The 57,671-nt window shown below is 61.2% G+C and carries 49 protein-coding genes and 1 pseudogene (2 of these 50 cut by a window edge); 25 read left to right on the forward strand and 25 right to left on the reverse strand.

The annotated features are described in order from the left end of the window. Positions 1 to 754 carry the beginning of an RHS repeat-associated core domain-containing protein gene (locus tag V6607_RS27420; RefSeq protein ID WP_134327295.1) on the reverse strand. The gene continues 4,022 nt to the left of window position 1, outside the view, so the window shows 754 of its 4,776 coding nt (coding positions 1–754); it begins with the start codon at positions 752 to 754; its stop codon lies off the left edge, out of view. A 46-nt stretch (positions 755 to 800) separates the two neighbouring features. Then, positions 801 to 1,826 carry a hypothetical protein gene (locus tag V6607_RS27425; RefSeq protein WP_032899432.1) on the reverse strand — a complete coding sequence of 342 codons (1,026 nt, stop codon included), beginning with the start codon at positions 1,824 to 1,826 and terminating at the stop codon, positions 801 to 803. Positions 1,827 to 2,080: 254 nt separating this feature from the next. On the opposite strand from V6607_RS27425, the gene V6607_RS27430 reads away from it, so the two are divergent. Continuing rightward, on the forward strand, positions 2,081 to 3,217 hold the full coding sequence (locus tag V6607_RS27430) for an FAD-binding oxidoreductase (RefSeq protein ID WP_008435662.1): 1,137 nt from the start codon (positions 2,081 to 2,083) through the stop codon (positions 3,215 to 3,217). Positions 3,218 to 3,285: 68 nt separating this feature from the next. Here V6607_RS27430 and moaE read toward each other — a convergent pair whose 3' ends face one another. The 5 genes from moaE to V6607_RS27455 form a co-directional block, all read right to left on the reverse strand. Then, positions 3,286 to 3,735, reverse strand: coding sequence for a molybdopterin synthase catalytic subunit MoaE (gene moaE / locus V6607_RS27435; protein ID WP_003216307.1), 450 nt, complete (start codon positions 3,733 to 3,735; stop codon positions 3,286 to 3,288). A gap of 2 nt (positions 3,736 to 3,737) precedes the next feature. Beyond that, positions 3,738 to 3,980, reverse strand: a complete 243-nt coding sequence (moaD, locus tag V6607_RS27440; protein WP_003216306.1) for a molybdopterin converting factor subunit 1 — start codon at positions 3,978 to 3,980, stop codon at positions 3,738 to 3,740. Beyond that, entirely contained in the window at positions 3,977 to 4,450 is a 474-nt protein-coding gene (moaC, locus tag V6607_RS27445; RefSeq protein ID WP_008435663.1) for a cyclic pyranopterin monophosphate synthase MoaC, read from the reverse strand. The genes moaD and moaC overlap by 4 nt, the downstream gene beginning before the upstream one ends. A 164-nt stretch (positions 4,451 to 4,614) precedes the next feature. Beyond that, positions 4,615 to 6,009, reverse strand: a complete 1,395-nt coding sequence (locus V6607_RS27450; protein WP_008435664.1) for a PhoH family protein — start codon at positions 6,007 to 6,009, stop codon at positions 4,615 to 4,617. A 349-nt stretch (positions 6,010 to 6,358) separates the two neighbouring features. Then, positions 6,359 to 7,483 carry a polysaccharide deacetylase family protein gene (locus V6607_RS27455; RefSeq protein WP_134327296.1) on the reverse strand — a complete coding sequence of 375 codons (1,125 nt, stop codon included), beginning with the start codon at positions 7,481 to 7,483 and terminating at the stop codon, positions 6,359 to 6,361. Between the two features lie 295 nt (positions 7,484 to 7,778). On the opposite strand from V6607_RS27455, the gene yaaA reads away from it, so the two are divergent. The 15 genes from yaaA to V6607_RS27530 all read left to right on the forward strand — a co-directional run bounded on the left by yaaA (position 7,779) and on the right by V6607_RS27530 (position 27,323). Continuing rightward, positions 7,779 to 8,558: a peroxide stress protein YaaA gene (gene yaaA, locus V6607_RS27460; protein WP_008435666.1), complete on the forward strand. Its 780-nt coding sequence runs from the start codon at positions 7,779 to 7,781 to the stop codon at positions 8,556 to 8,558. Positions 8,559 to 9,426: 868 nt separating this feature from the next. Then, positions 9,427 to 10,743 (forward strand): nucleotide sugar dehydrogenase, encoded by a 1,317-nt coding sequence (locus V6607_RS27465; RefSeq protein WP_003216295.1) that lies wholly within the window; start codon positions 9,427 to 9,429, stop codon positions 10,741 to 10,743. 84 nt (positions 10,744 to 10,827) lie between these two features. Further along, a complete protein-coding gene (gene alg8, locus V6607_RS27470) occupies positions 10,828 to 12,309 on the forward strand; it encodes a mannuronan synthase (RefSeq protein WP_003216294.1) in 1,482 nt (493 codons plus the stop codon). A 36-nt stretch (positions 12,310 to 12,345) separates the two neighbouring features. Further along, positions 12,346 to 13,515 (forward strand): alginate biosynthesis protein Alg44, encoded by a 1,170-nt coding sequence (locus V6607_RS27475; RefSeq protein WP_003216292.1) that lies wholly within the window; start codon positions 12,346 to 12,348, stop codon positions 13,513 to 13,515. Between the two features lie 135 nt (positions 13,516 to 13,650). Further along, positions 13,651 to 15,030: an alginate biosynthesis TPR repeat lipoprotein AlgK gene (gene algK, locus V6607_RS27480; RefSeq protein ID WP_134327297.1), complete on the forward strand. Its 1,380-nt coding sequence runs from the start codon at positions 13,651 to 13,653 to the stop codon at positions 15,028 to 15,030. Further along, complete coding sequence (locus V6607_RS27485; RefSeq protein WP_003216288.1) at positions 15,027 to 16,514, forward strand: alginate export family protein; 1,488 nt, start codon at positions 15,027 to 15,029, stop codon at positions 16,512 to 16,514. The genes algK and V6607_RS27485 overlap by 4 nt, the downstream gene beginning before the upstream one ends. Next, entirely contained in the window at positions 16,514 to 18,073 is a 1,560-nt protein-coding gene (algG, locus tag V6607_RS27490) for a mannuronan 5-epimerase AlgG (RefSeq protein ID WP_043225844.1), read from the forward strand. The genes V6607_RS27485 and algG overlap by 1 nt, the downstream gene beginning before the upstream one ends. 11 nt (positions 18,074 to 18,084) lie before the next feature. Continuing rightward, positions 18,085 to 19,533 carry an alginate O-acetyltransferase gene (locus V6607_RS27495; RefSeq protein ID WP_076014451.1) on the forward strand — a complete coding sequence of 483 codons (1,449 nt, stop codon included), beginning with the start codon at positions 18,085 to 18,087 and terminating at the stop codon, positions 19,531 to 19,533. 8 nt (positions 19,534 to 19,541) lie between these two features. Further along, a complete protein-coding gene (locus V6607_RS27500; protein ID WP_008434173.1) occupies positions 19,542 to 20,651 on the forward strand; it encodes a mannuronate-specific alginate lyase in 1,110 nt (369 codons plus the stop codon). 190 nt (positions 20,652 to 20,841) lie between these two features. Continuing rightward, complete coding sequence (locus tag V6607_RS27505; RefSeq protein ID WP_008434176.1) at positions 20,842 to 22,407, forward strand: MBOAT family protein; 1,566 nt, start codon at positions 20,842 to 20,844, stop codon at positions 22,405 to 22,407. Positions 22,408 to 22,418: 11 nt separating this feature from the next. Beyond that, positions 22,419 to 23,606, forward strand: coding sequence for an alginate O-acetyltransferase (locus V6607_RS27510; protein ID WP_102369877.1), 1,188 nt, complete (start codon positions 22,419 to 22,421; stop codon positions 23,604 to 23,606). A 16-nt stretch (positions 23,607 to 23,622) separates the two neighbouring features. After that, on the forward strand, positions 23,623 to 24,270 hold the full coding sequence (locus V6607_RS27515) for an alginate O-acetyltransferase AlgF (protein WP_008434181.1): 648 nt from the start codon (positions 23,623 to 23,625) through the stop codon (positions 24,268 to 24,270). A 149-nt stretch (positions 24,271 to 24,419) separates the two neighbouring features. Next, positions 24,420 to 25,871 carry a mannose-1-phosphate guanylyltransferase/mannose-6-phosphate isomerase gene (locus tag V6607_RS27520; protein ID WP_003216275.1) on the forward strand — a complete coding sequence of 484 codons (1,452 nt, stop codon included), beginning with the start codon at positions 24,420 to 24,422 and terminating at the stop codon, positions 25,869 to 25,871. 154 nt (positions 25,872 to 26,025) lie between these two features. Beyond that, positions 26,026 to 26,490, forward strand: a complete 465-nt coding sequence (locus V6607_RS27525; protein ID WP_003216273.1) for a hypothetical protein — start codon at positions 26,026 to 26,028, stop codon at positions 26,488 to 26,490. 20 nt (positions 26,491 to 26,510) lie between these two features. Further along, positions 26,511 to 27,323, forward strand: coding sequence for an SDR family oxidoreductase (locus tag V6607_RS27530; protein WP_134327298.1), 813 nt, complete (start codon positions 26,511 to 26,513; stop codon positions 27,321 to 27,323). 161 nt (positions 27,324 to 27,484) lie between these two features. On the opposite strand, the gene V6607_RS27535 is transcribed toward V6607_RS27530, so the two are convergent. After that, positions 27,485 to 28,348: a LysR family transcriptional regulator gene (locus V6607_RS27535; RefSeq protein WP_134327299.1), complete on the reverse strand. Its 864-nt coding sequence runs from the start codon at positions 28,346 to 28,348 to the stop codon at positions 27,485 to 27,487. 111 nt (positions 28,349 to 28,459) lie between these two features. Between V6607_RS27535 and V6607_RS27540 the strand changes: the two genes are divergently transcribed. Together V6607_RS27540 and V6607_RS27545 are read left to right on the forward strand one after the other, a co-directional pair. Further along, the gene (locus tag V6607_RS27540) at positions 28,460 to 29,650 is read left to right on the forward strand and encodes an MFS transporter (RefSeq protein WP_134327300.1); all 1,191 of its coding nucleotides are present in this window, start codon (positions 28,460 to 28,462) and stop codon (positions 29,648 to 29,650) included. Further along, a complete protein-coding gene (locus V6607_RS27545; RefSeq protein ID WP_008434185.1) occupies positions 29,647 to 30,045 on the forward strand; it encodes a hypothetical protein in 399 nt (132 codons plus the stop codon). Before V6607_RS27540 ends, V6607_RS27545 begins: the two co-directional genes overlap by 4 nt. Before the next feature lie 102 nt (positions 30,046 to 30,147). Here the strand turns inward: V6607_RS27545 and V6607_RS27550 are convergent, their stop codons facing one another. The 4 genes from V6607_RS27550 to V6607_RS27565 are packed head-to-tail and all read right to left on the reverse strand — an operon-like array spanning position 30,148 to position 34,914. Beyond that, entirely contained in the window at positions 30,148 to 31,008 is an 861-nt protein-coding gene (locus V6607_RS27550) for an HlyD family secretion protein (protein WP_087692839.1), read from the reverse strand. Between the two features lie 10 nt (positions 31,009 to 31,018). Beyond that, the gene (locus tag V6607_RS27555) at positions 31,019 to 31,219 is read right to left on the reverse strand and encodes a DUF1656 domain-containing protein (protein WP_003216262.1); all 201 of its coding nucleotides are present in this window, start codon (positions 31,217 to 31,219) and stop codon (positions 31,019 to 31,021) included. Beyond that, on the reverse strand, positions 31,209 to 33,392 hold the full coding sequence (locus V6607_RS27560) for an FUSC family protein (RefSeq protein WP_134327301.1): 2,184 nt from the start codon (positions 33,390 to 33,392) through the stop codon (positions 31,209 to 31,211). The genes V6607_RS27555 and V6607_RS27560 overlap by 11 nt, the downstream gene beginning before the upstream one ends. 10 nt (positions 33,393 to 33,402) lie before the next feature. Further along, positions 33,403 to 34,914 carry an efflux transporter outer membrane subunit gene (locus V6607_RS27565; protein ID WP_134327302.1) on the reverse strand — a complete coding sequence of 504 codons (1,512 nt, stop codon included), beginning with the start codon at positions 34,912 to 34,914 and terminating at the stop codon, positions 33,403 to 33,405. A 182-nt stretch (positions 34,915 to 35,096) separates the two neighbouring features. Here V6607_RS27565 and V6607_RS27570 point away from each other — a divergent pair, with 182 nt between their 5' ends. Next, on the forward strand, positions 35,097 to 36,065 hold the full coding sequence (locus tag V6607_RS27570) for a LysR family transcriptional regulator (RefSeq protein ID WP_003216257.1): 969 nt from the start codon (positions 35,097 to 35,099) through the stop codon (positions 36,063 to 36,065). Positions 36,066 to 36,079: 14 nt separating this feature from the next. Here the strand turns inward: V6607_RS27570 and V6607_RS27575 are convergent, their stop codons facing one another. From V6607_RS27575 to V6607_RS27590, 4 genes are read right to left on the reverse strand one after another with little or no spacing between them, the layout of a single operon-like run. Beyond that, positions 36,080 to 37,444, reverse strand: a complete 1,365-nt coding sequence (locus V6607_RS27575; protein WP_003216256.1) for a heavy metal sensor histidine kinase — start codon at positions 37,442 to 37,444, stop codon at positions 36,080 to 36,082. Then, positions 37,434 to 38,111, reverse strand: a complete 678-nt coding sequence (locus V6607_RS27580) for a heavy metal response regulator transcription factor (RefSeq protein WP_003216255.1) — start codon at positions 38,109 to 38,111, stop codon at positions 37,434 to 37,436. Before V6607_RS27580 ends, V6607_RS27575 begins: the two co-directional genes overlap by 11 nt. A 31-nt stretch (positions 38,112 to 38,142) precedes the next feature. Next, a complete protein-coding gene (locus tag V6607_RS27585; protein WP_008434191.1) occupies positions 38,143 to 41,238 on the reverse strand; it encodes a multidrug efflux RND transporter permease subunit in 3,096 nt (1,031 codons plus the stop codon). Beyond that, a complete protein-coding gene (locus tag V6607_RS27590; RefSeq protein WP_003216249.1) occupies positions 41,235 to 42,401 on the reverse strand; it encodes an efflux RND transporter periplasmic adaptor subunit in 1,167 nt (388 codons plus the stop codon). The genes V6607_RS27585 and V6607_RS27590 overlap by 4 nt, the downstream gene beginning before the upstream one ends. Before the next feature lie 214 nt (positions 42,402 to 42,615). Here V6607_RS27590 and V6607_RS27595 point away from each other — a divergent pair, with 214 nt between their 5' ends. From V6607_RS27595 to V6607_RS27605, 3 genes are all read left to right on the forward strand, one after another. Further along, positions 42,616 to 42,858, forward strand: a complete 243-nt coding sequence (locus tag V6607_RS27595; protein WP_003216247.1) for a hypothetical protein — start codon at positions 42,616 to 42,618, stop codon at positions 42,856 to 42,858. A gap of 169 nt (positions 42,859 to 43,027) precedes the next feature. Next, the gene (locus V6607_RS27600; protein ID WP_134327303.1) at positions 43,028 to 43,819 is read left to right on the forward strand and encodes a transporter substrate-binding domain-containing protein; all 792 of its coding nucleotides are present in this window, start codon (positions 43,028 to 43,030) and stop codon (positions 43,817 to 43,819) included. Positions 43,820 to 43,926: 107 nt separating this feature from the next. After that, positions 43,927 to 45,501, forward strand: a complete 1,575-nt coding sequence (locus V6607_RS27605) for a PAS domain-containing methyl-accepting chemotaxis protein (protein ID WP_003216244.1) — start codon at positions 43,927 to 43,929, stop codon at positions 45,499 to 45,501. 3 nt (positions 45,502 to 45,504) lie between these two features. Here the strand turns inward: V6607_RS27605 and V6607_RS27610 are convergent, their stop codons facing one another. From V6607_RS27610 to V6607_RS27630, 5 genes and pseudogenes are all read right to left on the reverse strand, one after another. Continuing rightward, positions 45,505 to 46,248: a YkgJ family cysteine cluster protein gene (locus V6607_RS27610; RefSeq protein ID WP_003216242.1), complete on the reverse strand. Its 744-nt coding sequence runs from the start codon at positions 46,246 to 46,248 to the stop codon at positions 45,505 to 45,507. Between the two features lie 108 nt (positions 46,249 to 46,356). Continuing rightward, a complete protein-coding gene (locus tag V6607_RS27615; RefSeq protein WP_008434201.1) occupies positions 46,357 to 46,839 on the reverse strand; it encodes an N-acetyltransferase in 483 nt (160 codons plus the stop codon). A gap of 3 nt (positions 46,840 to 46,842) precedes the next feature. Next, positions 46,843 to 47,745, reverse strand: a complete 903-nt coding sequence (locus V6607_RS27620; protein WP_102369883.1) for a chemotaxis protein — start codon at positions 47,743 to 47,745, stop codon at positions 46,843 to 46,845. 51 nt (positions 47,746 to 47,796) lie between these two features. Continuing rightward, positions 47,797 to 47,895 (reverse strand): annotated as a pseudogene (locus V6607_RS27625) (outer membrane lipoprotein carrier protein LolA); the annotation flags it as partial. Between the two features lie 28 nt (positions 47,896 to 47,923). Further along, positions 47,924 to 48,898 (reverse strand): D-glycerate dehydrogenase, encoded by a 975-nt coding sequence (locus V6607_RS27630; protein ID WP_134327304.1) that lies wholly within the window; start codon positions 48,896 to 48,898, stop codon positions 47,924 to 47,926. Between the two features lie 351 nt (positions 48,899 to 49,249). Here V6607_RS27630 and V6607_RS27635 point away from each other — a divergent pair, with 351 nt between their 5' ends. The 3 genes from V6607_RS27635 to V6607_RS27645 all read left to right on the forward strand — a co-directional run bounded on the left by V6607_RS27635 (position 49,250) and on the right by V6607_RS27645 (position 53,709). Then, a complete protein-coding gene (locus tag V6607_RS27635; protein WP_008434205.1) occupies positions 49,250 to 50,572 on the forward strand; it encodes an OprD family porin in 1,323 nt (440 codons plus the stop codon). 86 nt (positions 50,573 to 50,658) lie between these two features. Next, positions 50,659 to 52,152 carry a sensor domain-containing diguanylate cyclase gene (locus tag V6607_RS27640; protein WP_134327305.1) on the forward strand — a complete coding sequence of 498 codons (1,494 nt, stop codon included), beginning with the start codon at positions 50,659 to 50,661 and terminating at the stop codon, positions 52,150 to 52,152. Positions 52,153 to 52,203: 51 nt separating this feature from the next. Then, entirely contained in the window at positions 52,204 to 53,709 is a 1,506-nt protein-coding gene (locus V6607_RS27645) for a diguanylate cyclase (protein WP_134327306.1), read from the forward strand. A gap of 103 nt (positions 53,710 to 53,812) precedes the next feature. Here the strand turns inward: V6607_RS27645 and lpxC are convergent, their stop codons facing one another. The 4 genes from lpxC to V6607_RS27665 all read right to left on the reverse strand — a co-directional run. Further along, positions 53,813 to 54,724 carry a UDP-3-O-acyl-N-acetylglucosamine deacetylase gene (gene lpxC / locus V6607_RS27650; protein ID WP_003216227.1) on the reverse strand — a complete coding sequence of 304 codons (912 nt, stop codon included), beginning with the start codon at positions 54,722 to 54,724 and terminating at the stop codon, positions 53,813 to 53,815. A 112-nt stretch (positions 54,725 to 54,836) separates the two neighbouring features. Beyond that, positions 54,837 to 56,033: a cell division protein FtsZ gene (gene ftsZ / locus V6607_RS27655; protein ID WP_003216225.1), complete on the reverse strand. Its 1,197-nt coding sequence runs from the start codon at positions 56,031 to 56,033 to the stop codon at positions 54,837 to 54,839. 65 nt (positions 56,034 to 56,098) lie between these two features. Further along, positions 56,099 to 57,361, reverse strand: a complete 1,263-nt coding sequence (gene ftsA, locus V6607_RS27660) for a cell division protein FtsA (protein ID WP_003216224.1) — start codon at positions 57,359 to 57,361, stop codon at positions 56,099 to 56,101. A 15-nt stretch (positions 57,362 to 57,376) separates the two neighbouring features. Then, positions 57,377 to 57,671, reverse strand: partial view of a cell division protein FtsQ/DivIB gene (locus tag V6607_RS27665; protein ID WP_023659197.1) — the 3' portion only. It continues 572 nt past the right edge of the window; only the last 295 of its 867 coding nucleotides appear in the window; its start codon lies off the right edge, out of view — the gene reads right to left on this strand; the stop codon is at positions 57,377 to 57,379.

Consider the following 57,671-nt stretch of genomic DNA (forward strand, 5'->3'; position numbering starts at 1 on the left):
CCTGCCCCCCCATGGGTGTCATAACCTGCGAAATAGCTACCATTGCATCAGGCAACCTGAGGTACTGAAACGAATAGGCCTCACTTGCGACTGGCCCTGCCAAGTCATAAGGAACCGTGACCTTGGTCAGTTGATTGTCGATATGAGTATATTCAAATCGCGTACGGGCATAACGATTACCATCAATTAGTGTATCGGCGGTTACCAGCGATCCGGCGGAATACTTCAACATCAACAGGTCGGTTTCTTTATCGTCAACAATGCTCTGCAATAAGTTATTACCGCCATACCGGAAGGTCAGCCGCTCGCCATTTTCGAACTGGATGGCACTGATCTTATAGGGACCGGGAATGCTGAGGGGACGCAGGATTTCGACAGTGCCATCCTTGTAAATTACGTGCAGCGTATTTTGCGCAACCCGTTTTATGGTGAGGTCCTTCAACTTATGGTCGGTAATAACAGCATTGTCCCCTACGGAGGGCAGCCCTTGGGTTAGATATTGTTCACCGTTGAGTAGCGTAAGCTTGAAGCTGTTCGGGTCAAATTCGGTATTCGACAAGCTCCAGCCTTTACCGTAGCCACTGTTGCGGGTATCCATCATCGAGAACGCCAAGGCAATCTCTCGGCTGATCTCTAACGGCCCTTTTGGGCTCAAGACTGCCAAACGAACCAGACACCCATACTGCCCGGTACGCAGGTCAACCGAACCGCCGAGGTGGGCGCTGAAATTAAACGCGTTCGAATAGATGTCCATAGGTCCACCGCTTCGCACTTGGAGAGGGGATGAAATGCCTGGAACGTCAGGGTTTTGAAGTGGCGCGCAGCACCATCACATTGTAATTGTCGGTCTCGGTCAGGTAATAGTGATGCGAGCAGCCATAACTATCGACCATTGTCCAAATACTGGCCCCTTGTTGATCGGTGTTGGGGTTATTCAACCAGGCCTTGACTCGCGCAGCACGCATGATGGTATTGCGCTTGTTCGCAGGAATTAGTTCATTTCCCCCTGAAGATTTTTTCAGCAGGCTATTCATTGTGATGTTTCCAACAGTATTACCCCGTATGACACCGCCGATCTGTCTAATACCGTGCCCAATGTCCCGAGTGTAGTAAATATCAAAGTGATCCCCCTGAACAGATGGATCTTTTAATTTTACGGGATCAGTCGGAGGTATATTCTCGACAAATCTCAACCCAAGGGGTGGCGTCCAATAATAAATATCCACATCCACACCCTGCACTGAAAAGGCGTCGGTATCAGCCCAATGATCGAGCCGCTCAGCAGACAATGTATAGGGCTCTTGACACTTAACAGTGACAGATGATTGATAATTAACATTATCTCTCTCCATATTGGTTGTATATGTTTTACGTCCCACCGTAATTTTTGCCATAAACTGCTGATTACCAGTTGATCTCAGATCACACCTCAGGTATCGCTTCTCATTTTCGAGCGGACCAATACCGGGCATCGGCTGAATAATAGGGTTAGAAGGGGCTGTAGCCATGCTGGGTTCCTCAAGCACCCCCGACCACCGACCCATGTTAAATTCGTTCCTTTTTGTATCACAATACCATCCGGCCGGAATTGTCGCTTCTGGGTTTGTGGAATACTCAACCACCGTGGCACTTTCAAGCTCCGTCGCCTCAAAGGCTGCCAGCTCCCATATACCTTCAGCGTTTCTCCTCTCCTTTTGGACAATTATATTGACTTGACATTGCTGTTTGCCACCCAGATACACCTCATTATTAACTACATTGCCACCATCGCGAGGGAATTCAATATCAAACGTTTTTAAACGAACATTGGGATCTTCCGCTTTCATTTCCTTCTCCTTATCCAACATAGAGAACAGTTATCATCAACGCCACATCTTGTACCGGCCTGATGCAAGTAAGCGCTTTATAGAAGGGACCGCCTACTGTTAGAAATAACAGTTTTTCCGGAATTTTCAGGTCAAAAGGAAATAGCGATTTCCTGCTTTATCGCCAGGCTGAATATAAATGTGAAAGCGGGCTTGTGGAGGAGCAAGCAAGCCTGCACATTTGGTTTCAGCATTTTCAAATCCAGGAGGAACACATGAACCAGGCCGACTACCTCATCATCGGCGGTGGCATCGCCGGCGCATCCGCCGGCTACTGGCTGTCACACCATGCCCGCGTCATCGTGCTGGAACGCGAGTCGATGCCGGGTTACCACTCCACCGGCCGTTCCGCCGCCCTGTACATCGCCGCCTATGGCACGCCCCAGGTCCGCGCACTGACGCTGGGCAGCCGCGCCTTCTTCGATCAGCCGCCCGCAGGCTTTGCCGAACACCCATTGCTCACCCCACGGGGCGAATTGCTGGTGGACTTGATTGGCGACCCCGGTGAGTTGCAGCGCCAGTACCTAAGTGCCAAAGCCCTTGTGCCAGAAACGCGACTGCTCGACGTCGAGGAGTCGATGGCCATGATGCCGATCCTGCGCCGGGAAAAAGTCCATGGCGGGATCTACGACCCGACCGTGTGTGACATCGATACCGATGCGCTCTATCAAGGTTACCTGCGCGGCATTCGGCGCAATGGCGGAGAAATCCACACCGACAGTGACGTGCAGAAACTGACCCGCGACGGTCAGGGACTGTGGCAAGTGCGCACGGCCCAACAACACTTCAGCGCCCCGGTGATCATCAACGCCGCCGGCGCCTGGGCCGACCATATCGGCGAGTTGGCCGGTGCACAGAAAATCGGCCTGCAACCCAAACGTCGCAGCGCGTTCGTCTTCTCTCCACCCGCCGAGCTGAACATCCACGCATGGCCGGAGCTGGCGGCCCTCGATGGTTCGTTCTATATGAAACCCGACGCGGGCATGTTCCTCGGCTCACCGGCCAATGCCGACCCGGTGGAGCCCCACGATGTGCAACCGGAAGAGCTGGACATCGCCACGGGGATCTATCACATCGAAGAAGCCACCACCCTGAGTATCCGCCGACCTGCGCGGACCTGGGCCGGGCTGCGCAGTTTCGTCAGCGATGGTGATCTGGTCTGCGGGTTCGATCCACAGGTGGAGGGATTATTCTGGATTGCGGCTCAGGGCGGCTACGGGATCCAGACGTCTCCGGCGATGGGCCAGGCCAGTGCGGCGCTGGTGCGCGGCAAGCCTTTGCCGGATGCATTGGCGGCGTTCGGGTTGACCGAAGCGATGCTTTCTCCACACCGGCTGCACGCCTCGACCTGACCTGTGTGGCGGGGGAGCTTGCTGTGGGGAGGGAGCTCCCTCGCCACAGCAAGCTCCCTCGCCACACGTTATTTCCAGCGGTCAGCGGCTGCGTGATCGCTGTCGCGCCCTTCCACCCAGCGTGGCCCTTCGCTGGTGTTTTCCTTCTTCCAGAACGGAGCCCGCGTCTTCAGGTAGTCCATCACAAAGGCGCAGGCATCGAACGCGGCCTGACGATGGGCGCTGGCCGCCGCAACAAACACGATCGGCTCACCCGGCTCCAGGGCGCCAATGCGATGCAACACTTCCAGCTTGAGCAGCGGCCAGCGTTGCTCGGCCTCCACGACGATTTTGCCGAGAGCCTTTTCAGTCATGCCCGGGTAGTGTTCGAGGAACATCCCCGCCACATCCAGGCCATCATTGAAGTCGCGCACATAGCCGACAAAACTCACCACCGCGCCTACGCCCACATTGGCCGCATGCATCGCATTGACCTCGGCGCCGGGATCAAACGCCTCGGCCTGCACCCGAATCGCCATGGTCAGCCTCCGGTCACGGGCGGGAAGAATGCCACTTCGTCGCCAGCTTGCAGCGGCTCTTCAAGGTCGCACAGTTCCTGGTTACGAGCGCACATCAGGCTGGCCTCATTGAGCACTGCGAATTCCGGGTCACCGGCCAATGCCTGGCGTACAGCGTCGACCGTCGCGAAGTCACCTTCCATCTCCAGGGAGTCCAGGCCAATCGCTTCGCTGTAGCGCGCAAAAAACAGTACGTTGATGCTCATGCCTGGTCCGCCTTGAAATGCCCGCTCTTGCCGCCGAGTTTCTCCAGCAGCCGAATGGTTTCGATGGTCATGCCACGGTCCACGGCCTTGCACATGTCGTAGATCGTCAGGGCGGCAACACTGGCCGCGGTCAACGCTTCCATCTCCACGCCGGTCTGCCCGGAGAGTTTGCAGCGGGCGACGATGCGCACCGCGTCCAGGCCATCGGCACTGAGCTCGACCTTGACCCCGGTGAGCATCAACGGGTGGCACAGGGGAATCAGATCACTGGTTTTTTTTGCGGCCTGGATCCCGGCGATACGGGCCACGGCAAACACATCGCCCTTGGGGTGGGCGCCGTCGACAATCATTTTCAGGGTCTCGGGCAACATGCGCACCCGCGCTTCGGCCACGGCTTCACGGAACGTCACGGCTTTTTCAGTGACGTCGACCATGTGGGCGCGACCTTGGGAATCGAGATGAGTCAGCACAGGGATACTCCTGATCAGGAGCCCCGATTGTAAACCCAACGCCGATCAAATGTGGGAGCTGGCTTTTGTGGGAGTCGGGCTTGCCCGCGATGCAGGCACCTCGGTATGTCAGTTACACCGAGGTGATGCTATCGCAGGCAAGCCAGCTCCCACATTGACCGTGGTTACAGGTGAGATTCGGCGTATTCGGCCAGAATCGAGCGAGGGACACCTTGCAGCGCAATGTGCACGCCGTTCGGGAAGTCCTTGAAGCGTTCCGTCAGGTAAGTCAGCCCGGAGCTGGTCGCGGACAGGTAAGGGGTGTCGATCTGTGCCAGGTTGCCCAGGCACACCACTTTGGAACCGGCGCCGGCACGGGTGATGATGGTTTTCATCTGGTGCGGCGTGAGGTTCTGGCATTCATCGATCAAAATCAGGCTCTGCTGGAAGCTGCGACCTCGAATGTAGTTGAGGGATTTGAACTGCAACGGCACTTTGCTGAGGATGTAATCGACGCTGCCATGGGTGTTTTCGTCATCCATGTGCAAGGCTTCGAGGTTGTCGGTGATCGCCCCCAGCCACGGCTCCATTTTTTCCGCTTCGGTGCCGGGCAGGAAACCGATTTCCTGGTCCAGGCCCTGCACGCTGCGGGTGGCGATGATGCGGCGATAGCGTTTGGTAACCATGGTCTGTTCGATGGCGGCAGCCAGGGCGAGGATGGTTTTCCCCGAACCTGCGGCGCCGGTCAGGTTGACCAGGTGGATGTCCGGATCAAGCAAGGCATACAGCGCCAGGCTCTGGTAGATATCACGCGGTTTCAGGCCCCAGGCTTCCTGGTGCAACAGGGGTTCCTGATGCAGGTCGAGGATCAGCAGCTTGTCGACCTGGATCTCTTTGATCCAGCCCACAAAACCCTGTTCGTCGATGATGAATTCGTTGATGTGCACAGCCGGCAGGTTGTCGATCAGCTGTACCTGGTGCCAGGTGCGGCCATGGTCCTGACGGGTTTCGACCTTGCTGACGCGATCCCAGAACGAGCCGGTCATGGTGTGATAACCACGAGACAGCATCGACACGTCGTCGACCAGTTGGTCGGTACTGTAGTCCTCGGCAGCGATCCCACACGCTCGTGCCTTGAGGCGCATATTGATGTCTTTGGTCACCAGCACCAGGCGCAGATCCTTGTCGCGTGCGTGCAGGTCGATCAATTGGTTGATGATTTTGTTGTCGTTCAGATTTTCCGGCAGCAGGCTGTTGGGCTCGCTGCGCTTGTTCATCAGAATCGACAGCAAGCCCTTGGGCCCGCCTTTGCCACGCTGGATCGGTACGCCCACCTCGACATCGTCGGGGGAGGCTTCGCCGAGGGTCTTGTCGATCAGGCGGATGGCCTGGCGGCATTCGGCGGCAACGCTGTGGTGCCCGCTTTTGAGTTTGTCGAGCTCCTCAAGCACGATCATCGGGATGGCGACGTGGTGTTCTTCGAAGTTGAGCAGTGCGTTTGGATCGTGAATCAGTACATTGGTATCAAGCACATAAAGGATTGGCTGGTCGGAAGAAGGGTTACGTCCATGATCATCCATACTCGGTCACCTTTGTGGGAGCCAGTCGACGCAATACCACGACAGTGCTGCGCCTCGATTCGACCGTCGAACGCACTTGAGGGGCGTCAAGTGCGGTGCACACAAGAGGTGTCTTGGAAGACGCCACCTGTGTTGCAGGTTTCGGCTGTCTGTCTTCGTAATACCGCAAAACACATGACAGGAAAAAGCACTTTGACGCTTTTTTGAAGTTTATTTTTCAGGATGACGAATAGCACTAGGCGCGCCGGCATTGCACCGTTAAAGTCGGAAGTCCGCCTGTATCGAAATACCTCCCAAATTCCCCCCTGAAAAACCTCAGCCCCAACAGGGCCGGGCTTTTCGTGCTTTTTCAGCGAAACGCTTCGCGGCAATCCTGCCAGCCGAGTCCACTTTCTGCCGTGGCGTGTAAAAGCCAGGGTAAAGCGATGCGCGCCTTGTCCTGGGTGTCGTGGAAGACGATCACCCCGCGCCGCCACAACAGCATCAGTGTGAGCACGCGGTTCGCCGACTCATCAGCCTTGAGCTTGCCGGGTTCGTCTTCCGAGTCGATGTCCCACAAGGCCACTTGCAGCCCTTGTGACTGGAAAAATCCCTGGCTGTCGGACCGGCGCTGACCGTACGGCGGGCGGAACAGCGGCAGGTAGTTTTCCGGCATCAGGTTTTGCGCCAGGGAGGCGCTGCGGGTGATGGACGACTGCCAGTCGACCCAGTGGCTATGGGAGCGGTACTGCCAGCCCTGGATGCCGACGCACTGGCCCTGGTACAGCGCCTGCACATCGGTGGCCGAACTTTTCTCGACGCGGGTTTGCAGGCTGTTGCCGAGCACGAAGAAGAGGCCGTGCATTTTCTGTTTGCGCAGGTAGTCGGCGAGCCAGTCGGTATTGCCGCTGACCGGGGACGGTCCGCTGTCGAAGGTCAGCAGGAACATCCGGTCGTTGAGTTCGTCGCCGTTGCGCTCGTGGTCGCCGAAGCGCGCGATTTCGCTGCTGATCTGGGGGAACAGGGCGGCCTTGCGCAACTGTTCATCCAGGTAGCGCTCGTGGAATGCGCGGCTGGGGCCGGCCCAGCCTATATAGAAGGAGTTGTCGCTGACTTCGAATTTGGCGGCTTGTTCGCGCAGGTCGTCCATGTTTTCCACCAGGTAGCAGAAGGAGGCGTCCTGTTCGCAGCTCTGTTGGGCGAAGGTGTAGTTTTCCAGTAGCCGTTGCCAGAGTTGACGGCGCAGGTCGTCGATCGAGGCCTGGTTGATGATCTTCAGGCCCAGGCGCTGCTTGAGGGCGGGTTCGTCGAGGGATTCGCTGGCGAGCAGGGTGTGGGCGAACATCAGGATTTCTGCGCGTGAGGCGACGTCGAACAGGGCGGGGCTGCTGAGGCGTTCGGGCCAGGTGCCGCGGTCCAGGGTCGCGACATCCACAGGGGCGGCTTGGGCGCCCAGGCAGATGAGCCAGGCTGACAGTAAAAGCGCAATTCGCACGAAGGGTCTCCCTTTCCAGAGTCGTCGGGCACTATAGCCGATCGTGTGGGGGCGCTATTGGGTTGGTGTGTATATGCGTTATTTGAGTGATGGCTTGTATTGGTTCCGCTCTTACAGCGGCTCACTTTTGAACGCTTTTGCAAAGTGACTCGCTGTAAGAGCGAAACCATAAGCCGCCGTAACCGCAGAAACGGATATGCCCCCCCAACGACCGCACAGCTATCTATCACCATCATAGGTGGAGTCAAACCGCCCTACCCCCTAGAATCCCCCCACGATTAAAGGAGACGACTTCATGCTGACGGTGATTTCCCCCGCCAAAACCCTCGATTTCGAGTCAAAGCCGGTCACCCCGCGCTTCACCCAGCCGCAATACCTCGACCACTCCCAGGAGCTGATCGAACAACTGCGCGAACTCAGCCCGGCGCAAATCAGCGAACTGATGCACGTCTCCGACAAAATCGGCGGCCTCAACGCCGCACGCTTCGGCAGCTGGACCCCCGCCTTCACCCCCGCCAACGCCAAACAAGCCCTGCTGGCATTCAAGGGCGACGTCTACACCGGCCTCAACGCCGAAACCCTCAAGGACGCCGACTTCACCTACGCCCAGGATCACCTGCGAATGCTCTCCGGCCTCTACGGCCTGCTGCGCCCACTGGACCTGATGATGCCGTACCGCCTCGAAATGGGCACCAAACTGCCCAACGCCCGTGGCAAGGACCTGTACGCTTTCTGGGGCACCCGCATCAGCGAGTGGCTCAACGAAGCCCTGGCCGAACAAGGCGATGACGTGCTGCTCAACCTCGCGTCCAACGAGTACTTCTCGGCAGTCAAACGCCCGGCATTGAATGCGCGAATCATCAACACCGAGTTCAAGGATCTGAAAAACGGCCAGTACAAGATCATCAGCTTCTACGCCAAGAAGGCCCGCGGCATGATGAGCCGCTTTGTAATTGAAGAACGCATCAACGACCCGGCCCGACTCAAGGAGTTTGACGTGCAGGGTTATCGCTTCAATGCGGAGCAGTCGAAGCCGGATAACCTGGTGTTCCTGCGGGATCACGCACCGGAATAACCTGACAACGAAGATCCAAATGTGGGAGCGGGCTTGCTCGCGAAAGCGGTGGTTCAGTCGATGCCTTTATTGCCTGACACGCCGCTTTCGCGAGCAAGCCCGCTCCCACATTTTTTTTGCATTCCAATTCCGAATTCGCCATTTATTTGGCGTCAAAAATAATTCTTCAGATTCCCTAACATTTATTTCACTCGACATTCGTCAATTTTTTTCGTAGTGGCACCACTTTTTTAAAACAGTAGTGGCACAAAACTATTTACCCCTCGCAACTCCCCGCAACTACTGGCCTAAATAGCAAGTGCTATCAGAATAGTACTAGTGCCATCTTTCCTAATATTTCAAGAAATTTCCGGAAACAGGATGAGTGGACAGGAACTATGTCCTAAAGCACCGCTCATACCACCGGTAACGATTATCTCTGAAGATGTAAGAGATGACTTACGTGGCGACCAAGGGAAGTAGCAAAGTTGTCATATGACTTTGACTAAATGGTCAAATCATCAACTGATTAGTTGAAGGCGGACGCAAAGGTTTCACTACTTTCTCCGACAAGGCCAAGGCTGAGCTCACCTGTATGGGTCAGTGAGACAACCCAAGCCGTTGATATATAAGGGCTCAAAGCCCCTGTCAACGCCTTGCGGCACTGGCGCCAGGCCCTTCCCCAGGAAGGCTGGCTGCATTTCAGGGCAAGCCCCAACAATAAGGCCAAGTTGCGCACAACTTGAGTGCATTAGTTAGCCACTCGACTTTTAGTATGCCTGCACTGGATATACCGACGTTTATTCGTCGCACTTCCCAGTGCCTGGGTGACGCTTCAAAACATGAACTCCGGCCATCTAGTGGCACGATTAACAATGAGGTAAATGCGATGCGCATCAGCATATTTGGTTTGGGTTACGTCGGCGCGGTATGTGCCGGTTGCCTGTCTGCACGGGGCCATGAGGTCGTTGGCGTAGACATCTCCAAGGAAAAGATCGACCTGATCAACGCGGGTAAATCCCCCATCGTTGAACCGGGTCTGGGCGAGCTGTTAAGCCAGGGCGTTCAAACCGGCCGACTGCGCGGCACCACCAATTTCGCCGAGGCAATCCGTGATACCGACCTGTCGATGATTTGCGTCGGCACGCCGAGCAAGAAGAACGGCGACCTGGAACTCAACTACATCGAATCGGTGTGCCGCGAGATCGGTTTTGTCCTGCGTGACAAGACCTCCCGTCACACCATCGTGGTCCGCAGCACCGTGCTGCCAGGTACCGTGGCCAATGTGGTGATTCCGATTCTCGAAGACTGCTCGGGCAAGAAAGCCGGCGTCGACTTCGGCGTCGCCGTAAACCCTGAGTTCCTGCGTGAAAGCACCGCCATCGCCGACTACGACCTGCCGCCGATGACCGTCATCGGTGAATTCGACACCGCTTCCGGCGATGTTCTGCAGTCGCTGTACGAAGAACTCGACGCGCCGATCATCCGCAAGGACATCGCCGTCGCCGAGATGATCAAGTACACCTGCAACGTCTGGCATGCGACCAAAGTGACCTTCGCCAACGAGATCGGCAACATCGCCAAGGCGGTAGGTGTCGACGGTCGCGAAGTGATGGAAGTGGTCTGCCAGGACAAGACCCTCAACCTGTCCCAGTACTACATGCGCCCGGGCTTTGCCTTCGGCGGTTCCTGCCTGCCCAAGGACGTGCGCGCCCTGACATACCGCGCAGGCTCTCTGGACGTGGATGCGCCGCTGCTCAACTCGCTGATGCGCAGCAACGAGTCCCAGGTGCAAAACGCTTTCGACATCGTTTCCAGCCACGACAAACGCAAAGTCGCCCTGCTGGGCCTGAGCTTCAAGGCCGGCACCGATGACCTGCGCGAAAGCCCGCTGGTGGAACTGGCAGAGATGCTGATCGGCAAGGGTTTCGACCTGAGCATCTACGACAGCAACGTCGAATACGCTCGCGTGCACGGCGCCAACAAGGACTACATCGAAGGCAAGATCCCTCACGTGTCGTCCCTGCTCAACTCGGACTTCGACGAAGTGATCAACAACTCCGACGTGATCATCCTGGGCAACCGCGACGAGAAGTTCCGTGCCCTGGCGCACAACGCCCCCCACGGCAAGCAAGTGGTCGACCTGGTGGGCTTCATGTCCAAGGCCACCAGCGTGAGCGGCCGTACCGAAGGCATTTGCTGGTAACAGCAACGGCAAGTTTCAAGCGGCAAGCGTCCTGATCCCCGGCGCTTGCTGCTTGAAACCTCCTTCACCTGCGGAATGACGCCTATGTCCAAGTTAAAACACGTACTCCTCCAATCTGCCGGCTGGCTGTTTTTCCTGAGCCTGCTGATGGGACTCGCCCTGCTGTTGCCGGCGAGTACGTTCGACTCAGAGTCGAAGAATTTTATTTTCCTGATTGGCGCCGTCGGTATCTGGCGCTACTCGATGGGTGCTACGCATTTCTTTCGCGGCATGCTGTTCCTGTACGTGGTCTACCCGCACCTGCGGCGCAAAGTGCGCAAGCTGGGCAAGGCGGCAGACCCGTCCCACGTATTCCTGATGGTTACCAGCTTTCGGATCGACGCGCTGACCACGGCCCAGGTCTACAGCTCGGTGATCCGCGAGGCCATCGAATGTGGCTTCCCTACCACCGTGGTCTGCTCCCTGGTGGAAATGTCCGATGAGCTGCTGGTCAAGAGCCTGTGGGCCAGGATGAACCCGCCCGACCACGTCAAGCTGGACTTCGTGCGCATCGCCGGTACCGGCAAGCGTGACGGCCTGGCCTTCGGTTTTCGCGCCATCTCCCGCCACCTGCCGGACAACCGCGCCGTAGTGGCCGTGATCGATGGCGACACCGTGCTCGCCGAGGGCGTAGTGCGCAAGACCGTGCCGTGGTTCCAGCTGTTCGGCAATGTCGGCGGCCTGACCACCAACGAGTTCTGCGAAGTGCGCGGCGGCTACATCATGAGCGAGTGGCACAAGCTGCGCTTCGCCCAGCGCCACATCAACATGTGCTCCATGGCCCTGTCCAAACGCGTGCTGACCATGACCGGCCGCATGTCGGTATTCCGCGCCAACGTGGTCACCGACCCGGGCTTCATTGCCGATGTGGAAAGCGACTCGCTGCAACACTGGCGCCTGGGCCGCTTCAAGTTTTTGACCGGTGACGACAAGTCCAGCTGGTTCAGCCTGATGCGCCTGGGCTACGACACTTTCTACGTACCGGACGCCGCGATCCACACCGTGGAACACCCGCCGGAAAAGAGCTTTATCAAGGCCAGCCGCAAACTGATGTTCCGCTGGTACGGCAACAACCTGCGCCAGAACTCACGTGCCCTGGGCCTGGGTATGCGTCGCCTGGGCCTGTTCACCAGCATCGTGCTGTTTGATCAACGCGTGTCGATGTGGACCTCCCTGCTGGGGCTGACCGTGGCGATCATCGCCACCTTCAAATACGGCGGCGCGTTCATCCTCGCCTACCTGCTGTGGATCGGCATCACCCGCCTGATTCTGACCCTGCTGCTGTCGTGCTCCGGCCACAAGATCGGCCCGGCTTACCCGGTGATTCTCTATTACAACCAGATCATGGGCGCGCTGGTGAAGATCTACGTGTTCTTCCGCCTTGATCAACAGTCCTGGACCCGCCAGGACACCAAACTGACCCGCGATTTGGCCAGCTTTCAACGTTGGTTCAACACCTGGTCGTCTCGGACCATGACCTTCTCCGCCGGCAGCATTTTCGTCGCCGTGTTGCTGATGATGGTTTGACCCTGCCAAGCCTGAATTAACTAGGAACTAAACACCATGAATAGCCCAGTAAACGCCAACGTTGTCCACGAATCCGAAGCCCAGCGCCAACACGCCCGGGTCAAAATCCCGGCCAAGCTGCGCTTCTTCGGCGCCGATCAAACACCGATGGAAGTGCGGGTGATCGACCTGTCCGCCGGCGGCCTGGCCTTCAACGCCCCGCAGCAGCCGCTGAAAGTCGGCGATGTGCACAAGGGTCGCTTGCAGTTCGTGATCGACAACCTGGGCCTGGCGATGGACGTCGAGCTGCAGATTCGCTCCTACGACCGCCAGACCGGCCGCACCGGTTGCCAGTTCCAGAACCTCGATGCACAAGACATCTCCACCCTGCGCCACCTGATCACCTCGCACCTGGCCGGTGACATCGTAACCATGGGTGACGTGCTGGCAACCCTGCAACGCGACAACTTCACCAAGGCGCGCAAGGTCAAGGACGGCGGCAGCAACATGAGCGTCGGTGGCCGCCTGCGGGCGGTGACTTTCAGCCTCGGGATCTTCGTGGTGGGCCTGGCGGCATTCGGCTTCGTGGTCAAATCGGTGTACGGCATGTACTTCGTCAGCCACGCCACCTCCGGCCTGGTGAGCGTGCCCGGGATGAACGTGACCATGCCCCGCGATGGCACCGTGCAAAGCCTGATCAAAGGCGATGCGGTCGCCGCCAAAGGCGCGCCATTGGCAACCTTCAGCACCAGCATGCTCGACGTACTCAAGGGCCATCTGGACGAAGACCAGCTGCAACCGGCCAAGGTCGAAGAGCTGTTCGGCAAGCAAATGACCGGCACCCTCACCTCCCCGTGCGACTGCGTCGTGGCCCAGCAACTGGTCGCCGACGGTCAGTACGCCAGCAAGGGCGACGTGATCTTCCAACTGGTGCCACGCGGCAGCCAGGCCAACGTTGATGCGCGCTTCTCCTATCGCCAGTTTGCCGACGTTCGCCCGGGCACCCGCGTGAACTTCCAGGTAGCGGATGAAGAGCAGGTACGCACCGGCACCATCGTCAGCAGCACCAGCCTGAACAGCAGCGAAATGTCCTCCGACATCCGCGTGCAGATCAAACCCGATGCCCCGCTGGACAGCACCTACGCCGGTCGCCCGGTTGAAGTGACCAGCGATCGCGGCCCGTCCCTGAACTGGCTGATCGACAAAGCCATGGCCAACGGTCTGTAAGCAGAGGACATGCCTGTGATGACTCTCTCAAAAACACCGCAATCCCTGTGGGAGCGGGCTTGCTCGCGAAAGCAGTGTGTCAGCCAACACATGCATCAACTGACAGGGCCCCTTCGCGAGCAAGCCCGCTCCCACATGGGAACTGTGGCGTTGCTGGCTGTTGCGGTCAGCCTCGCCGGTTGCGCCGGTCTGCCCGACCAACGCCTGGCCAATGAAGCGCTGAAACGTGGCGACACCGTCACTGCCCAGCAGAACTACCAGCAGCTCGCGGATTTGGGCTACAGCGAGGCCCAAGTGGGCCTGGCGGATATCCAGGTCGGCACCCGCGACCCCGAGCATATCAAGCAGGCCGAAGCGACGTACCGCGCGGCCGCCGATACATCGCCCCGTGCCCAGGCACGCCTGGGCCGCCTGCTGGTGGCCAAGCCCGGCGCGACCGAAGCCGAACACCATGAAGCCGAAGGCCTGCTGAAAAGAGCCTTTGCCAATGGCGAAGGCAACACCCTGATCCCGCTGGCAATGCTCTACCTGCAATACCCGCACAGTTTCCCGAACATCAACGCCCAGCAGCAGATCAGCAAATGGCGCGCCTCGGGTTACCCGGAAGCCGGTCTCGCCCAGGTGCTGCTGTATCGCACCCAGGACACCTACGACCAGCACCTGGATGAAGTGGAAAGCATCTGCAAGGCGGCGCTGAACACCACCGATATCTGCTACGTCGAGCTGGCCACGGTCTACCAGAAAAAAGCCGAGCCGGAAAAACAGGCCGAACTGCTCAAGCAGATGGAAGCCGGCTACAGCCGCGGCACCGTCACCGCCCAGCGAGTCGACAGCGTGGCTCGTGTACTGGGTGATGCAAGCCTGGGCAAGACCGACGAAAAAACCGCCCAGGCCCTGCTGGAAAAAATCGCCCCCGGCTACCCGGCCTCCTGGGTCAGCCTGGCGCAACTGCTCTACGACTTCCCGGAACTGGGCGACGTCGACCAGATGATGAAGTACCTCGACAACGGCCGCGCCGCCGACCAGCCCCGCGCCGAACTGTTGCTGGGCAAGCTCTACTACGAAGGTAAGTGGGTCCCGGCTGACGCCAAGGCCGCCGAAGAACACTTCCAGAAAGCCGTCGGCCGCGAAGTCGCCGCCGACTACTACCTCGGCCAGATCTACCGCCGTGGCTACCTGGGCAAGGTCTATTCGCAAAAGGCCCTGGACCATCTGTTGACCGCTGCGCGCAACGGCCAGAACAGCGCCGACTTCGCGATTGCCCAGCTGTTTTCCCAAGGCAAGGGCACCAAGCCCGACCCGCTTAACGCCTATGTCTTCAGCCAGTTGGCCAAGGCCCAGGACACGCCGGAAGCCAACGACCTGGCGACCCAGCTCGAAGCGCCGCTGACCCCGGAACAACGCGCCGAAGGCCAACGCCTGGTGCAACAGGAGCTGGCCGTGCGCGGCACCCTGGCCCAAAGCACGCTGCAATTGCACGCCCTGCAAGAAGAAGACGGCGAGGAATCCCTATGAAGCTCAACCCATTCGTCAAGGCCGGTATCGGCCTGACCTTCGCCCTGCTGTGGTCGTGCCCGACCCTGGCGGCGCTGACCGAAGCCAAGAACTTCGGCCTGGAAGTCAAAGTCACCGGCCAATCCGAAGATGACCGCGACCTGGGCACCCAGAAAGGCGGCGACGTCAACGGCATCGGCCTTGACCTGCGCCCGTGGATCTACGGTGAAAGCGGCAACTGGAGCGCCTACGCCATGGGCCAGGCCGTGACCTCCAGCGACATCATCGAGACCGACACCCTGCAACAGTCCTCGGATGACGCCACTCAACAGACCAGCAATGACGACCGCAAGAGCAAGAAGAACTACCTGGCGATGCGCGAGTTCTGGGTCGCCTATGGCGGCTTCACGCCCTACCCCGGCGAGATCCTCAAGCTCGGTCGCCAACGCCTGCGCAATGACGACGGCCAATGGCGCGACACCAATATCGAAGCGCTGAACTGGACCTTCGACACCACCTTGCTCAAGGCCAATGTCGGCGTCGCCGAGCGCTTCAGCGAATACCGCACCGACCTCAAGGAACTGTCGCCCAAGGACAAGGACCGTCAGCACCTGTACGCCGACGCCGCCTATCAGTGGACGCCAGGCCAGTGGATCGGCCTGCGCGCTCACCACACCCATGATGACGGCAAGCTCGACTACCCGGAACCGGGCGTGGCCACCGACTCGCTGGACAAGCGCGAGAACGGCGACCTGACCTGGCTCGGCATCGAAGCCAACAGCGATGCCTATAACTGGCGCAACACCAACACCGTCAACTACTGGGCGAGCGTCACCGGCATGCAGGGCGACCGCGACACGGTCAACGCCTTGAACGCCGACGGCACCCGCCCCGCCAATGCCAAACGCAGCGATGACGTGAATGGCTGGGCCACCGACCTGGGTGTGCGCCTGCGCCTCGACCCGCAGTGGCAAGTGGGCGCCGCCTACTCCCGCGCCAGTGCCGAATACGAGCAGAACGGCCTGCAAAGCAACCGTTCGAACTGGACCGGTACCCAGTCCCGCGTCCACCGCTTCGGCGAAGCGTTTCGCGGCGAGATGAACAACATGCAGTCCATGAGCCTGTTCGGGTCCTGGCAGCTGCGCGAGGACTATGACGCAAGCCTTGTGTACCACAAGTTCTGGCGCGTCGACGGCAACAAGCCGGTGGGCAGCAACGGCATCGATGCCGTGCAGAACAACACCGATGACGTGACCGGCGCGATCCTGTCCAGCACGTCCCTGCCGCTTGAAGACGGCAAGAAAGATCTCGGCCAGGAGATGGACCTGGTGGTCACCAAGTACTTCAAGAAAGGCCTGCTGCCGGCCGGGCTCAGCCAGTCGATCGACGAGCCGTCGGCCCTGGTGCGCTTCCGTGCAGGCGTGTTCAAGCCGGGCGATGCCTATGGCAGCCAGGTCGACTCGTACATGCATCGCGCCTTTGTCGACGTGATCTGGAAGTTCTGATGGGAGCCTGCGCAATGAAGTCTCAAAGCCTGCTCGTCGCGGCCATGCTGTTGGCCAGCGCCTCGGCCTTCGCCGACAAAGCGCCGACCATCGCCAAAGAGCTGCAACAGGCCAAGACCTACACCATCTCCAGCCCGCCGACCGAGCCGCTGGAGATGGCCAAGCCTGCGCTGCCGGACGTGTCCGGCTACACCGCGGCCAATATCGCGAAAAAGATCGTGCGTACCAAGCCAGGCAAAATCAGCATCCGCCGGATGATGCAGGAAGACGCCCTGAAGGACTTCATCGGCGGCGACAACAAGATGGCCGAATGGGTAGTGCGCCAGCACGGCATTCCCCAGGCGATCTTTGTCGACGACGGCTACATGAACCTCAAGGACCTGCTGAAGAAAGTGCCCAAGCAGTACTTCAGCGAAACCTCGCCGGGGGTGTTCCTGGCCAAGTTGCCGATCGTGGTGGGCCGTAAAGGCATCCTCGAAATCGACAAGCAGACTCAAGAGCTGCGCCTGTCCCAGGAAGCCGGTTCGTTCCTGATCAACGACGGCCAGCTGTTCGTACGTGACACCAGAATCACCGGCTGGCGCGAGAAGACCAACGGCCCGGCGACCTTCCAGTCGCCCAAGGAATTCCGCCCGTTCCTGCTGGCCTGGGGCGGCACCGAGACCTACATCGCCAACAGCAAGATGGCCAGTTTCGGCTACGCCAACAGTAAGTCGTATGGCGTGAGTATTTCCCAGTACACGCCGAACATGGCCAAGGTGCTCAAGCGCCCCGAGCCGACGGGCTGGATCGTCGACTCCGAGTTCTCGGACATGTGGTACGGCTTCTACTGCTACGAAACCACCGGCTTTGTGCTCAAGGGCAATACCTACAAGGACAACATCGTCTACGGCATTGACCCCCACGACCGTTCACACGGCCTGATCATCACCGACAACACCGTCTACGGCACGAAGAAGAAGCACGGCATCATCATTTCCCGGGAAGTGAACGACAGCTTCATCTTCAACAACCGCAGCTTCGACAACAAGCTCTCGGGCCTGGTGATCGACCGTAACAGCGTCAACAACCTGATCGCCGACAACGAGATCTACCGCAACCACACCGACGGCATCACCCTCTATGAGAGCGGCGATAACCTGCTGTGGGGCAACAAGGTGATCAGCAACCGTCGCCACGGCATCCGCGTGCGTAACAGCGTGAACATTCGCCTGTACGAGAACATTGCCATGGCCAACGGGCTGACCGGCGTGTACGGCCACATCAAGGATTTGACCGACACCGACCGCGACATCGCCCTCGACCCGTTCGACACCAAGGTCTCGCTGATCGTGGTCGGCGGTGAACTGGCCGCCAACGGCAGCGGGCCGCTGTCCATCGACTCGCCGCTGAGCGTCGAGCTGTACCGCGTATCGATGCTTGCGCCGACCAAATCCAGTGGCATCAGCTTCTCGGGCGTTCTTGGCGATCGCCAGGAAGAGATCCTCGACTTGCTGGTACGCCAGAAGAAAGCCGTGCTGATCGACCCTGTCGAACGCCAGACCGAAATGCAGGACTGAGGATGACCTTTATGCACCCACACATGATCAAACTGCTCAGCCTTTCGGGTTTGACCCTCGGCCTGCTCGCGGCCAGCCAGGGCGTGCGCGCCGACGAAATCAAGGCGCCAACCTTCACCGCCGAACCGTGCTGCAGCCTGTGCCCGGCCGCCCACGACGCGAAGAACTACACCACCCGCTACCAGCAGAACTTCACCACCCTGGTGCAAGCCCAGGGCGACTGGCTGTTCCGGACCCAGGAAGACCTGCGCACCGAATTCGACACCAGCCCCGCCGGCTACAAACGCATGCAGCAGCTGCACGATGCGTTCAAGAGCAAGGGCGTGGAACTGGTGGTGGTCTACCAGCCGACCCGTGGCTTGGTGAACCGCAACAAGCTCAACCCTGAAGAGAAAGCCAGGTTCGATTTCGACAAGGCCCTGGGCAATTACAAGACCATGCTCGGGCGCTTCGCCAAGATGGGCTACGTCGTACCGGACCTGTCGCCGCTGACCAACGAGCAACTGCCGGATGAATTGCCGGCCCACGATTTCTACTTCCGCGGCGACCAACACTGGACGCCATACGGCGCCCAGCGCACCGCCAAAATCGTCGGCGCGAAAGTGCGGGCGATGCCTGAATTTGCCGGCATCCCGCAGCGCGAATTCGAGACCAAACGGTCCGGGCGCATGGGCAAGACGGGCACCCTGCACAACATGGCCGGGCAACTGTGCGGCACCAGCTACGCGATCCAGTACATGGACCAGTTCACCACCGAGCCCAAGGGCGAAGCGGCAGACGGCGACCTGTTCGGTGATTCCGGCAACCCGCAGATCACCCTCGTGGGTACCAGCCACAGTGGCAAGAACTACAATTTCGCCGGCTTCCTGGAACAGGAAATCGGTGCCGACATCCTCAACGTCGCCTTCCCCGGTGGTGGCCTGGAAGGCTCGATGATCCAGTACCTGGGCAGCGAAGAATTCCAGAAGACCCCGCCGAAGATCCTGATCTGGGAATTCTCGCCGCTGTATCGCCTGGACCAGGAGACCATCTACCGCCAGATGATGTCGCTGCTGGACAACGGCTGTGAAGGCAAGACCGCCCAGATGAGCGCCAGCACCACGCTGAAACCCGGCAAGAACGAATTGCTGGTGAACAGTTCGAACAAAGACCTGCGCAACAGCAGTCACCAGGTCGACATCCGCTTTGCCGACCCATCGGTGAAAACCCTGCAAGCCACCCTCTGGTACATGAACGGGCGCCACGAGGACATCAAGATCGAGAAACCCGAAACATCCGATACAGACGGGCGTTTCGCCTTTGAACTGCGCACCGATGAAGACTGGGCCACGCAAAACCTGCTGGCCGTGGAAGTGCAGGGCCCTGAAGCGGGCCAGGCCGCGCAGAAAGTCGAAGCGAAAATTTGCACACGCAACGTATTCCCCGCCGGTGGTCAACAGACTGCTTCAACGGGGCAATGAGGTTACTTATGCAGAAGTTATTGATTCCAACGCTGCTGGGCCTGGCAATGTTTGCCGGCCAAGTCAACGCCGCCGCACCACTGCGTCCGCCCCAGGGTTATTTCGCCCCGGTGGAAGCATTCAAGACCGGCGACTTCAAGAATGACTGCGACGCCATGCCGGCGCCGTACACCGGCTCGCTGCAATTTCGCAGCAAGTACGAAGGTTCGGACAAGGCTCGTTCCACCCTGAATGTGCAGTCCGAAAAAGCCTTTCGCGACAGCACCGCCGACATCACCAAGCTGGAAAAAGACACCAGCAAGCGCGTGATGCAATTCATGCGCGACGGCCGTCCGGAGCAGTTGGAATGCACGCTGAACTGGCTCACGAGCTGGGCCAAGGCCGATGCATTGATGTCCAAGGACTTCAACCACACCGGCAAGTCCATGCGCAAATGGGCACTGGGCAGCATGGCGTCGGCCTATGTGCGCCTGAAGTTCTCCGACTCTCATCCGCTGGCCAACCACCAGCAGGAGTCGCAGTTGATCGAAGCCTGGTTCAGCAAAATGGCCGACCAGGTGGTGAGCGACTGGGACAACCTGCCGCTGGATAAAACCAACAACCACTCCTACTGGGCTGCCTGGTCGGTGATGGCGACCTCCGTCGCCGTGAACCGCCGCGACCTGTTTGACTGGGCCGTGAAGGAATACAAGGTCGGCGCCAACCAGGTGGATGCCCAAGGCTTCCTGCCGAACGAATTGAAGCGTCAGCAACGAGCCCTGTCGTACCACAACTACGCCCTGCCGCCGCTGGCGATGATCGCCAGTTTTGCCCTGGTGAACGGTGTGGACCTGCGCCAGGAAAACAACGGCGCGTTGAAACGCCTGGGTGACAAGGTGCTGGCCGGGGTGAAAGACCCGGAGATCTTCGAGCAGAAGAACGGCAAGGAACAGGACATGAAGGACCTCAAGGAAGACATGAAATTTGCCTGGCTTGAGCCCTTCTGCACCCTCTACACCTGCGCCCCGGATGTGATCGAGCGCAAGCACGGGATGCAGCCGTTCAAGACGTTCCGCCTGGGGGGTGACCTGACCAAGGTCTACGACCCGGCGCATGAGAAAGGCAACAAAGGCAGCTAGTCGCTGATCGTTCCCACGCTCCGCGTGGGAATGCAGCCAGGGACGCTCCGCGTCCCAAAAGCGGACGCAGAGCGTCCAGTGAGGCATTCCCACGCAGAGCGTGGGAACGATCACATAGCCCTCTCATTTCGGTGGGGGGTTTGGGGGGGCCGTTGGCCCTTGACTGTTGGTTAAACATGGAGAGATCGGGATGGTTTTCTCGTCCAATGTGTTCCTGTTCCTGTTCTTGCCGATCTTCCTCGGCTTGTACTATTTGAGCGGGCAACGCTATCGCAATCTGCTGCTGCTGGTTGCCAGTTATGTGTTCTACGCCTGGTGGCGAGTGGACTTCCTGGCGCTGTTCGCCGCCGTGACGCTGTGGAACTACTGGATCGGCCTCAAGGTCGGTGCGGCAGGCGTGCGCACCAAGCCGGCCCAGCGCTGGCTGCTGCTGGGCGTGGCGGTCGATCTGTGCATCCTCGGCTACTTCAAGTACGCCAACTTCGGTGTCGACAGCATCAACCTGATGATGAAGTCGGCCGGCCTTGAGCCTTTCATCCTGACCCACGTGCTGTTGCCGATCGGGATCTCGTTCTACATCTTCGAGTCCATCAGCTACATCATCGACGTGTACCGCGGCGACACCCCGGCCACCCGCAACCTGATCGACTTTGCGGCGTTCGTGGCGATCTTCCCGCATCTGATTGCCGGCCCGGTGTTGCGCTTTCGCGACCTGGCCGACCAGTTCAACAACCGCACCCACACCCTCGATAAATTCTCCGAGGGCTGCACGCGGTTCATGCAGGGTTTCATCAAGAAGGTGTTTATCGCCGACACCCTGGCGGTGGTCGCCGATCATTGCTTCGCCCTGCAAAACCCCACCACCGGCGATGCCTGGCTCGGCGCACTGGCGTACACCGCGCAGCTGTACTTCGACTTCTCCGGCTACAGCGACATGGCCATCGGCCTGGGCTTGATGATGGGTTTTCGCTTCATGGAAAACTTCAAGCAGCCGTACATCAGCCAGTCGATCACCGAGTTCTGGCGGCGCTGGCACATCAGCCTGTCCACCTGGCTGCGTGACTACCTGTACATCACCCTGGGCGGCAACCGTAAAGGCACGCTGACCACCTACCGCAACCTGTTCCTGACCATGCTCCTCGGTGGCTTGTGGCACGGTGCGAACATCACCTACATCGTGTGGGGCGCCTGGCACGGCATGTGGCTGGCGATTGAAAAAGCCATCGGCCTCAACACCGCACCGCGCAGTTTCAACGTTGTGCGCTGGGCCTTCACCTTCCTGCTGGTAGTGATGGGCTGGGTGATCTTCCGCTCGGAAAACCTGCACGTCGCCGGCCGTATGTACGGCGCGATGTTCAGCTTCGGGGAGTGGTCGCTGTCGGAACTCAACCGCGCCAGCCTCACCGGCCTGCAAGTGGCAACCCTGGTGGTGGCGTACGCAACCCTGGCGTTCTTCGGCCTGCGGGACTTCTACAGCAACCGCCCACCGGAAAAAACCAAGCCTGCGGTGAACACCCAGGCCGATGGCCCGGCGACTGCGCAACCGGGCTTGATCAAGGCCGTACCGGGCGACAACCCGGGCAGCATCCATGAGCCCGGCTACACCGTGGGCACCGAGGCCACCGTGCAACCGGCCTACTGGAGCGCCACCTGGCCACGCTACGCCATGCGCGCCGCAGTACTGCTGCTGTTCGTGGCGTCGATTCTCAAACTTTCGGCGCAGAGCTTCTCGCCGTTCCTTTACTTCCAGTTCTGAGGGAGCCGACCATGACCCGTTCATTACGCGTCCTCTACATCGCCTTGTTCCTCGCCGTGCTGCTGGCGTTGGGCGCCTGGTCGATGCGCAGTTTCCTGGGCTTCAGCACCAACGCCGACGCCACCGTGCTCAACGGCCGCTGGACCAAGGCCGTCGAGACCCACTACGACGACCAGTTCCCGATCAAGCGCCTGGGCACCAACCTCTGGGCAGCGCTGGACTACAAGCTGTTCAACGAAGGCCGCCCTGGCGTGGTGATTGGCCGCGACCACTGGTTGTACAGCGACGAGGAATTCAACCCGATCGTCAACGAAGACCAGAACCTGCAAGGCAACTACGCCTTGGTGGAAGGCGTGCGCCAGAAGCTCAAGGCCCAGGGTATCCAACTGGTGATGGCGATCGTGCCAGCCAAGGTGCGGCTGTACCCGGAACACCTGGGTGAAGTGCAGCCGGCGAGCATCCGCGCCGGTCTGTACCAGGACTTCCATGCCCGCATGGCCGCCGACAAGATCGTCGCCCCTGACCTGATGGGTCCGCTGCAACAGGCCAAGCTGCACGGCCAGCAAGTGTTCCTGCGCACCGACACCCACTGGACCCCGGACGGCGCTGAAGTGGCGGCCAAAGAATTGGCCAAGACAATTGCCAACAAAACGCCCCTGAGCGGCGAGCCTCAACGCTTTGTCACCGAAGCCGAGAAGACCGAGCCACACAAGGGCGACCTGCGCCTGTTCCTGCCGCTGGACCCGCTGTTCGAAAACCTGATGCCGCCCAAGGAGCCACTGCAAAAACGCGTGACGCACCTGGCTGAAACCAAAGGCGACGATGCGCTGTTCACCGACAGTGAAACCCCGGTGGCACTGGTGGGCACCAGCTACAGCGCCAACCCGAACTGGAACTTTGTCGGCGCGCTGAAGCAAGCCCTGGGCAGCGACGTCATCAACTACTCCGAAGACGGCCACGGCCCGATCCTGCCGATGCTCAGCTACCTGAAAAGCGACGACTTCAAGAACAGCCCGCCACAGGTGCTGATCTGGGAGTTTCCCGAGCGTTATCTGCCTGTGAACAACGAAATCGGCGATGCCGACCCGCAGTGGGTTGCGCAGCTCAAACAAGCCGGTATGCGCCAACAGAACATGGCTATCAACACCCCCACCGTTAAAAACATGAACTCCGAGACGCCCGACCGGGCGCAAAACTGAAAGAGAGGTAACTCACATGACTTTCACTACTAACCTCGCAAAAACTTTTGCCCTCGTCGCCGGCATGAGCGTTGTTTCGATGTCCGCCTTCGCCGGTGGCGACGCCGCCCTCTACGGTCCCGTCGCGCCAAAAGGCTCGAGCTTTGTGCGGGTGTACAACGCCAGCAACCAGGAAGTCAGCGCCACCGTCGGCAGCACCAACCTCAACGAGGTTGCCCCGCTGGCCAGCAGTGACTTCAGCTTCATGCCGGGCGGTGACTACAGCGCCAAGGTCGGCAGCCAGACCCTGCCGGTCAAGCTCGCCGCCGACCACTACTACACCCTGGTCAGCAGCGGCAGCGGCCAACCGCAACTGATCGAAGAACCGCCGTTCAAGAACAAGCAGAAATCCCTGGTGCGCGTGCAGAACCTCAGTGACAAGTCGCTGACCCTGAAAACCGCCGATGGCAAGACCGACGTGGTCCAGGCCGTGGCCGCCAAGGGCCGTGGCGAGCGCGAGATCAACCCGGTGAAGGTCAGCCTGGCGCTGTATGAAGGCGATAAAAAAGTCGGCGACGTGAAGCCGGTAGCTCTGGAACGCGGTGAGGCTGCAGTGCTGTACGTCACCGGCACCGGCGCCAACCTGTCGCCAGTGTGGGTGAAACGCCCTGTGTCGACCCGCTGATTAGATTTTCAGATTGACGCTGCCCCCTGTGGGAGCTGGCTTGCCTGCGATGCGGACAACTCGGTGTATCAGGTACACCGAGGTGATGCCATCGCGGGCAAGCCCGGCTCCCACAGGCTCTAACCAAATTTGATTCAAGGAGAAACACCATGATCCCAGTAATCCTTTCCGGTGGTAGCGGCTCACGTCTTTGGCCGCTTTCGCGTAAACAGTTTCCCAAGCAGTTCCTGGCCCTGACCGGCGAGCACACCTTGTTCCAGCAAACCCTGGAGCGCCTGGTGTTCGACGGCATGGACGCGCCCATCGTGGTGTGCAACAAGGACCACCGCTTTATCGTCAACGAGCAACTGGCTGCCCGCAAACTGGAAACCCAGCGCATCCTGATGGAGCCGTTCGGCCGCAATACCGCGCCGGCCGTGGCCCTGACGGCGATGATGCTGGTCAACGAAGGCCGCGACGAACTGATGCTGGTGCTGCCCGCCGACCACGTGCTGGATGACCAGAAAGCCCTGCAACGCGCCCTGGCCCTGGCCACTGTGGCGGCTGAGCGTGGCGAAATGGTGCTGTTCGGTGTGCCGGCCACCCGTCCGGAGACCGGCTACGGCTATATCAAGTCGACCAACGATTCGCTGCTGCCCGAAGGCGTCAGCCGCGTGCAACAGTTCGTGGAAAAACCCGATGAAAAACGCGCCGCCGAATTCGTCAAGAGCGGTGGTTATTTCTGGAACAGCGGCATGTTCCTGTTCCGTGCCAGCCGCTTCCTCGAAGAGCTGAAAAAACACGACCCGGACATCTACGACACCTGCCTGCTGACCCTGGAACGCAGCAACCAAACCGCCGACACCATTGACATCGACGAATCCACCTTCGCCTGCTGCCCGGACAACTCCATCGACTACGCCGTGATGGAAAAAACCCAACTGGCCTGCGTGGTGCCGTTGACTGCCGGCTGGAGCGACGTGGGTTGCTGGGCATCGTTGTGGGACGTGAATGAAAAAGACGCCAACGGCAACGTCAGCAAGGGCGACGTGGTGATCCAGGACAGCAAGAACTGCATGATCCACGGCAACGGCAAGCTGGTGTCGGTGATCGGCCTGGAAAACATCGTGGTGGTAGAAACCAAGGACGCGATGATGATTGCCCACAAGGACAAGGTCCAGGGCGTCAAGCAGATGGTCAACACCCTCAACGAACAGGGCCGCAGCGAAACCCAGAACCACTGCGAGGTCTACCGTCCGTGGGGCTCGTATGACTCGGTGGACATGGGCGGGCGCTTCCAGGTCAAGCACATCTCGGTCAAGCCGGGCGCATGCCTGTCGTTGCAGATGCACCACCACCGCGCCGAACACTGGATCGTGGTCAGCGGCACCGCCGAAGTCACCTGTGACGAGAACGTGTTCCTGCTCACCGAAAACCAGTCCACCTACATCCCGATTGCCTCGGTGCACCGTTTGCGTAACCCGGGCAAGATTCCATTGGAGATTATCGAGGTGCAGTCCGGCAGCTACCTGGGTGAAGACGATATCGAACGCTTTGAAGATATCTACGGTCGATCCACGCCAATCGAGCGTGGCGTTTCGGTGAAAACCATCGCGCAGTAAACAGAGCAGCACAACAAGCCCCCGCCCCACCGACTGCGTCCCCTATCCGCAGCCGGTGGGCCGGGGGCTTTTTCTTTGGGGCCGGGGAACCCGAAGATGGTCAACTCCACCTACGCTTGGTTAGGATGCCCGTTCCGTTTTCGAGGTTGTTGCCATGTTCTTTGGTGTCTTGCTGATTATCACCTGGCTGATCCTCTTGCTGCGCTACCCCGCCAGGGCGTTGCCGGTTTCCCTCGCGGCCGCCGTCGGCCTGGGCCTGGTGGCGGTATGGGTGGTGTGGCTGGACAACCGCGAGGCCCAGCAATTGGCACGCCTGGAACTGCGTACCGTCTACGCGCCGAAAGAATGCCCGGCAGACCGCCCGCTCAAGCTCACCTTGAACAACGGCAACAACGTACCGCTGACCGAACTGCGTTGGCGCATCGCCGCGTATGCGCCGGGCGATACGGTCAACCTGGCAGACAACGTGTACGCTGCCCCGCGCTATCGCGGCCCCGGCGAACTGCAGGCCGGCGCCACCTGGGAAGACTGCCTGCCAGTGCCGCCGCTGCGCCCCGGCTACCGCCCGCAAACCCTGGAATTTCGTGCCGAGCATTTGCAAGGCAGCTTCTCTGACTGATAACGACAAAGGACTGATCCATGCCCAACGTACTGATCACCGGGTGCTCCAGTGGCATTGGCCGTGCCCTGGCGGACGCCTTCAAGCAAGCCGGCTTTGACGTGTGGGCCAGCGCCCGGCGCAGCGAGGATGTGGCGGCACTCGCCAGCGCCGGCTTTAACGCGGTGCAACTGGACGTCAACGACAGCGCTGCACTGGCGCAGTTGGCCGGGCAGGTCGGCGAGCTGGATGTGCTGATCAACAACGCCGGCTATGGCGCCATGGGTCCGTTGCTCGACGGCGGCACCCAGGCGATGCAGCAGCAATTCGAGACCAACGTATTCTCAGTGGTCGGCGTGACTCAGGCGCTGTTCCCGGCCCTGCGTCGCCGTAAAGGGTTGGTGGTGAATATCGGCAGCGTGTCCGGCGTGTTGGTCACACCGTTCGCCGGTGCGTATTGCGCCTCGAAAGCCGCAGTGCATGCCTTGAGTGATGCGTTGCGCATGGAGCTCGCACCGTTTGGCGTGCGGGTGATGGAAGTGCAGCCGGGTGCCATCGATACAAGTTTTGCAAAAAACGCCGGCACCCAGGCCGAACTGTTGATCAATGAAAAGTCGCCTTGGTGGCCACTGCGCGAAAGCATCCGCGCCCGGGCCAAGGCCTCCCAGGATCGGCCTACGCCCGCCAGCCAGTTTGCGGCAGACGTGCTCAAGGCCGTGCAACAGACCACGCCGCCGCGCCTGTTGCGCTCGGGTAATGGTTGCCGGGCACTGCCGTGGATGGCGGCGTTGCTGCCCAAGGGTTTGCTGGAGACCGTATTGAAAAAGCGCTTTGGCCTGAGCGGCCAGCTCTAAGAGCCCCCGCCTCCCCGTGGCGAGGGAGCTTGCTCCCGCTGGGCTGCGCAGCAGCCCCAAAACCATCCGCCCAAGTTTCCTGAAAGAATGCGCTGACCTTTTCAGGGGTGCTTCGCCCCCCAGCGGGAGCAAGCTCCCTCGCCACACGGTTTCTCGGCTGATCAGCCTTTCATGAAATCAATGAAGGCCCGCACTTTCAGGGGCAAATGCCGGGTATCCGGGTACAACGCGTACACCCCCTGCGGCGCAAATCGATACCCCGGCAGCAACCGCACCAAACGCCCCGCATCCAGGTCTTCCTGCACCAGCCACAGGGGCAGGATCGCCACGCCATGCCCGCGCACGGCAAACGCCTGGAGAATCGCGGCACTGTCGGCAACCAGTGAAGCCTTGCCGGGGCCTGGACGGTACAGGTGCCCATGGCCGGCCGGGTCGAGCACCGTCAACTCCGTCAGCCGCCCGTGCCCCAGCTTGGGCAGTTGCTCCAGTTCTTCCAGCGTGGCGACCCCGGCAAACCCCGGTGCAGCCACGGCGAGGATTTCGTAGCTCGACAGCTGCACCGCCCGATGATTGGAGTCGAGCATCCGCCCCAATCGAATAGCCACATCGAAGCGCTCGGAGATCAGGTCGGCGTGGCTGGAGGAGGTGGATAACTGGATGTTCAATTCCGGGTGCAGGCCGCGAAAGGTTTCCACTGCCGGCACCACCACCGCCAATCCGTATTCGACGGTGGTGGTGATCCGCAATGTGCCCTTGAGCTGGCTGTGCTCCGAACGGGCCTCTTCCACCGCCAGGCGCGCCTCTTCCAGCATGCGCGTGCAGCGCAGGTAAAAGCGTTCGCCCGCATCGGTCAGTGCCAGTTGCCGAGTACTGCGGGTCAGCAGGGTCACGCCCAGCTCGGCTTCCAGGCGCTTGAGGTTGAAGCTCACCACCGCTCGCGTCTGCCCGAGGACATCAGCGGCTGCCGTCAACGATCCGGCCTCGACCACGGCCTTGAAGGTGTCGAAACGATCCAGGCTGACCATATGCCACGCGCTCCTTTGTCAAAATATTTTTGACAAACTAACAGTCAAACCGCTGTTTCCCAAGTGCCCGCACCCGCCTACCCTGCCGCCATCCACAGCAGGAACCGCGCAATGACCTACCGCTCGAAAGTCACCTGGATCTTTCTACTGGGCTTCGCCCTCGACCTGGTGAACATGTTTGTCGCCACCATCGCTTACCCGGACATCGCCCGCGAGTTGCCCGCCTCGGTCACGCAACTGGCATGGATCGGCAACGCCTACATGCTCGGCCTGACCGTCGTCATTCCCCTGAGTGTTTGGCTGGCGGCGCTGCTGGGTGAGCGCCGGTTGATTGCCGTCAGCCTGTTGCTGTTCGGCGTAGCCTCGGTGCTGGTGGGCCAGGCCGCCTCGATTGAAGCGCTGATCGGCTGGCGCCTGTTGCAGGGCTTGGGTGGCGGCTTGTTGATTCCGGTGGGGCAAGCCTTGGCCTATCGGCATTTTCCGCCGGCAGAACGCAGCCAACTGACAGCCAGGGTCATGCTGGTGGCGCTGCTGATTCCGGCGTTGTCGCCAGCATTGGGCGGCCTGGTGGTGGACAGCGTGTCGTGGCGCTGGATCTTTTTCGCCAACCTGCCGCTGGCGCTGATCACCGTGATGCTGACCTTGCGCTGGCTGGTGGCAGACACGCCCGCGTCCACACGCCCGGCGCTGGAGCTCGGTCACGTATTGGGCCAGGCTCGCCGCCCGATGCTGCGGGTCGCGATGCTGGTTTACCTGTTCATCCCGGGGGTGTTTATCGGCACCAGCCTGGTGGCGATTCTTTATCTGCACGGCCTCGGCTTTACCGCCAGCCACATCGGCGCGCTGATGCTGCCGTGGGCGCTGGCCTCGGGGCTGGCGATTGCCTTGAGCAAAAAACTGTTCAATCGCTGCGGGCCGAGGCCGCTGCTGCTGGCGGGCATGCTGCTGCAAGCCCTCGGCATCCTGTTGCTGATCGAGCCGCACCCGGTTGTCGTGGTGCTCGCCTACCTCCTGATGGGCCTGGGTGGCAGCCTGTGCAGCAGCACCGCGCAAACCCTGGCCTTTCTCGACATTCCGGCCGAGCGCATGGGGCATGCCAGCGCCTTGTGGAACATCAATCGGCAATTGAGTTTTTGCCTCGGTGCCGCCGTGCTCAGTGGGGTGCTGGCTGCGCTGGACTCGTTCACCGTCACCTTCGCGATTGCCGCGGCGTTGACCCTGTTTCCGTTATTTGCCGTACTGTGCCTGGATGCGTCCAAGGTACGGACACTGCTTCACCCTGCCAGCGAGCCCACACGATGATTGACTACCGCGATTTTTTTGATGAAGTGATCCAGGCCCATGTCGAGATCGAGCAATGGTTTGCCGGCACAGCCCCCGAGGGAACACTGGAGGTTTTGCTGAGGCGTTTTTCGCCGGACTTTTCCATGATCACCCCGGCGGGCAAACAACTGGATTTTGCACTGCTCAACCAGCTGTTCAGCCAGGCTGGCGGCAAGCGGCCCGGGTTCAGGATCAGCCTCAGCGAGTTTGCCGGGATTGACCGACACGCCCGTGGCGCGACGGTAAGTTATCGCGAACAGCAGGTGGATGGCAGCGGTGCCCAAACCGATCGGCGATCGACCGTGGTGTTTGAAAAGCAGGCCAGTGGCGCCCTGCTGTGGCGCCATTTGCACGAGACGTTTCTACAGGCCTGACACGGTAAAAATGTGGGAGCGGGCTTGCTCGCGAATGCGGTGGATCAGTCGATATTTTCGTTGACTGACACACTGCCTTCGCGAGCAAGCCTGCTCCCACATTCAGTTCTGTGTTTGGTTGACGATCACGGTGCAGGTGATCCCCGCCGCCAACAGCACACCTTCCGGCACTTCATCGATATGAATCCGCACCGGCACCCGCTGGGCCAGGCGCACCCAGTTGAACGTCGGGTTCACATCGGCGATCAACTCGCGGCTCTCCGGGTTGTCCCGGTCGTAGATGCCGCGCGAAATGCTTTCCACGTGGCCCTTGAGGGTTTCGCCGCTCATCAACTGCATGTCGGCCTTGTCGCCGACTTTGACGTGGGGCAGCTTGGTTTCTTCGAAGAAGCCGTACACCCAGAACGAGTTCATATCCACCACCGCCATCTTCGCCTCGCCGATGCGTGCATAGTCGCCGCGGTGCACGTTGAGGTTGGTCACGTAGCCGTCGACCGCCGCCACCACCTGGGTGCGCTTGAGGTTCAGTTGCGCCGCTTCAAGCTGGGCCAGGGCATGTTGGTAGTCGGCCAGGGCCGAGTCGGCGATATTGCTGGCGTCGTCGCGGTTTTCCTTGGAGATCACCAGGGCGTCGAGGTCGGCGCGGCGGTGGGCGTTGACCTTGCGCATCTCCCAGGTGGCCTTGCGGGAAGCCACCAGGGATTGCGCCTGCTTGACCGCAATCTGGTAATGCTCAGGGTCGATCTGCATCAGCAGGTCGCCCTTTTTCACCAACTGGTTGTCACGCACCGGAACGTTGACCACTTCGCCGGTGACGTCGGCGGCGACGTTGATGATGTCGGCGCGCACCCGGCCATCGCGGGTCCAGGGAGTTTCCATGTAGTGCACCCACAACGTGCGGCCAATCCAGATCGCCAGGGCCAGTACCAGCAAGGTCGCGAGCAGGCTGAAAAACTTTTTCATCGGGGCATTCTCAACGGTAGACGGTCAGCGCCAGGGCGCCGAACAAGCAAGCGAACAGGCTCAGGCGCAGCAGCGCCGGGTGCCAGAAAAAACGGTACAGGTCAAAGCCGGCCAGAAACCGGTCAAGGGCCCAGGCCAGGCCCGCCGCGATCAGAAACATCAGGGTCATGGTGGGCATGTAGACGCCGTGGAAGGCGATTTCACGAGGCATGGGCGGGTCCTTCGGGCTTGAGGGCAGCCAGGGGTGATTGCGGGTCCAGCAATGAGGTGCGGATAAAGTGCAGGTAGCTTTTCACCCGGCGCAGGGCCGAGGTGTCGAAGTGCGGGGCGAAGGGTTCGTCGGTGGCCTGCACCCGGCTGATCGCGTGGTCCACGGCGACCAGGCTGCGCTCCAGGTTGCTGGCGCTGGGTTGCAGGAACAGCCGCACCAGCGAACGGCCCATCACCCGGATCGCCTGGCGCCACGGCTGGGACTCGGCATACGCCGGGTGCACCGGCAGGATTGCCTGTTCCTTGCGCAACTCGATGATCGCGTGACCGACTTCCAGCACCACGAACATCCAGCGCAGCAGGTTGCGTTGCACCTGGGGTTGCCCGGCGGCAAAGCCGTAGGCCTGGTGCAGCAGGTCGCGGGTGCGGCTTTCGAAACCCGACGCCAGGCCCTTGAGTTTGCCGCTGATGGCGAACACCACTTGCTCGCGCAAGTCCTGCTCCAGCCGACGCCACAACCAGCGGCTGTTGGGCGGCAGGATGATCGCGCCCGCCGCCGCACACACCAGCATGCCGATGACCATGGCGATGTAGTCGTTGATGAAGGTGTAGGGGTTGTAGATCGTGAGGTTGTCCGGCACCGAGCCGGTGCTGAAGAAGATCAGCAACCCGACGCCGACTCCCGCGTACTGCGGGCGCGAAGCCAGGAACGAACCGAAGATGATCACCGGCGCGAGCATCACGCACAGCAACGGGAAACCGTCGATCCAGGGGAACACGAAGAACATTTCGACAAAGCCCACCAGCGCCCCGATCAAGGTGCCGCAAGCCATTTGAAAGGCCATGCGCTTGGGGTTGGGGGTGGCGGCCGACAAACCCACCGTCGCCGCGGCGATCAGGGTCATGGTGGCGCCACTGGGCCAGGCCGTGGCCACCCAGTAACTGCCGAGCACGATCAGGATAAACGAGGCGCGAATCCCCGAGGCGGCGCAGGCCAGCCAGTTGGTTTTCGGGGTGTAGGGTTCGTCCCAGTGTTCGCGCTCGTGGCTGTGATCCGCCAGGGAGGCGTGGGTCTGGGCGTAGTTGTGCAAGTCGTCGACGAAGCGGTACAGCAGCTCATAGGCGGTGTGAAAGTCCAACAGTTCGGCGTCGCTGGGGGCGCTTTCCTGGAAGCGGGTGCGCAGGCTGCGCACCTTGGCGGGCAGGCCTTCCTTGTAGGCGTTCAACTGATTGGCCAGGCGCGCCGCATCGGGGCTGGTGAGCGCACGGCCGGAAAAGCCGTCGAGCAGTTCCGCCAGGTCTTGCAGGCCCGGCTTGATCGCAGCCACCACGTGATCGGCCTCCTGGCTGCGCAGGCGCTCGAGCAATTGGTGCAAGGCGTTGAAGCGCGTGGTGATGCCCATGAACTCGCTGTTCAAGCGCGTCAGCCGGCCATTGCGCCGACGCATGTGCGGGTCTTCGAACACGGTGATGCTGCGCAGCCCTTCCAGGCCCACGGCTTCGGCGATAAAGCGCACGTTGCTGCGTTCAAAGCCTTCGCGCTCGCTGCGACCGCGCAGGCCGTCGGTGACGAACAGCGCGAACACACCGAAGCGCTGGTACAGGGCGTTGCGCATCGCAGCGCTGGAGGTTTGCGGCAGGATCGCGGCGCTGACCAGCGTGGAGCAGACAATCCCCAACGAGATTTCCAGGACTCGCCACACCGCCGCCATAAACGCGCCGTCGGGATGGGCCAGGGCCGGCAAGCCAACCATCGCCGCGGTGTAGCCGGCCAGCACAAAGCCGTAGGCGCGAAAGTTGCGATTGCGGGTCGCGCCAGCAGTGCAGATGCCGACCCAGATCGCCAGCGAACCGAGGAACAGTTCAGTGTTCTGCGCAAACAACGCGATCAGGAGCACCATCACCGCCGAGCCCGCCAGGGTGCCCAGGAAGCGGTAGAAACTCTTGGCGAACACCTGGCCGCTTTGCGGTTGCATCACGATAAAGACGGTGATCATCGCGGTACGCGGTTGCGGCAATTCCAGACGCATCGCCAGCCACAGCGTCAGGAAGGCCGCGATCAGCACCTTGAAGATATAGACCCAGGTCACGCCATCACTGCGTGCCCAATCGAAGAAACCACGGCGCCACTCAAGCGAGTGCAACCAGCGCAGCGGTGCAGGCAAGGGAGTCATCGCATCCTACTCAGTGATCAAACACGGCGAGGGCCGCCGGGGTCTTGCTCGGTAAGGTCTGGCTGTCCTGAGGCACATCGCTGCCGGCACCGAGGCCACCGCCCAACGCGGTCACCAGTTCGGCGTGGGCACTCAGGCGTGCAGCCTGGACCTGCTGCTGCACCTGCTGCTGGCGGAACAACAGGCTCTGGGCATTCAGCACGTTGAGGTAGTCGGTGAGGCCGCGCTGGTAGGCGATCATCGCGATGTCATAGGTTTTCTGCGCCGAGGCCACGGATTCGGCGGCGAAGGCTTGCTGCTTGTCCATCGACTCGCGGCGGATCAACTGGTCGCTGATGCCCTTGAGCGCGTTGACCAGGGTCTGGTTGTAGTGCGCGACGGCGATGTCGTAGCCGGCGCTGGCCTCCCCCAACTGCGAGCGCAGGCGGCCGCCGTCAAAGATCGGCAGGCTGATGGCCGGGCCGGCGGTGTAGTTGAGCTTTTTACCCGTGAGGAAACTGAGCATTCCGCCGCCGGTGGCGACGTAGCCGAGGCTGCCCACCAGGTCGACGTTGGGGTAGAAACCGGCGTGGGCCACATCAATGCCACGGGCCTGGGCCGCCACTTGCCAGCGGCTGGCGACCACGTCCGGGCGCTGGCCGAGCAGTTCGGCCGGCAAGCTCGACGGCAGTTTCAGCGGCGCGGCCAGGGACAAGGTGGGCCGCTGCAACTGCGCGCCCGCCCCCGGCCCTTTGCCCGCCAGCGCGGCCAACTGGTTGCGACTCAGGGCGATCTGTTCATCCAGGGCGTCCAGCTGGCGATGGGTTTCCGGCAGCGGCGTCTCAGCCTGGCTGACTTCGAAGTGGGTGCCGATCCCACCATTCAAACGCTTTTGCGCCAGGTCGAGAATCTGTTGTTGCTGGGCCAGGGTGGCGGCCACGATATCGCGCTGGGCGAAGTGCAACGACAGCTGGATATAGGCGCGCACCACGTTGTTCTGCAATTCGAGCTGCGCCTGGCGCGCTTCGGCGGCGCTCATGTGGGCCATGTCCACGGCGCGCTCGGTGGCGTTGCTTTCGCGGCCCCAGAGGTCGAGGGCATAGCTCAAGCCCAGGGACGCGTTGTTGTCCCAGGTGGTGGAATTGTCCAGCGCGCCCGGGCCGTAGAATTGGTCGCTCGGCCAGTTATGGCGCTTGAGCGTGGCGTCACCATTGACCTGCAACGACTCGGCCGACTCGGCGATCCCGGCCATGGCCCGGGCTTCACGCACACGTGCAGCGGCCATGGCCATGCTCGGGCTGCCTTGCACGGCGAGGTCGATCCAGTGGTTGAGTTGCGGGTCGCCGTAGGCTTGCCACCATTGCGCGGTGGGCCAGTGGGCGTCCTGGGCGGCGCTTTTGATCGCCTCGTCGGTGGCCAATGAACTGGCGACGAGTGACTGGCCTTGAGGGGCGATTCCTCCGGTTCCGATGCAGCCGCTGATTGCTAACGATAAGGCCCAAACACTGAGAGTCTTCAGCTCTCTGCTGATGCGACGCGGCACTGCTGCGAATTCCTGAGAGGGTGTTGCGGGGAAGGTGGCGCAATTCTAAGGGGCGGGCCGGATGGCGATAAGGTGGGATTCTTGTGAATCTTTGTTACCGTTCAGGCGATAATCCGTTCGTAGGGATCACTGGATCCTGCAACTTCGTGTCACAATTTGCCATCTCCCCTGAGAGCACCTTAATGGACACCTTGCAAAACATGCGCGCCTTCAGTTGTGTGGCCGAAGCCGGCAGCTTCACCGCCGCCGCCGTGCAACTGGATACCACCACGGCCAACGTCTCGCGCGCGGTCTCCAACCTTGAGGCCCATCTGCAAACCCGTTTGCTCAACCGCACCACCCGCCGCATCGCCCTGACCGAGGCCGGCAAGCGCTATTTGCTGCGTTGCGAGCAGATCCTGGCGTATGTCGAGGAAGCGGAAGCCGAAGCCAGCGATGCCCACGCCCGCCCTGCCGGGCAGTTGAAGGTGCACACCATGACCGGCATCGGCCAGCACTTCGTGATCGATGCGATTGCCCGCTACCGCCGCACCCACCCGGACGTGACCTTTGACCTGACCATGGCCAACCGCGTGCCGGACCTGCTGGATGAGGGTTACGACGTGTCCATCGTGCTCGCCAGCGAGCTGCCGGATTCGGGGTTTGTCTCGCAGCGCCTGGGGATAACTTACAGCATCGCCTGTGCCTCGCCGGCCTACGTCAAGGCCAACGGCTGCGCGCAACGGCCCAGCGACCTGCTCAACCACGCGTGCCTGCGCCTGGTCAGCCCGGTGATTCAGCTGGATAAATGGTCGTTCAATGGCCCGGAAGGCCAGGAAAGTGTGGCGATCAACAGCTCACCGTTCCTGGTGAACTCGGCCGATGCGATGAAGACCGCGATCACCAGCGGCATGGGCGTTGGCCTGTTGCCGGTGTATGCGGCGATTGAAGGGCTGCGCAACGGCACCCTGGTGCGGGTGATGCCCAACTACCGCTCCCAGGAACTCAACCTGTACGCCATCTACCCGTCGCGCCAATACCTGGATGCGAAGATCAAGACGTGGGTGGAATACCTGCGCAGTTCCCTGCCGGAAATCATGGCCGCGCATCAGGCGGAACTGGCGGCCTATGAGCTAAGTGGCAGTTTGGGCGGGGTACGACTGAGTAACTGAGGGGGGGGCGGCCGCTACACCGGCAGCGTAATGCCAAAGGTGTTGCCGCCGCCCTCGCTGCGCACAAACACATCTCCGCCGTGCATCAACGCGATCGCCTTGACGATCGCCAGTCCCAACCCGTGATTCGCCCCACTATTGCTGCGGGACGCGTCCACCCGATAGAACCGCTCGAACAACCGGGGCAGATGCTCGCTGGCAATCTCATCGCCCGGGTTGGTCACCCCGATCGCCACGTGGTCCTCCAGCACTTCGATCTTCACCTCGATCACCTGGCCAGGCGCCGTATGCTGCACCGCATTGCTCAACAGGTTGATCAACGCCCGGCGCAAGTGCGCCTTCTCGATCTGCACCTGGGCATCGCCGGTCACACGCACCTGCACCTGGGCGTCCTCGAGGATAAAGTCCAGGTAATCCAGGGTGGTCGCCACTTCATCCGCCAGCGAACTGGTGATCAGCTTGGTGGCCTTGCTGCCCTGGTCTGCACTGGCCAGGAACAGCATGTCATTGATGATCGAGCGCAGCCGTTCCAGCTCTTCGAGGTTCGATTGCAGCACCTCGAAATAATGCTCGGCCGAACGCCCACGGGTCAGCGCCACCTGGGTCTGGCCGATCAGGTTGGTCAGCGGCGAGCGCAGCTCATGGGCCACATCGGCGTTGAATGACTCCAGGCGCGAATAGGCCTGTTCCACCCGGTCGAGGGTCGAGTTGAAGGAGTTGACGAACTGCTTCAGCTCCGGCGGCAATGGCGACAATTGCAGGCGCCCGGAGAGTTTCGGCGGTGCAAGTTTCTGCGCCTCGTCCGACAGTTTGATCAGCGGCTTGAGACCGATGCGCGCCACCCAGAACCCCAGCAGCGAGGCCAGCAGCACGCCGACAAACGCCAGGCCGATCAGCGCCACCAGCAGTTGATGCTGGGTGGCGCGGAAGTTCTCGGTGTCGACCGCGATCAGGAAACGCAGCGGCGGGCGCTGCTCCTTGGCTGGAAACTGGCTGACCAATACTTTGAACGGGTAGGCATGGCCCGGCAGGCGCAAGTCGCGCTTGCCGGTCGGGCCGGCGGCGAAGGCGCGAATCTGCGCGTCCGGGTTGCCGTATTCGTAGGTCGGGTCGCTGCTCACCACCCAGAAGCGAATGCGCTTGTCTTCCTCTCCCAACAACTTGAGCTTGGCGGTGATCTTCGCCCAATGGTCCGGCGTACCGAAGCGATTGACCGAAGACTCCAGCACGCTGTAGCGCGCATCCAGCTCGGCCCCGGGCAGCAGGCCCAGGCCTTTGTCCACCTGCTGGTACAGCGCGCCGCCGATCAACAGGAAGATCAGCAGCGCCACCAGGGTGAACATGCCGCTCAGGCGCAGGGCGATGGAGTTAGCCGACACTGCGGTTCTCCAGCACGTAACCCATGCCACGGATGGTGTGCAGCAGTTTCTGTTCGAACGGCCCGTCGAGCTTGGCCCGCAGGCGTTTGATCGCTACTTCCACCACATTCGCGTCACTGTCGAAATTGATGTCCCAGACCATTTCCGCAATCGAGGTCTTGGACAGGATTTCACCCTGGCGCCGGGCCAATACGCTGAGCAGCGAGAACTCCTTGGCGGTCAGGTCCAGGCGAACGCCGTTGCGACTGGCCTTGCGGCTGATCAGGTCGATCCACAGGTCGGCGATGGTCACCTGCACCGGCTCATGCCCGCCGCTGCGACGGGTCAGCGCTTGCAGGCGCGCCACCAGTTCGAGGAACGAGAACGGCTTGCCGAGGTAATCATCCGCGCCTTCGCGCAGGCCGCGAATACGGTCTTCCACGCGCTCGCGGGCGGTGAGCATGATCACCGGCGTCTGCTTGCGCGCCCGCAGCGCGCGCAATACACCAAAGCCATCCAGGCCGGGCAGCATCACGTCGAGCACGATGACCGCGTAATCGTTCTCCAGGGCCAGGTGCAACCCTTCGACGCCTTCACGGGCGACGTCGACGGTATAGCCTTGCTCCGTCAGGCCGCGGTGCAGGTAGTCGGCGGTTTTTTCTTCGTCTTCAATAATCAGTACACGCATGAGCCTTTTGTTCCAGGACGGGGCCTCAGCCTCAGTGTGTGATTGCCAGCTGGGGAGCTGGTTTGGGTCTGTGGAAAAACTTCTCGAGGTACAAGTATATGACCGGTGTGGTGAACAGCGTCAGCGCCTGGCTCACCAGCAACCCGCCCACCACCGCGATACCCAGCGGCTGGCGCATTTCCGCGCCGGGGCCGGAGCCCAGCATCAGCGGCACCGCACCCAGCAGCGCGGCCAGGGTGGTCATGATGATCGGCCGGAACCGCGTGACACACGCCTCATAAATCGCTTCCTCGGGCGGCAGGCCGCGTACGCGCTGGGCGTCCAGGGCGAAGTCGATCATCAGGATACCGTTCTTCTTCACGATCCCGATCAGCAGCACCAGGCCGATCAACGCCATGATCGAAAAGTCCTGGCCCATCAGTGACAACATGATCAGCGCCCCCAACCCCGCCGATGGCAAGGTGGAGATGATCGTCAGCGGGTGCACGAAGCTCTCGTACAGCACACCCAGGATAATGTAGACCGCCACCAGTGCCGCGAGGATCAGCCAGGGCTGGCTGGCCAATGAACTCTGGAACGCCTGGGCCGCGCCCTGGAAGTTGCCGATGATAGTGGTCGGCATGCCGATTTCATTCTTCGCCTGGTTGAGCAGGATCACCGCATCGCCCAACGCGACGCCGGGTGCCAGGTTGAACGACAGGTTGGCGGCCGGGAACATGCCGTCATGGCTGATGGACAATGGCCCTACGGTAGGCGGGTCGACCTTGGCCACCGCCGACAGCGGCACCATCTCGTTGGTCAGCGGCGAGCGCAGGTAGAAGTAGTTCAGGCTTTCGGCCTTGCCGCGTTGCTGGGTGTCCAGTTCCAGCACCACCTGGTACTGGTTGATCTCGGTCTGGAATTCGTTGATCTGGCGCTGGCCGAAGGCGTCGTACAGTGCCTGGTCCACATCGGTGGCGGTGAGGCCAAACCGCGCGGCGGCCTGACGGTCGATGCTGATGTGGGTGATGCTGCCGCCCAGCTGCAAGTCGTTGGACAGGTCGCGGAACGCCGGGTTGGCCCGCAGTTTTTCGGTGAGGCGCTGGGTCCAGGTATTCAGGGTCGGGCCGTCATTGCTCTTGAGCACGTACTGGTACTGGGCGCGGCTGGGGCCGGAGCTCAAGTTGATGTCCTGGCCGGCCCGCAGGTACAGGACGATGCCCGGCACTTTCGCCAGTTTCGGGCGGATCCGGTCGATAAACTGGCTGGCCGACACGTCGCGATCCCCGCGATCTTTCAAGGCAATCCAGAACCGGCCGTTGGCGATGGTCTGGTTGCTGCCGGTCACACCCACCGAATGGGAGAACGCTTCCACCGCCGGGTCATCCTTGACGATCTCGGCGATTGCCTTGTGCTTGGCGACCATGTCCGGGAACGACACGTCGGCCGCCGCTTCGCTGGTGCCGAGGACGAAGCCGGTGTCTTGTACCGGAAAGAAACCCTTGGGGATAAACACGTAGCCGACCACGGCCAGGGCCAGGGTCACCATGAAGATCGCGGCCATGGTGCGTTGATGGGCCAGGGCGCGGCGCAGATTGCGCGCATAGCCGGCCAGCAGGCGTTCGCTGAAACCGGGTTTGTCGTGGGCATGATGGGTTGGTGCGCGCATGAACAATGCGGCCAGGGTCGGCGCCAGGGTCAGCGAGACCACCACCGAAATCAGGATGGTCGAGGTGGCTGTCAAGGCAAACTCCTTGAACAACCGCCCCACGACACCGCCCATGAACAGCAGCGGGATAAACGCCGCCACCAGCGAGAAGCTGATGGAGACCACGGTAAAACCGATTTCACCCGCGCCCTTGATCGCGGCTTCGCGCTTGTCGAGGCCCGCTTCCAGGTGGCGGTGAATGTTCTCCACCACCACGATCGCATCGTCCACCACAAACCCCACGGCGATCACGATCGCCACCAGGGTCAGGTTGTTCAGGCTGAAGCCCATCAGGTACATCAGGGCAAAACTGGCCACCAGCGACACGCCGAGCACGCTGGACACGATCAACGTGGCCGACAGCTGGCGCAGGAACAGCGCCATCACCGCCACCACCAGCAGGATGGCGATCAGCAGGGTCACTTCCACTTCATGCAGGGACGCGCGGATGGTCTTGGTGCGGTCGGTCAACACGCTGACCTGCACCGAGGCCGGCAGCATGGCTTGCAGGCGCGGCAGTTCGGCTTGAATGCGGTCCACGGTCTCGACGATGTTCGCGCCGGGCTGGCGGGAGATCACCAGGTTGACGCCTGGGGTGTCGCCGGACCAGGCCTGCACGTAGGCGTTTTCCGAGCCGTTGATGACTTTGGCGATATCCCGCAGCTGTACAGGTGCCCCGTCCTTGTAGGACACGATCAGTTGGGCGTAATCCTCGGGGTGGAACAACTGGTCGTTGGTCGAGAGGGTCGACACGCTGTTCTCGCCGTAGATCGCGCCCTTGGCCAGGTTCAGGCTCGATTGCTGGATCGCCAGGCGCACGTCCGCCAGGGTCAGGCCGATGGCCGCGAGTTTATCGGCCGACGCCTGCACCCGGATGGCCGGGCGTTGCTGGCCGGTAATGTTGATCTGGCCGACCCCGTCGATCTGGCTGATCTGCCGGGCCAGCAGGGTTTCCACGTAGTCGCTCAGCTCGGTGCTGGGCATGCTGTCGGAGCTGACGCTGAGGATCAGCACCGGGCTGTCCGCCGGGTTGACCTTCTTCCAGGTCGGCAGGCTAGGCATGTCGCTGGGCAGTTTGCCGGACGCGGTGTTGATCGCCGCCTGCACTTCCTGGGCGGCGGTGTCGATGCTCTTGGTGAGGGTGAATTGCAGGGTCAGCAGGCTGGAGCCCAAGGCACTGCTGGAGGTCATCTGGGTCATGCCGGGGATGGCGCTGAATTGCACCTCCAGCGGCGTTGCCACGGATGAAGCCATGGTGTCCGGGCTGGCGCCGGGCAGCGTGGCACTGACCTGGATCGTCGGAAATTCCGCTTCCGGCAGTGGGGCGATGGCCAGGCGTGGGAAAGCGATCATCCCGAGCAATACCAGCGCGAAGGTCAGCAGCAAGGTGGCGACCGGGTGGTCGACGCACCAGGCCGACGGCGAACGACTGCCACTCATGGCTGCACCTTGGCATCAACGGTCTGGATCACCTGCGGCGGCTCCTTGAGCACATCGACCTGGGCGCCGGCCTTGAGCCGGGACTGGCCGTCGCTGACCAGCACATCGCCGGCCTGCACACCCTGGAGGATGTTCATGTCGCTGTTCTGGTACAGCACCTGCACCGGCACCACCTCAACCTTGTCACCCTTGAGCCGGTACACGAAGTGCGAATCCAGGCCGCGTTGCACCACGGTAGGCGGCACCACCAGGGCATTCTTGTGCAGGGCGGTCTGGATGCGGATCGTCACCAACTGCCCCGGCCAGAGTTTCTGAGCGCCGTTGCTGAACTCGGCCTTGGCGCGGATGGTGCCGGTGGTGCCGCTGATCTGGTTGTCGATCAGGCTCAGGCGGCCCTCACCCAGCAGGTCGCCGGTCTGGCCGTCGGTGTCGGCGCCCATGTAGGCGTTGACGTCGGCGGGCAGTTGCGCGGCGATCAGGCCTTGCAGGGTCGGCAGCATCTGTTGCGGCAGGGAGAACTCGACGGCAATCGGGTCGATCTGGGTCACGGAGAACAAGCCCTGGGTGTCGCTCATGCGCAGGAAGTTGCCTTCATCCACCGTGCGAATCCCGACGCGACCGGTAACCGGCGAGCGAATCTGGGTGTACGAAAGCTGCACCTGGGCCGAATCAATCGCGGCCTGGTTGCCTTGGGCCGTGGCCTTGAGCTGGTTGACCAGGGCTTGTTGCTGGTCATAGGTCTGCTTGGACACGCCGTCGTCGATGCTCAGTTCCTTGTAGCGCTTGAGGTTGACCAGCGCGACTTGCAGTTGCGCCTGGCTTTCCCCGAGTTGCGCCTTGGCCTGGTCCAGGCTGGCGCGGATCGAGCGGTCATCAATGGTCGCCAGCAGGTCACCGGCCTTCACCAGTTGACCTTCCTTGACCAGCAATTTGGTAAGGATGCCGTCGATCTGCGGGCGAATCACCACGCTGTGCAACGACAGCACCGAGCCGATGCCGCTGACAAACCGCGGGATGTCCTGCTGTTTGACGCTGATCACCCGCACCGGGATCGCCGACGATGCGGTCAGTTTGGTCTTGGCCGGGCGGGTCACCACCCAGGCAACCACGGCCAGTACCACAAGGACGCCCACGATCAAGGCAGGTTTTCGTTGAATGTGCATGGGGTGAGGCGCCAGGGCAAAGGATCGGAAGAATGAAGGCTCTTTATAGCCCGCCAACCGGGTCAGCAAAGTGACTGCTAACTGACAGCGCCGTCAGTAAAGTCCGACCATTCGTACGAGCAGTGGTTAAAGATCCGAGGCGCGCAGGTATACTGCGCGGCGGTGTGGCCTGCAAGTCGGGCCCGCGTCATTTTCAGTACTCCCCGGAGCTTCCATGAATTCCCCGACACAACCCGCTGTTGAAGCGGTCGACATCGACCAACAGGCCAACCCTGACAGCGTCGAAGGCGAAACCAAGGCCGAGATCCCGGCGTTCAAGTTTCCGTTCAAGCCGGGCGAACTGGCCGGGGCGAAAAACGCCAGCCAGCCGTGGTACAAAAACGGCGCCAAGAACGGCCACACCAAGAGCCCGGGCATGGCGCCTCCCGGCACCCGTCGCTCGATGGGCAAGCGCTGACCGGTAATAAATCCTCCGCAATGGAGATTTATGCCTACAACAGTTACTGACGTTTCGCCTTGTAGGCCTGCGGCCAATTCTTGAAAGCTTGCATGACACCCGCTTGCCCCGACTCTTTCGCTCGGGGCTGGACGTGGTAAAGCTGGTTTTCTGGAAAAGGACGTCCCCTGTGGTTCTGATACGCACCTGTGTCGTGCTGTTGTTGTCGCTGATGGCCAGCGTTTTCTCCACCACTGCGGCCAGCGGTCAACCACGGCATGAAATTCGTTTCGCCGTTGCTGCGCAATTTCCACCCTTCCAAAGCCGCAATCAACATGGCCAGCTTGCAGGGCTGAACATCGAGCTGGGCAATGCCTTATGCATACAGCTCAATGTGCGGTGTACCTGGGTCGACCAGGTCCTTGTGGAAAACTTCCCCGCCCTTGAAGCCAGGCAATTCGACGCGATCATGGGCATGGCCCCTACACTGAAACGGCGCCAGCGGGTGAATTTCACCGATAACCTTTATCCGATCACCACGCGCCTGGTGGCCCGCAAGACATCGGGTTTGAAGCCGACCCCACGGTCACTGAAGGGCAAGCGCGTGGGCGTTCTGGTGGGCAGCAACCGCGAAGCCTTCGCCCTGTCGAAGTGGGCGCCCAAGGGGGTCATCGTCAAGGCATTCTGGCGCAATGACGAGTTGATCCGCAGCCTGCTGGCAGGCGACATCGATGCAACATTGCAAGGCACCGTGGAAATCCGTGAGGCGCTGCTCGACACCGCTGATGGTCAGGTTTTCGACTTCCTCGGCCCTCCCGTCTCCACCGAACTGCTGGGTAACGGCGTGGCGATCGCACTGCGCAAGCCCGACACCGCCTTGCGCAGCGCCCTCAATCACGCCCTCGAGCAACTGAAGCAGAGCGGCGAATACCAACGCATCATCGAGCCCTACCGCCTGGACGCGCCGCTCTCCAGACCGTAATGGCCAATTAATTGCGCGGAACATGAGCTGGATCAGTATTTGCCCAACCGGTGCGCTTAGAGTCGACGCCCTGCCGACTCCTCCAACAATCACGAGCGCGCTTTTCCATGAAGATCAATCTGCCGGTCACCGGTCGAAATGTGGATTTTGCCCCCGACGCCAATATCCTCTCGACCACCGACCTGACCAGCGCAATTACCTACGCCAACCAGGACTTCATCGATATCAGCGGCTACACCCGCGAGGAGTTGCTGGGCACGCCGCACAACCTGCTGCGTCACCCGGACATGCCGGCCGCGGCGTTTGCGCACATGTGGCAGGTATTGAAAAGCGGTCGCTCGTGGATGGGTATGGTGAAAAATCGCTGCAAGAACGGCGATCACTATTGGGTCAGTGCCTATGCCACGCCGGTCACCCGGGACGGCGTGACGGTGGAGTATCAATCGGTGCGCACCAAGCCCGATGCACGGCGGGTGCATCGGGCCGAACGGGCCTATGCCCGCCTGCGTGCCGGCACTCGGCGAGCACGGCCCGTGGTGGGCATGACCTTCAAGCTGTCGGCATGGGTCCTGGGGGCTTGCGCCGCAACCTGGGCATTGGGCCTTGGGCTGGCGACTTATCCGCTGACCTGGCAACTGCTGGCGGGAACGGCGGCCTGCGCCGTGGGGGTAGCGGGTGTGCATGGCTTGTTACGGCCTCTGGCACAGTTGAACCAGCGGGCACGGCTGATTGCCGATAACCCGCTGAGCCAGGCGATCTACACCGGGCGCAAGGACGAGTTCGGGCGTATCGAGTTTGCCATGCAGATGCTGGAGGCCCAGGTGGGCGCAGTGGTCGGCCGGATTGGCGATGCGTCGCAACGTCTGTCCGGCCATGCCGCGGCGCTGGTGCAACAACTGGACAGCAGCCACACCAGCAGCCTCGGCCAACAGACCCAGACGGATCAGGTCGCCGCCGCGATCAATCAAATGGCCGCCAGCGTGGCGCAAGTCGCCGAGCACGCGCTGCAGGCGTCCAGGGCCGCTGACCAGGCCGGCAGCGAAACCCGCGAGGGCCATCAACGGGTGGATGAAAGCCGCGACGCGGTGCTGCGTTTGTCCGAGGAACTGGCGCGGGCCACCGCAGTGATCCATCAACTGGAAAGCCACAGCGGCGATATTTCCGGGGTGCTGGAAGTGATCCGGGCGATTGCCGAACAGACCAACCTGCTGGCGCTGAATGCCGCCATCGAAGCGGCGCGGGCCGGGGAGCAAGGACGCGGGTTTGCTGTGGTGGCCGATGAGGTACGAGGTCTGGCCCAGCGTACGCAGGATTCGACCAATGAGATCCAGCGCATGATCAGCACCCTGCAAGGCGGCGCCCGGGATGCGGTGCAGGCGATGGCGCAAAGCAGCCAGCATGTGGAGGCCAGCGTCGATCAGGCCCAGCGCGCCGCTGCCGCACTGGATGGGATCAGCCAGCGAGTGACCCGGATTACCGCCATGAGCCAGCAGATCGCGGCGGCGGTGGAAGAACAGAGTGCGGTGAGCGAGGACATCAACCGCAACATCATCGGCATTCGCAATGCCGGGGAAGTGACGGTCAGCGCTGGCCAGCAGAGCCAGCTCAGCTCAGGGGACGTGGCGGGGCTAGCGGATGACTTGCGGCGGTTGGCGGAGGAATTCTGGGGCAAGCGGCGCTAGCGCTTAAGCCGCCCGCAATGAAATGAAGGCGTAGTTGGCCGGCACCTCGGTGGCAATCCGGGCGCCGGCATCCAGCAGTTGCTCGGCAATGTCCATCCCGGACACATGAAACACCCACTCATTGGCCTGCACGACTTCTTGCGTCGCCAACTCGATCGCCTGGGCAAACAGGCCCATGTCGGGCAAGTACGCGGTAAACCCATCGCCCTTGAGCGCCGTGGTATGGATGCCCAGCAACCCGCACACGGCTTCCTTGGCCTGGATATCATCGCGGTCAGCCTGGCGTGAGCGGCGGATCAACTCGGCCAGCTCCTTGTCCATCAACTCGCCCCCCACGATCAGCGCCGGCCCCTGCTCCCAGGATTCCGGCGGGCAGTCCTTGGCGGCCGGGTTCAACGGGATGTGCGGATTGATCTCCATCGGGTAGATGCGGCACACCAACGGCCGCCGCTCGTAAATGCGGCAACGGTCGTCTTCGTCAAGATTCCGGCAGCGTCCGGCGTTATAGGCGGCAAAGGTGATTGCCACATACGCCTCGGTATTGCCGCTGGGCACGATGGCGGAACGGCGTTGTGCGTGGTCACGTTGCAACTCGGGCAGCCCCAGGCCACTGCCCAGGAAACCTTCCACCAGCACGATGACATTACCGCCGTCAGCCGCCCAGCTGCGGGCTTCTTCGAGGGTCAAGGGCACATGGTGGTCGGTGCAGCATTTACCGCAACCGACGCAGGAAAAATGGGTATTCATGGAGGATCTGTCACCAGGCAAGGTCAGAAGGCACTCATGAACGGTGGCGGGTTTTTGCCTCTGTTCACCGTTCTGCCTCTGTGCAAAGCAAGTTATGCGCCAGCGCCGTCAGTCCTCGGGGACAAGGTCGCGAAGCACAAACACCATGCCCGCACGTTCATACAGCTGCCGTGCCCGCAAGTTGGACTCCAGCACCTTGAGGTCGACAAACGCTTCGCCGCGTTGCTTGAACACCTGGAAGGTGTGCAGCAATAAGGCACGGCCCAACCCCATGCCCTGGGCACAGGGGTGAATGGCCAGGTTCTTGATGTAGGCGCTGGTCCAGCATTGGGACACACCCAGGATGCCGCTGGCGTTACTTGCCACCAGGCACAGTTTTGGGTCGAACTCGGCATCGGTAACGAACTGCTGGCGCCAGTGCTCAAGGGAGCCGACCCGTCCGCCGCCTTGTTCCTGGGCCAGGCTCAATACCGCGTGGATCGCCGGGGCCATGGCTTCGCGGTAATGATCCAGCTGGATATCCGCCGGCCATTGCGGGGCGGGCAGGCTGCCGGTGAGGTCGCGGCGCAGCAGCTGGAAATATTCACCCACCGGTCACAGGCCCTGTTGCGCCACGGTCTGGGCGGCCACCACCAGGCACTTGGTCAGTTCCGGCGAAGAAAACTTGGTGAGTACCGCATTGGCACCGGCCAGGCGGGCTTTTTCGCTGTTCATCGCACTGTCCAGGGAGGTGTGCAGCAGCACGTAGAGGTCCTGGAAGTCCGGGGTTTCCCGCAGGGTGCGGGTAAAGGCGTAGCCGTCCATTTCGGACATTTCGATGTCCGAGACCACCACGTTGATTTGCTCGACGGTGCCTTGCAGCTCCAGCAAACGGTCAATGGCTTCCTTGGCGCTGCGGGCGGTGTGGCACGTGAGGCCGAGGTTGCGCAGGGTGTGCACCGACTGCTGCAGGGCCACCTGGCTGTCGTCCACCACCAGGATTCGGGCGTTGCCCAGCACTTCGGCTTCTTCCATGGTGAGGTCGGTGGGCGCCGCTTCGATCTGCGCCGGGGCGATGCCGTGGATGACTTTTTCGATGTCCAGCACTTGCACCAGGGCGCCTTCGACCTGGGTCACCCCGGTGATAAACGAACGCGTACCGCCGGAACCAAACGGCGGCGGGCGAATGTCGGTGGTCAGGCAGTGCACGATCTTGCTCACCGCCTGCACATGCAGGCCCTGCTTGGAACGGCTTACATCGGTGACGATCAGGCAGCCGCCGTCCGGGTCTTGCAGGGGCATTTCCCCCAGGGCGCGGCTCAGGTCGATCACCGACAACGCGGTGCCGCGCAAGGTGGCGATGCCTTTGACGTGGGGGTGCGACTCCGGCAGCTTGGTCAGCGGCGGGCAGGGAATGATTTCACTGACTTTCAGCAGGTTGATCGCCATCAGCTTGCCGCTGCGCAAGGTAAAGAGCAGAAGCGAGAGTGAATCTGCGCGGGCTTTGGTGGTGGACATAAAAACCTTCTGTGGATCAGGGATGACGATCTATAGACCGTTATCGACTTGCACGCGAAAAACTGTAGGAGCGAGCTTGCTCGCGAAAAACCTGAGGGCGCTGTGTTTATCCAGGCTGCCCGCGTAATCGTTGACGCGTTTCGCGAGCAAACTCGCTCCTACCTACAACAAGCAGTCGTCAGCCCTTCCACACCTGCGGGTTTACCAAATCCTGCGGACGCTCGCCCAGCAAGGCGCTGCGCAGGTTTTCCAGGGCGCGGTTGGCCATGGCTTCGCGGGTCTCGTTGGTGGCCGAGCCGATGTGCGGCAGGGTCACGGCGTTGCTCAGCTGGAACAGTGGCGACTCGGACAGTGGCTCCTGCTCGTACACATCCAGGCCGGCACCACGGATGGTCTGGTTTTGCAGGGCCTCGATCAGCGCCGGCTCATCCACCACCGGGCCACGGGAGATGTTTACCAGGATCGCACTGGACTTCATCAACCCCAGCTCGCGATGGCTGATCAGGTGGCGGGTTTTCTCGCTCAGTGGCACCACCAGGCAGACGAAATCGGCTTCGGCCAGCAACTGGTCGAGGCTGCGAAACTGCGCGCCGAGTTCCTGTTCCAGTTCGGTCTTGCGGCTGTTGCCGCTGTACAGAATCGGCATATTGAAACCCAGGCGACCCCGACGGGCGACGGCCGCGCCGATATTGCCCATGCCGACGATGCCCAGGGTCTTGCCGTGTACATCACAGCCAAACAGCGGCGCGCCGACGCTGGCTTTCCACTGGCCGGCCTTGGTCCAGGCGTCCAGTTCGGCGACGCGGCGGGCGCTGCTCATCAGCAGGGCGAATGCCAGGTCGGCGGTGCTTTCGGTGAGCACATCCGGGGTGTTGGTGAGCATGATCCCGCGCTCATTGAAGTACGCCAGGTCGTAGTTGTCGTAGCCCACCGACACGCTGGAAACCACTTCCAGTTTGCTTGCACCTTCCAGTTGCGCGCGGCCCAGTTTGCGGCCTACGCCGATCAGGCCGTGGGCATGGGGCAAGGCTTCGTTGAACTGGGCGTTGATGTCGCCCTGCTTGGGGTTGGGGGCGATGACATCGAAATCCTGTTGCAGGCGTTCGATCATTTCCGGGGTGACGCGGCTGAAGGCGAGGACGGTCTTTTTCATGGAAGGCGGGCTCATCGACTACGTGGGAATGGCAAGCACGCTAACATTCTTGGGTAGGGCTTGTCAGGCCGCCCCTCACACCCCACTGCCAGACTGTTGCGATTTGGGCAACAGTCATTATCTTGTTACACTCTGTATCGCACCGCTCACCTGCGCTAATTTGTCGCATCGATGAGCGCAGCGGTTAAGACCGACCCGCTCTCCCCCGATTTCCCTCGACTTATTTCCAGGGCTCTACACTGGGAATCTGTCTTAAAGCCGCTGAGTTCAGCGGCTTTTTTTTGCGCTGAAAAAAGGCCAGGAACCCCAACAACACTGGCCGGTTTCGATTGACCCAAAGGAGCTCCACCGGTGAAAACCTCGCTGACGTTCACCCCGTTATTCCTCGCGATTGCTGCAACGATCGTTCCCCTTGCCCACGCGGCAGACACCCCGGCCACCGACGGCTTCGTCGAAGGTTCCAGCTTCAAGATCAACACCCGCAACTACTACATGAACCGCGACCGTCGCGACATTCACACCGATGACAGCAAGGAATGGGGCCAGGGCTTCATCGGCATCTTCGAATCCGGCTACACCCCCGGCATCGTCGGCTTCGGCCTGGACGCCAACGCCATGCTCGGCCTCAAGCTCGACGGCGGTGGCGGCACCGATGGCTCGAGCATCCTGCCGGTAAGCTCCGGCAACGGCAAAGCGCCCGGCTCGTTCTCCACCGCCGGCGCCACCCTGAAAATGCGCGCCTTCGACACCGAACTGAAAGCCGGCGACCTGTTCCTCAACAACCCGGTGATTGCCGGCGGCATGACCCGCATGCTGCCCCAGACCTTCCGCGGCGTGAGCCTGACCAACCACAGCCTGGACGGCTGGATGTTCGAGGGCGGCCAGGCCAGCTTCACCAAGCTCTACAACCAGAGCGGCCGTCGCCGCATCGGCACCAGCTACGGCGCATTGCCCAATGGCGAAGACAGCCGCCACCTGGACTGGGCCGGCGTGTCCTTCAGCGGCGTGCCGGGGCTGACCAGCAACCTGTACGCGTCCGAACTCAAGGACATCTGGAACCAGTACTACTACGACCTCGACTACACCTGGCAGTTGAACGAGCTGGTCAGCCTGAACCCGGGCCTGCACTACTACCACACCCAGGAGACCGGCAAAGCCTTGCTGGGCAACATCGACAACAACACCTACAGCCTGCATTTCACCGTGGGCGTGGGCAATCACAGCGTTACCGCCGCCTACCAGCGGGTCAACGGCAACACGCCGTTCGACTACATCAGCCAGGGCGACAGCATCTACCTGGACAACTCCCAGCAATACTCCGACTTCAACGGCCCCAACGAGCGCTCGTGGAAGCTCAAGTACGCCTATGACTTCGTCGGGCTGGGCCTGCCGGGCCTGACCTCGGCGGTGTCGTATATCAGCGGCAAGACCGACCTGACCACGGTCGATCCGGACAGCCGTGGTTACTCATCCTGGTACAGTGCCGACGGCAAGAACGCCAAGCACTGGGAACGGGACATCGACCTCAAGTACGTGGTGCAAGGCGGCAAGGCCAAGGACCTGGCCGTGCGCCTGCAATGGGCGACCAATCGCGGCGGCAATGGCTACGCGGCAGTGGACCGGGACGTGGATGAGTACCGCGTGATCGTCGACTATCCGATTGACGTTTTTTAACCTTCAGGCTTTCTTTTAGCGGCGACGACTTATTTTTCACAGCATGGAACTAAACTGCCAGCATCTTGAGTGCCGAAGCCAGTCCCATGAGTCAACGCCGCGCCTTCACCCTGCCTGCACGCCCGGAGCTTTTGCTGATTCTGGGCAGTGGCCTTACTGTCGTGCTGATCGTGGTCATCGTTGCCGTACTGCTGATCCGCGAACACGCCAGCGCCTTGCAGGCAGCCAAGCGCTCCACCAGCAATATCACCCAACTGATCAATGCCGATGTGCTGCGCAACGTCGAGCTCTACGACCTGGCGCTGAACGGCCTGATCACCGCAACCACTCGCGATGACCTGCCCCAGGTTTCCGCCGAAGTCCTGCATATGGTGCAGTTCGACCAGTCCACGGCCGCCCCTTTCAAAGGCGAAGTCCTGCTGCTGGACAAAACCGGCGCGGTCACCGCCGACTCTTCCACGCTGGCGCCCACACCCCGCAACTTCGCCAATCGCGACTATTTCCAGATCCACCAGCAGAACCCCGATGTCGGGCTGTTCATCAGTCGGCCCTTCAAGATTCGTTGCGACTGCGATCAAGTCTGGCGCATCGCCTTCAGCCGCCGGGTGCCCGGGCCCAATGGCGAGTTTGCCGGTGTGGCGGTGGCAACCATGCGCCTGGCGTATTTCGACCAGCTGTTCAATAGCCTGACCATCGGCAGCGGCAGCAGTATCAACCTGCTGAATAACGACGGCATCCTGTTGGCCCAGCAGCCGCTGCTCGAAAGAGACATGATCAACAAGGACCTGAGCGCGCGGCCCAACTTCAAGCGAATGCTGCGCGAAGGCAGCGGCAGTTTCAGCGCCATCTCCGCCATCAGTGGCGCGCAACGGCTGTACACCTTCACCAGCGTCGGCGCGCTGCCGCTGATTGTGGTGGTGGCGTTGTCGAGCGATGACGTGTTTGCCGCCTGGAAGCGCGCCGCCCTGCTGATCAGTGGCGCCACCGGCGTACTGTGTGTGGGGCTGTTGTGGCTGACCTGGATGCTGCGCCTGGAACTGCGCCGCCGCTATCGTGCCGAGAAGGTGTTGTCGGAACTGGCAGCCACCGACGGCCTCACCGGCCTGGCCAACCGCCGCACCCTCGACCAGCGCCTGCGCCTGGAATGGGAGCGCGCGCAACGCTCAGGCGAGCCACTGGCCTTGCTGATGATTGATGTCGACCACTTCAAGGCCTTCAACGACCGCCATGGTCACCAGGGTGGCGACGAGGCCTTGCGCAACGTGGCCCGGGTCATCGGCAGCAATATTCGTCGCCCCGCCGACCTGGCCGCGCGCTACGGCGGTGAAGAGTTCGCGGTGATCCTGCCGGATACCGACGGCGAGGGCGCAAGCACCATCGCCGAACATATCCGCAGTGCGGTAGAGCACTTGCCACCGGCGGACGGCGACGCGCTGTCGGTCACCGTCAGCGTCGGGCTCAGTACCTGGGACAAACGCAGCCGTGGCTCGCTGGAAGAGCTGCTGCTGAGTGCCGATCGGGCGCTGTATGACGCCAAGCATTCCGGGCGCAACCGCATCGTTCACAGCCAGGCCACATAAGCCGTTATCAGCAACTACGCTAAGGGCATCCTCGAAGCAGAAGTACGCCCGATGAGCCCAGGCACTACCCGCCCGCCCCGCCCCACCCACCGTCCGGAGCTGCTGCTGATCATCGGCAGTTGCGTCACGGTGCTGCTGATCATGCTGGTGGTCGCGGTGCTGCTGATTCGCGAACACGCCAACACGTTGCAGGCGGCCCAGCGCACGGCCAATAACATCACCCAACTGATCGACGCCGACGTGCTGCGCAACGTCGAGCTGTACGACTTGTCGATCAAAGGCCTGATCGCCGCCACCGAACGCACTGATTTGGCTGGGGTATCGGCCGGCATCCGTCACCTGGTGCTGTTCGACCGTTCGGAAGCGGCGCCCTACAAAGGCGACATCCTGTTGTTGGACAAGGATGGCAACGTGATCGCCGACTCAGCCCTGCAGACGCCCAAATCCGCCAACTTCGCCGACCGCGACTACTTCCAGGCCCATCGGCAGAATCCCGACCTGGGGCTGTTCATCAGCCGGCCCTTCATGGCGCGCTGCGTGTGTGATGACCAATGGCGTATGGCTTTCAGCCGCCGGGTTTCCGGGCCGGATGGGCGATTCCTCGGCGTGGCCGTGGCAACCATGCGCCTGTCGTACTTTCAGCAACTGTTCCGCAGCCTGAATATCGGCAGCGACAGCACCATCAACCTGATCAACCAACAAGGCATCCTGCTGGCCCAGCAGCCGCTGCTGGAACGGGACATGATCGACAAGGACCTCAGCCAGCGGCCCAACGTCGCGCGCATATTGCACGAGCGCGACGGCAACTTTCGCGGCACCTCCAGTGTGGATGAGGAGCACCGCCTGTATACCTTCTCAACGGTGGGCGATTTACCGCTGATCGTCGTCGTGGGGCTGTCCACGAATGACATATTCGCCCCCTGGAAGCGCGCAGCACTGGTGATCAGCGGCGCTACCGGGATTTTGTGCATCGGCCTTTTGTGGCTGACCTGGATGCTCTGCATGGAACTGCGCAGGCGCCACCGTGCCGAACAGGTGCTGTCAGAACTGGCAGCCACCGACGCGCTCACCGGCCTGGCCAACCGCCGCACCCTGGACCAGCGCCTGCGCCTGGAATGGGACCGCGCCCAGCGTTCGGCCGAGCCGTTGACGGTGCTGATGATTGACGTGGACCACTTCAAGGCGTTCAACGACCGACATGGCCATCAAGGTGGCGACGAGGCACTGCGCACGGTGGCGCAGGTGATCGAGGGCAATATCCGCCGCCCGGCTGACCTCGCGGCTCGCTATGGTGGGGAAGAATTTGCAGTGGTGCTGCCGCATACCGACAGCCAGGGTGCACGCGTGATTGCTGAACATATCCGCAGCAGTGTCGAACACCTGCCGCGAGTGGGCGGGGATACGGTGCCGATTACCGTCAGCATCGGCCTCAGTACCTGGACCAAAAACAGCCGCACCACGCTGGAGGAATTACTGCTCAACGCCGACCAGGCGCTGTATGAGGCCAAGCATACCGGGCGTAATCGCGTTGTTGATGCCGGCGCTTTAAAGCCGTGACGCGAAGCGTCACAGGAGGCGTTACCACGCAGAGCGTGGGAACGATCAAAAAAAAGGCCACCCGAAGGCGGCCTTTAAAAACAAAAGGAAAGAGAGTTGTTACTTACACCGCCGCGACGGGACGCATGTAAGAGATCGGTGCGGTGCTGGCATCTTCGAAGGTCACGACTTCCCAGGCATCTGTCTGTGCAATCAGCTTGCGCAGCAGTTGGTTGTTCAGGGCGTGGCCAGACTTGAAGCCTTTGAACTCGCCTATCAGGCTATTGCCCAGCAGGTAGAGGTCACCGATTGCATCGAGGATCTTGTGCTTCACGAATTCGTCTTCATAGCGAAGGCCGTCTTCGTTCAGTACACCATCCGCGTCGACCACAATGGCGTTTTCAACGCTGCCGCCGAGTGCGAGGTTGTGCTTGCGCAGGTACTCGATGTCACTCATGAAACCAAAGGTACGGGCGCGGCTGACTTCTTTTACGAACGAAGTGCTGGAAAAATCCACGCTTGCACTTTGGGTGCGGTCACGGAATACCGGGTGATCGAAATCGATCTCAAAGCTCACTTTAAAGCCTTCGAACGGGACGAAGGTGGCGCGCTTGTCGCCGTCTTCTACTGTCACTTCCCGCAGAATGCGAATGAACTTCTTGGCTGCGTCCTGTTCTTCCAGGCCGGCAGATTGAATCAAGAATACGAAGGGTCCGGCGCTGCCATCCATGATCGGGACTTCGGACGCGGAGAGCTCGACGTAGGCGTTATCGATGCCCAGACCGGCCATGGCCGAGAGCAAGTGCTCCACCGTGTCCACTTTGACGTCACCGTTGACCAACGTGGTCGACATCGTGGTTTCGCCAACATTTTCCGCGCGAGCAGGTATCTGCACCACAGGGTCCAGGTCGGCACGAACAAACACGATGCCGGTGTCGACAGGTGCGGGCTTGAGGGTCAGGTATACCTTCTCCCCGGAGTGCAGACCTACACCTGTGGCACGGATAATATTCTTCAGGGTGCGTTGTTTAATCATGGCTTGGACCGCTTCAGCGCAAATTGCGAACTGGTATCAACAAAGGCTGGCGATAATAGCAGACCAGACCTTTGCTGAACACCAATCACCTTCATAGCCCTGATACATTCCATTAATCGGCCTGACGACGCAGGAAAGCCGGGATGTCCAGGTAGTCCAGGTCATCTTGCGGATTCGGGCTGCGGGATGCAGCAGCACCGGCCTGAGCCTGGTTGCGCATCACGGTCGGACGATCCAGGTCACGATAGTTCACAGACGGCAGTTCCTGGCGCGACGGCGCTGGAGCGGCAGCTTGCTGGCTGGCGTGGCTGGTATGGACGGTGTTGTCGATGACCTTTACAGGCTTCTCGATTTTCGCACCCAGGCCGGTCGCAACAACGGTCACGTGCAGTTCGTCGCGCATGTCCGGATCGATAACGGTACCGACCTTGACCATGGCGTGCTCGGAAGCGAAGGCTTCGATGATGCTACCCACGTCGGAGTACTCACCCAAGGACAGGTCAGGACCGGCGGTGATGTTCACCAGGATGCCGCGTGCGCCTTGCAGGTTCACGTCTTCCAGCAACGGGTTGCGGATGGCCGCTTCGGTAGCTTCACGTGCACGGTTCGGACCGCTGGCGCAGCCAGTGCCCATCATCGCCATGCCCATTTCGCTCATCACGGTACGTACGTCGGCAAAGTCGACGTTGATCATGCCCGGACGCTTGATGATGTCGGAGATACCGCGAACGGCACCGGCCAGTACATCGTCAGCCTTGGCAAACGCAGACAGCAGGCTTGCGTCCTTGCCGAGGATGGTCAGCAGCTTCTCGTTGGGAATGGTGATCAACGAGTCAACGCTTTCGGACAGCAGACGAATGCCTTCATCGGCGATCTGCATGCGCTTGCGACCTTCGAACGGGAATGGACGGGTCACGACGGCAACCGTCAGGATCCCCATTTCCTTGGCCACTTCGGCAATGATCGGCGCAGCACCGGTACCGGTACCACCGCCCATGCCCGTGGTGATGAACACCATGTTGGTGCCTTGCAGCACTTCAGCGATGCGCTCGCGGTCTTCCAGGGCGGCTTGACGGCCGACTTCCGGATTCGCGCCGGCACCCAGGCCCTTGGTCACGGCTGTGCCCAATTGCAGGATGGTGCGTGCACCGATGCTTTTGAGGGCCTGGGCGTCAGTGTTGGCGCAGATGAATTCAACGCCTTCAATGTTGCTCTTGACCATGTGGTTGACAGCGTTGCCGCCGCCACCGCCGACGCCGATCACTTTGATGACCGGGCTTGCGGGGATGTTGTCTACGAGTTCGAACATTTTCCCTCTCCTTTCATTTCTCTAGTTTTTTCGCCTACTACTTGAAACGGTGTTGCGGTAAATCTTTAGAAATTGCCTTTCACCCAAGCCTGCAACCGCTCGAACAACGGCGCTTTCGCTTCGTCGTCGCTTCTGTAGCTGTCGCGGTTGCTCGGGCCCGACAGGGAAATGCCGTCGGTCTGCTTTTGCAGCCCGTACAACAGCAAGCCCACACCGGTGGAATAAATCGGGTTGCGCACTACGTCGCCCAGGCCTTTCACGCCATGGGGCACGCCCAGGCGGACCGGCATGTGGAAGATTTCCTCGGCCAGTTCGACCGCGCCTTCCATCTTCGAGGTGCCACCGGTCAGCACGATGCCGGCCGGGATCAAATCTTCGTAGCCGCTGCGACGCAGTTCAGCCTGGATCAGGGTGAACAGTTCGTCGTAGCGCGGCTCGACCACTTCGGCCAATGCCTGGCGCGACAGTTCGCGCGGTGGACGGTCGCCCACGCTTGGCACCTTGATGGTTTCACCAGCACCGGCCAGCTTGGCCAGGGCGCAGGCGTAACGGATCTTGATTTCTTCGGCGTACTGGGTCGGTGTGCGCAACGCCATGGCGATGTCGTTGGTCACCTGGTCACCGGCAATCGGGATCACCGCGGTGTGACGAATCGCACCCTCGGTGAAGATCGCGATGTCCGTGGTGCCGCCGCCGATGTCCACCAGGCACACGCCCAGTTCTTTTTCGTCGTCGGTCAGTACCGAGTAAGCCGAAGCCAACTGCTCGAGAATGATGTCGTCGATTTCCAGGCCGCAGCGGCGCACGCATTTTTCAATGTTCTGTGCCGCGTTGACGGCGCAGGTCACTACGTGAACCTTGGCTTCCAGACGTACGCCCGACATGCCCAGGGGCTCGCGAACGCCTTCCTGGTTATCGATCACGTAGTCCTGCGGCAGGGTGTGCAGCACGCGCTGGTCAGCCGGGATCGCCACGGCTTGCGCTGCGTCGAGTACCCGCTCCAGGTCGGCCGAGCTGACTTCGCGGTCGCGAATCGCCACGATGCCGTGGGAATTCAGGCTGCGGATGTGGTTGCCGGCAACGCCGACAAATGCCGAGTGAATCCGGCAACCGGCCATCAGCTGCGCTTCTTCGATGGCGCGCTGGATCGATTGCACGGTGGATTCAATATTCACCACCACGCCCTTCTTCAGGCCCCGGGACGGATGCGTGCCGATTCCGACGATTTCCAGCGTGCCGTCGTCCGCGACCTCGCCTACCAGCGCCACCACCTTGGAGGTGCCGATATCCAGACCGACGATCATTTTGCCGCTTTGCACGTTTGCCATGGGTCCTGCCTCTTCTTAATTCTTCGCGACAGCAGGTTGCGCTGCCGTGGGCGCCGCAGGGGCCCGCCAGCCGACGGCAAGGCCGTTGGCGTAACGCAGGTCGATGCTCGCAATGTTCGTAATCTGTTCTTTCAAGGTCTTTTCATAGATGGCGATAAAACGGCGCATCTTTTCCACCAGGTTGCCGCGTCCCAGCAACAACTCGATGCCCGGGCCGGAACTGCCTGCACCCGTGGTCAAAAACCAGCTGCCCCGCTCGCGCAATTCCAGTCGCGCAATCGAGAAGCCCAACGGCCGCAGCATCTGGCTC

It is taken from the genome of Pseudomonas sp. KK18, from assembly GCF_037094675.1.
GTDB lineage: Bacteria > Pseudomonadota > Gammaproteobacteria > Pseudomonadales > Pseudomonadaceae > Aquipseudomonas.

Bases quoted from the DNA above. Each gene is read 5' to 3' on its own strand.
- V6607_RS27425 (WP_032899432.1), bottom strand. From the start codon at position 1,826: ATGAAAGCGGAAGATCCCAATGTTCGTTTAAAAACGTTTGATATTGAA.
- V6607_RS27430 (WP_008435662.1), top strand. From the start codon at position 2,081: ATGAACCAGGCCGACTACCTCATCATCGGCGGTGGCATCGCCGGCGCA.
- moaE (WP_003216307.1), bottom strand. From the start codon at position 3,735: ATGGCGATTCGGGTGCAGGCCGAGGCGTTTGATCCCGGCGCCGAGGTC.
- moaD (WP_003216306.1), bottom strand. From the start codon at position 3,980: ATGAGCATCAACGTACTGTTTTTTGCGCGCTACAGCGAAGCGATTGGC.
- V6607_RS27450 (WP_008435664.1), bottom strand. From the start codon at position 6,009: ATGGATGATCATGGACGTAACCCTTCTTCCGACCAGCCAATCCTTTAT.
- yaaA (WP_008435666.1), top strand. From the start codon at position 7,779: ATGCTGACGGTGATTTCCCCCGCCAAAACCCTCGATTTCGAGTCAAAG.
- V6607_RS27465 (WP_003216295.1), top strand. From the start codon at position 9,427: ATGCGCATCAGCATATTTGGTTTGGGTTACGTCGGCGCGGTATGTGCC.
- alg8 (WP_003216294.1), top strand. From the start codon at position 10,828: ATGTCCAAGTTAAAACACGTACTCCTCCAATCTGCCGGCTGGCTGTTT.
- V6607_RS27475 (WP_003216292.1), top strand. From the start codon at position 12,346: ATGAATAGCCCAGTAAACGCCAACGTTGTCCACGAATCCGAAGCCCAG.
- algK (WP_134327297.1), top strand. From the start codon at position 13,651: ATGGGAACTGTGGCGTTGCTGGCTGTTGCGGTCAGCCTCGCCGGTTGC.
- V6607_RS27485 (WP_003216288.1), top strand. From the start codon at position 15,027: ATGAAGCTCAACCCATTCGTCAAGGCCGGTATCGGCCTGACCTTCGCC.
- algG (WP_043225844.1), top strand. From the start codon at position 16,514: ATGGGAGCCTGCGCAATGAAGTCTCAAAGCCTGCTCGTCGCGGCCATG.
- V6607_RS27495 (WP_076014451.1), top strand. From the start codon at position 18,085: ATGCACCCACACATGATCAAACTGCTCAGCCTTTCGGGTTTGACCCTC.
- V6607_RS27500 (WP_008434173.1), top strand. From the start codon at position 19,542: ATGCAGAAGTTATTGATTCCAACGCTGCTGGGCCTGGCAATGTTTGCC.
- V6607_RS27505 (WP_008434176.1), top strand. From the start codon at position 20,842: ATGGTTTTCTCGTCCAATGTGTTCCTGTTCCTGTTCTTGCCGATCTTC.
- V6607_RS27510 (WP_102369877.1), top strand. From the start codon at position 22,419: ATGACCCGTTCATTACGCGTCCTCTACATCGCCTTGTTCCTCGCCGTG.
- V6607_RS27515 (WP_008434181.1), top strand. From the start codon at position 23,623: ATGACTTTCACTACTAACCTCGCAAAAACTTTTGCCCTCGTCGCCGGC.
- V6607_RS27520 (WP_003216275.1), top strand. From the start codon at position 24,420: ATGATCCCAGTAATCCTTTCCGGTGGTAGCGGCTCACGTCTTTGGCCG.
- V6607_RS27525 (WP_003216273.1), top strand. From the start codon at position 26,026: ATGTTCTTTGGTGTCTTGCTGATTATCACCTGGCTGATCCTCTTGCTG.
- V6607_RS27530 (WP_134327298.1), top strand. From the start codon at position 26,511: ATGCCCAACGTACTGATCACCGGGTGCTCCAGTGGCATTGGCCGTGCC.
- V6607_RS27535 (WP_134327299.1), bottom strand. From the start codon at position 28,348: ATGGTCAGCCTGGATCGTTTCGACACCTTCAAGGCCGTGGTCGAGGCC.
- V6607_RS27540 (WP_134327300.1), top strand. From the start codon at position 28,460: ATGACCTACCGCTCGAAAGTCACCTGGATCTTTCTACTGGGCTTCGCC.
- V6607_RS27545 (WP_008434185.1), top strand. From the start codon at position 29,647: ATGATTGACTACCGCGATTTTTTTGATGAAGTGATCCAGGCCCATGTC.
- V6607_RS27550 (WP_087692839.1), bottom strand. From the start codon at position 31,008: ATGAAAAAGTTTTTCAGCCTGCTCGCGACCTTGCTGGTACTGGCCCTG.
- V6607_RS27555 (WP_003216262.1), bottom strand. From the start codon at position 31,219: ATGCCTCGTGAAATCGCCTTCCACGGCGTCTACATGCCCACCATGACC.
- V6607_RS27560 (WP_134327301.1), bottom strand. From the start codon at position 33,392: ATGACTCCCTTGCCTGCACCGCTGCGCTGGTTGCACTCGCTTGAGTGG.
- V6607_RS27570 (WP_003216257.1), top strand. From the start codon at position 35,097: ATGGACACCTTGCAAAACATGCGCGCCTTCAGTTGTGTGGCCGAAGCC.
- V6607_RS27580 (WP_003216255.1), bottom strand. From the start codon at position 38,111: ATGCGTGTACTGATTATTGAAGACGAAGAAAAAACCGCCGACTACCTG.
- V6607_RS27585 (WP_008434191.1), bottom strand. From the start codon at position 41,238: ATGAGTGGCAGTCGTTCGCCGTCGGCCTGGTGCGTCGACCACCCGGTC.
- V6607_RS27590 (WP_003216249.1), bottom strand. From the start codon at position 42,401: ATGCACATTCAACGAAAACCTGCCTTGATCGTGGGCGTCCTTGTGGTA.
- V6607_RS27595 (WP_003216247.1), top strand. From the start codon at position 42,616: ATGAATTCCCCGACACAACCCGCTGTTGAAGCGGTCGACATCGACCAA.
- V6607_RS27605 (WP_003216244.1), top strand. From the start codon at position 43,927: ATGAAGATCAATCTGCCGGTCACCGGTCGAAATGTGGATTTTGCCCCC.
- V6607_RS27610 (WP_003216242.1), bottom strand. From the start codon at position 46,248: ATGAATACCCATTTTTCCTGCGTCGGTTGCGGTAAATGCTGCACCGAC.
- V6607_RS27620 (WP_102369883.1), bottom strand. From the start codon at position 47,745: ATGTCCACCACCAAAGCCCGCGCAGATTCACTCTCGCTTCTGCTCTTT.
- V6607_RS27630 (WP_134327304.1), bottom strand. From the start codon at position 48,898: ATGAAAAAGACCGTCCTCGCCTTCAGCCGCGTCACCCCGGAAATGATC.
- V6607_RS27640 (WP_134327305.1), top strand. From the start codon at position 50,659: ATGAGTCAACGCCGCGCCTTCACCCTGCCTGCACGCCCGGAGCTTTTG.
- V6607_RS27645 (WP_134327306.1), top strand. From the start codon at position 52,204: ATGAGCCCAGGCACTACCCGCCCGCCCCGCCCCACCCACCGTCCGGAG.
- lpxC (WP_003216227.1), bottom strand. From the start codon at position 54,724: ATGATTAAACAACGCACCCTGAAGAATATTATCCGTGCCACAGGTGTA.
- ftsZ (WP_003216225.1), bottom strand. From the start codon at position 56,033: ATGTTCGAACTCGTAGACAACATCCCCGCAAGCCCGGTCATCAAAGTG.
- ftsA (WP_003216224.1), bottom strand. From the start codon at position 57,361: ATGGCAAACGTGCAAAGCGGCAAAATGATCGTCGGTCTGGATATCGGC.